The organism is Pontibacter pamirensis, assembly GCF_010015475.1.
GTDB classification, from domain to species: Bacteria; Bacteroidota; Bacteroidia; order Cytophagales; family Hymenobacteraceae; genus Pontibacter; species Pontibacter pamirensis.
This window is the reverse complement of record NZ_SSNI01000034.1, coordinates 1-57,671: the sequence shown is the minus strand read 5'-3', so window position 1 is coordinate 57,671 and position 57,671 is coordinate 1. Positions and strand designations below refer to the sequence as shown.

Annotated in this window: 43 protein-coding genes and 1 tRNA gene (1 of these 44 running past the window's edge); 19 read left to right on the top strand and 25 right to left on the bottom strand. The window is 45.6% G+C overall.

The features are described 5' to 3' along the window. The 7 genes from E1919_RS21235 to E1919_RS21205 form a co-directional block, all read right to left on the bottom strand. Window positions 1-571, bottom strand: the 5' portion of a protein-coding gene (locus tag E1919_RS21235; RefSeq protein ID WP_162055432.1) for an ATP-grasp domain-containing protein. 452 nt of this gene lie to the left of the window's left edge; the window shows 571 of its 1,023 coding nt (coding positions 1-571); the start codon lies at window positions 569-571; the stop codon falls past the left edge of the window. Beyond that, window positions 568-1,155, bottom strand: coding sequence for an acyltransferase (locus E1919_RS21230; RefSeq protein WP_162055431.1), 588 nt, complete (start codon window positions 1,153-1,155; stop codon window positions 568-570). The genes E1919_RS21235 and E1919_RS21230 overlap by 4 nt, the downstream gene beginning before the upstream one ends. After that, window positions 1,139-2,389 (bottom strand): oligosaccharide flippase family protein, encoded by a 1,251-nt coding sequence (locus E1919_RS21225; RefSeq protein WP_202915962.1) that lies wholly within the window; start codon window positions 2,387-2,389, stop codon window positions 1,139-1,141. The genes E1919_RS21230 and E1919_RS21225 overlap by 17 nt, the downstream gene beginning before the upstream one ends. 180 nt (window positions 2,390-2,569) lie before the next feature. Further along, entirely contained in the window at window positions 2,570-2,734 is a 165-nt protein-coding gene (locus E1919_RS28070) for an NAD-dependent epimerase/dehydratase family protein (protein ID WP_317168253.1), read from the bottom strand. A gap of 117 nt (window positions 2,735-2,851) precedes the next feature. After that, window positions 2,852-3,064 carry a hypothetical protein gene (locus tag E1919_RS27705; RefSeq protein WP_237144729.1) on the bottom strand — a complete coding sequence of 71 codons (213 nt, stop codon included), beginning with the start codon at window positions 3,062-3,064 and terminating at the stop codon, window positions 2,852-2,854. Window positions 3,065-3,417: 353 nt separating this feature from the next. Next, the gene (locus E1919_RS21210; RefSeq protein WP_162055430.1) at window positions 3,418-5,799 is read right to left on the bottom strand and encodes a GumC family protein; all 2,382 of its coding nucleotides are present in this window, start codon (window positions 5,797-5,799) and stop codon (window positions 3,418-3,420) included. Between the two features lie 12 nt (window positions 5,800-5,811). After that, complete coding sequence (locus E1919_RS21205) at window positions 5,812-6,597, bottom strand: polysaccharide biosynthesis/export family protein (protein ID WP_162055429.1); 786 nt, start codon at window positions 6,595-6,597, stop codon at window positions 5,812-5,814. A gap of 912 nt (window positions 6,598-7,509) precedes the next feature. Here E1919_RS21205 and E1919_RS21200 point away from each other — a divergent pair. After that, window positions 7,510-8,412: a flavin reductase family protein gene (locus E1919_RS21200; protein ID WP_162055428.1), complete on the top strand. Its 903-nt coding sequence runs from the start codon at window positions 7,510-7,512 to the stop codon at window positions 8,410-8,412. Between the two features lie 128 nt (window positions 8,413-8,540). Next, entirely contained in the window at window positions 8,541-8,921 is a 381-nt protein-coding gene (locus E1919_RS21195; RefSeq protein WP_162055427.1) for a hypothetical protein, read from the top strand. Window positions 8,922-9,883: 962 nt separating this feature from the next. Here E1919_RS21195 and E1919_RS21190 read toward each other — a convergent pair. The 3 genes from E1919_RS21190 to E1919_RS21180 form a co-directional block, all read right to left on the bottom strand. Continuing rightward, complete coding sequence (locus tag E1919_RS21190) at window positions 9,884-10,564, bottom strand: hypothetical protein (protein WP_162055426.1); 681 nt, start codon at window positions 10,562-10,564, stop codon at window positions 9,884-9,886. Between the two features lie 227 nt (window positions 10,565-10,791). Then, window positions 10,792-11,139, bottom strand: coding sequence for a hypothetical protein (locus E1919_RS21185; protein WP_237144727.1), 348 nt, complete (start codon window positions 11,137-11,139; stop codon window positions 10,792-10,794). A gap of 805 nt (window positions 11,140-11,944) precedes the next feature. Further along, window positions 11,945-12,130, bottom strand: coding sequence for a hypothetical protein (locus tag E1919_RS21180; protein ID WP_162055424.1), 186 nt, complete (start codon window positions 12,128-12,130; stop codon window positions 11,945-11,947). A gap of 57 nt (window positions 12,131-12,187) precedes the next feature. Here E1919_RS21180 and E1919_RS21175 point away from each other — a divergent pair, with 57 nt between their 5' ends. After that, on the top strand, window positions 12,188-12,562 hold the full coding sequence (locus E1919_RS21175) for a hypothetical protein (protein WP_162055423.1): 375 nt from the start codon (window positions 12,188-12,190) through the stop codon (window positions 12,560-12,562). A gap of 505 nt (window positions 12,563-13,067) precedes the next feature. After that, window positions 13,068-13,952 (top strand): LytR/AlgR family response regulator transcription factor, encoded by an 885-nt coding sequence (locus E1919_RS21170; protein WP_162055422.1) that lies wholly within the window; start codon window positions 13,068-13,070, stop codon window positions 13,950-13,952. 287 nt (window positions 13,953-14,239) lie between these two features. Here E1919_RS21170 and E1919_RS21165 read toward each other — a convergent pair whose 3' ends face one another. Together E1919_RS21165 and E1919_RS21160 are read right to left on the bottom strand one after the other, a co-directional pair. Then, window positions 14,240-14,377, bottom strand: a complete 138-nt coding sequence (locus E1919_RS21165) for a hypothetical protein (protein WP_162055421.1) — start codon at window positions 14,375-14,377, stop codon at window positions 14,240-14,242. A gap of 458 nt (window positions 14,378-14,835) precedes the next feature. Then, the gene (locus tag E1919_RS21160) at window positions 14,836-15,345 is read right to left on the bottom strand and encodes a GNAT family N-acetyltransferase (protein WP_162055420.1); all 510 of its coding nucleotides are present in this window, start codon (window positions 15,343-15,345) and stop codon (window positions 14,836-14,838) included. Window positions 15,346-16,727: 1,382 nt separating this feature from the next. Here E1919_RS21160 and E1919_RS21155 point away from each other — a divergent pair. Then, a complete protein-coding gene (locus E1919_RS21155; RefSeq protein WP_162055419.1) occupies window positions 16,728-17,681 on the top strand; it encodes an IS110 family RNA-guided transposase in 954 nt (317 codons plus the stop codon). Window positions 17,682-17,782: 101 nt separating this feature from the next. Continuing rightward, window positions 17,783-18,781 carry an NAD(P)-dependent alcohol dehydrogenase gene (locus tag E1919_RS21150; RefSeq protein WP_162055418.1) on the top strand — a complete coding sequence of 333 codons (999 nt, stop codon included), beginning with the start codon at window positions 17,783-17,785 and terminating at the stop codon, window positions 18,779-18,781. Between the two features lie 581 nt (window positions 18,782-19,362). Here E1919_RS21150 and E1919_RS21145 read toward each other — a convergent pair. From E1919_RS21145 to E1919_RS21135, 3 genes are all read right to left on the bottom strand, one after another. After that, the gene (locus tag E1919_RS21145) at window positions 19,363-20,646 is read right to left on the bottom strand and encodes a DUF1593 domain-containing protein (RefSeq protein ID WP_162055417.1); all 1,284 of its coding nucleotides are present in this window, start codon (window positions 20,644-20,646) and stop codon (window positions 19,363-19,365) included. A 639-nt stretch (window positions 20,647-21,285) separates the two neighbouring features. Continuing rightward, complete coding sequence (locus tag E1919_RS28285; protein WP_237144725.1) at window positions 21,286-24,864, bottom strand: ABC transporter permease/M1 family aminopeptidase; 3,579 nt, start codon at window positions 24,862-24,864, stop codon at window positions 21,286-21,288. A gap of 20 nt (window positions 24,865-24,884) precedes the next feature. Further along, on the bottom strand, window positions 24,885-25,799 hold the full coding sequence (locus E1919_RS21135) for an ABC transporter ATP-binding protein (RefSeq protein WP_162055415.1): 915 nt from the start codon (window positions 25,797-25,799) through the stop codon (window positions 24,885-24,887). A 436-nt stretch (window positions 25,800-26,235) separates the two neighbouring features. Here E1919_RS21135 and E1919_RS21130 point away from each other — a divergent pair, with 436 nt between their 5' ends. Next, window positions 26,236-26,487, top strand: coding sequence for a hypothetical protein (locus E1919_RS21130; RefSeq protein ID WP_162055414.1), 252 nt, complete (start codon window positions 26,236-26,238; stop codon window positions 26,485-26,487). Between the two features lie 197 nt (window positions 26,488-26,684). Here E1919_RS21130 and E1919_RS21125 read toward each other — a convergent pair whose 3' ends face one another. After that, on the bottom strand, window positions 26,685-26,852 hold the full coding sequence (locus E1919_RS21125) for a hypothetical protein (RefSeq protein WP_162055413.1): 168 nt from the start codon (window positions 26,850-26,852) through the stop codon (window positions 26,685-26,687). 207 nt (window positions 26,853-27,059) lie between these two features. Between E1919_RS21125 and E1919_RS21120 the strand changes: the two genes are divergently transcribed. From E1919_RS21120 to E1919_RS21075, 10 genes are all read left to right on the top strand, one after another. Beyond that, window positions 27,060-27,437 carry a cupin domain-containing protein gene (locus tag E1919_RS21120; protein ID WP_162055412.1) on the top strand — a complete coding sequence of 126 codons (378 nt, stop codon included), beginning with the start codon at window positions 27,060-27,062 and terminating at the stop codon, window positions 27,435-27,437. Window positions 27,438-27,834: 397 nt separating this feature from the next. Then, window positions 27,835-29,973, top strand: coding sequence for an ATP-binding protein (locus tag E1919_RS27695; protein WP_162055411.1), 2,139 nt, complete (start codon window positions 27,835-27,837; stop codon window positions 29,971-29,973). 313 nt (window positions 29,974-30,286) lie between these two features. Continuing rightward, window positions 30,287-31,609, top strand: coding sequence for a polysaccharide deacetylase family protein (locus tag E1919_RS21110; RefSeq protein WP_162055410.1), 1,323 nt, complete (start codon window positions 30,287-30,289; stop codon window positions 31,607-31,609). A gap of 216 nt (window positions 31,610-31,825) precedes the next feature. After that, a complete protein-coding gene (locus E1919_RS21105) occupies window positions 31,826-32,005 on the top strand; it encodes a hypothetical protein (RefSeq protein ID WP_162055409.1) in 180 nt (59 codons plus the stop codon). 6 nt (window positions 32,006-32,011) lie between these two features. Then, window positions 32,012-33,757, top strand: a complete 1,746-nt coding sequence (locus E1919_RS21100; RefSeq protein ID WP_162055408.1) for a restriction endonuclease subunit S — start codon at window positions 32,012-32,014, stop codon at window positions 33,755-33,757. A 161-nt stretch (window positions 33,758-33,918) separates the two neighbouring features. Beyond that, the gene (locus tag E1919_RS21095) at window positions 33,919-34,698 is read left to right on the top strand and encodes a hypothetical protein (protein WP_162055407.1); all 780 of its coding nucleotides are present in this window, start codon (window positions 33,919-33,921) and stop codon (window positions 34,696-34,698) included. 7 nt (window positions 34,699-34,705) lie between these two features. Continuing rightward, window positions 34,706-37,390: an McrB family protein gene (locus E1919_RS21090; protein WP_162055406.1), complete on the top strand. Its 2,685-nt coding sequence runs from the start codon at window positions 34,706-34,708 to the stop codon at window positions 37,388-37,390. Between the two features lie 2 nt (window positions 37,391-37,392). After that, window positions 37,393-38,715 carry an McrC family protein gene (locus E1919_RS21085; protein ID WP_162055405.1) on the top strand — a complete coding sequence of 441 codons (1,323 nt, stop codon included), beginning with the start codon at window positions 37,393-37,395 and terminating at the stop codon, window positions 38,713-38,715. A gap of 15 nt (window positions 38,716-38,730) precedes the next feature. Further along, a complete protein-coding gene (locus E1919_RS21080; protein ID WP_162055404.1) occupies window positions 38,731-39,069 on the top strand; it encodes a hypothetical protein in 339 nt (112 codons plus the stop codon). An 83-nt stretch (window positions 39,070-39,152) separates the two neighbouring features. Beyond that, the gene (locus E1919_RS21075; protein ID WP_162055403.1) at window positions 39,153-39,998 is read left to right on the top strand and encodes an agmatine deiminase family protein; all 846 of its coding nucleotides are present in this window, start codon (window positions 39,153-39,155) and stop codon (window positions 39,996-39,998) included. Window positions 39,999-40,120: 122 nt separating this feature from the next. On the opposite strand, the gene E1919_RS21070 is transcribed toward E1919_RS21075, so the two are convergent. Next, window positions 40,121-40,194, bottom strand: a tRNA-Ile gene (locus E1919_RS21070). A 93-nt stretch (window positions 40,195-40,287) separates the two neighbouring features. On the opposite strand from E1919_RS21070, the gene E1919_RS21065 reads away from it, so the two are divergent. Next, window positions 40,288-40,920, top strand: a complete 633-nt coding sequence (locus tag E1919_RS21065; RefSeq protein ID WP_162055402.1) for an HAD family hydrolase — start codon at window positions 40,288-40,290, stop codon at window positions 40,918-40,920. Then, complete coding sequence (locus E1919_RS21060) at window positions 40,907-42,196, top strand: site-2 protease family protein (RefSeq protein ID WP_162055401.1); 1,290 nt, start codon at window positions 40,907-40,909, stop codon at window positions 42,194-42,196. The genes E1919_RS21065 and E1919_RS21060 overlap by 14 nt, the downstream gene beginning before the upstream one ends. 55 nt (window positions 42,197-42,251) lie before the next feature. Here E1919_RS21060 and E1919_RS21055 read toward each other — a convergent pair whose 3' ends face one another. From E1919_RS21055 to E1919_RS21020, 8 genes are all read right to left on the bottom strand, one after another. Then, window positions 42,252-45,005: a S8/S53 family peptidase gene (locus E1919_RS21055; protein ID WP_162055400.1), complete on the bottom strand. Its 2,754-nt coding sequence runs from the start codon at window positions 45,003-45,005 to the stop codon at window positions 42,252-42,254. Window positions 45,006-45,367: 362 nt separating this feature from the next. Further along, window positions 45,368-45,676, bottom strand: a complete 309-nt coding sequence (locus E1919_RS21050; protein ID WP_115565007.1) for a rhodanese-like domain-containing protein — start codon at window positions 45,674-45,676, stop codon at window positions 45,368-45,370. After that, window positions 45,673-47,493, bottom strand: a complete 1,821-nt coding sequence (locus tag E1919_RS21045; protein WP_162055399.1) for a T9SS type A sorting domain-containing protein — start codon at window positions 47,491-47,493, stop codon at window positions 45,673-45,675. Before E1919_RS21045 ends, E1919_RS21050 begins: the two co-directional genes overlap by 4 nt. 71 nt (window positions 47,494-47,564) lie before the next feature. Further along, complete coding sequence (locus tag E1919_RS21040; protein WP_162055398.1) at window positions 47,565-48,341, bottom strand: PASTA domain-containing protein; 777 nt, start codon at window positions 48,339-48,341, stop codon at window positions 47,565-47,567. A gap of 395 nt (window positions 48,342-48,736) precedes the next feature. Continuing rightward, window positions 48,737-51,439, bottom strand: a complete 2,703-nt coding sequence (locus E1919_RS21035; RefSeq protein WP_162055397.1) for a D-alanine--D-alanine ligase family protein — start codon at window positions 51,437-51,439, stop codon at window positions 48,737-48,739. 232 nt (window positions 51,440-51,671) lie between these two features. Beyond that, window positions 51,672-53,351 carry a SulP family inorganic anion transporter gene (locus E1919_RS21030; RefSeq protein WP_162055396.1) on the bottom strand — a complete coding sequence of 560 codons (1,680 nt, stop codon included), beginning with the start codon at window positions 53,349-53,351 and terminating at the stop codon, window positions 51,672-51,674. 1,208 nt (window positions 53,352-54,559) lie between these two features. Continuing rightward, window positions 54,560-56,887: an ABC transporter permease gene (locus tag E1919_RS21025; protein ID WP_162055395.1), complete on the bottom strand. Its 2,328-nt coding sequence runs from the start codon at window positions 56,885-56,887 to the stop codon at window positions 54,560-54,562. Window positions 56,888-57,301: 414 nt separating this feature from the next. Further along, entirely contained in the window at window positions 57,302-57,517 is a 216-nt protein-coding gene (locus tag E1919_RS21020) for a hypothetical protein (protein ID WP_162055394.1), read from the bottom strand. Window positions 57,518-57,671 lie beyond the last annotated feature (154 nt).

Genomic DNA, 57,671 nt, shown 5'->3' with positions numbered 1-57,671 from the left:
TTAGCCCTCTCAAAACTTCTAAAAAATTATTCAACAAGAAGGCTTTCTTATTTACCGACTCCTTCCAATAGTACCAACTATCGTATGCAGGAAAACCCCTTCCAAATGCTCTTTTTACTAAGCTTTTGGCTTGTTTTTTATTCTTCACTAACTTTACATTTCTTGAACCTGCACCTCCTGTTAATTTGAATACTTTGGGATAGGTTGTATTTTCAATCCAAATCAAAGCTTCTGACTTTTCATAGAAAGCGTAAGATGGTACGAAGGGAGTTCCTATACTTTCCAATAAATACTTTTGACCAACTTTATCATCGAAATGCCAAGCCGTATTAAAATTAGGAAAAGCAACTTTCCCTGCTTGTTCTATTGAGAAGAGCAGTTGCTTTGCGAATAGACGATCCTTATAGTTAGCATGATGATAATGCCACATTAAAGCATCGCAGTCTTCCACTTGATTTACTATATCAGTATCATAACAATTAACAAGTTTATAAGGAATTTTGTAGGACTGGCAGTAGGTAATCCATCTTTCCGAAAAACTTCCTTCGCTGTGGTGTATAGCTATTTTCATTCAATCTCTAGTGTTTTAATTATCTTAGCTGGATTTCCTTGAATAAGTGAATTTTTAGGGAAATTTCCCTTAACTACAGAACCAGCACTTACTATCGAGTTCATTCCTATGGTAGTTCCTTTTAAAATTATGGCATTCAACCCAATCCAAACATTAGCTCCAATACTAATTTCTTCCGGTTCATCTCTCCCTACTGTTCTGTTCGTAGAATAAATTTCATGACCGTTAGAATCAATTATATTCGTACCAGAAGCGATAACAGTATTTTCACCTATTTTAATTTTTTTTTGAGTGTGAATGTAACATCCATTTATTCTACAATTATTACCTATTTCACACTCTGCTCCATCTTTATCTATTAAAATTGTTGTTGAAAAAGGCATTCCAGCATGGTAACCTTTTTTGGTCGATCTTAAATAAACATTTTCCCCTAAGACTAATCTATTGCTTCCTAAAGAAATTTTGGTACTCAAATCTATGCGGACTCCTCGTTTAATATCAGCTTTAGGATTCATTAATATAATCCATTTAACCTTCAACTTTTCTAAAGATGAATAGAAGAGTGAACTAAAGTACTTTATCATTCTTGATAGACTTGTATTTCAAGAAAACGCCTAACCCCATAATTGATCGTGATAAAAATATATTCAAAGAAGCACCAATTATCCCCAAAAAATAGAGGAGAGGAAATGCAGTCAAAAAACCTATAACAGATATAAAGAGTGTATTTCGTAATACAACCTTATCCTGTCGTCGAACTATTAAATAATTTAGACCATAGATATCATACATTGATAATCCAATAATACTTAAACTAAGAAAAATGAGTATTAGAAGATCATATTTGTACTCTACATTCAAGTACAAAAAGATTAGTGGATGAAGTAATACAATCAATCCTGTTCCAACAAAAGTTACAGTAATACTAACCTTTTTATAAAAATCAAAAGCACTTCTTTTTTTATTTATAAGTGGGAAAAATACTCTCGAGAAAATTCCTAGTATAACTACAGCGATATCAATTATTTTCCTGATAGCAGCATAGACGCCTATAAGATAAGGGCTTACAAAAAATCCAAGTAAAAATGTACTAGAATTATTATAAAGGGTTGGTAAAAACTGATTGTAAAATATTGGAGAGTTGCCCATGATAGTTATCATCACTCTTTGCCAAGACAAAACTTTAAACTTTAATCTATATTTATTCAAGAGAACTACCTGTCCAATAATTCCTGAGATCAGTCCTCCAGCACTCGTTAGTAAAGGATAAATCCAATAATCACTGCTTTTGTGAATAAATAAAAATATACCTATGGTAAAGAGAATTTGAGCACTAATTTTGATAATGGTTATAAACTTCATTTTTTCAATACCATGAAAGAACCATTCCGGAAATAGAACATGCCCTAACAAAGTACTAGCACAAATAAAAAACACAGCTCTCTCCTCATAGAAAGGAGGATATATTAAAATAATAGCTGCGATTATAGCAAAAGAGACCATCAAGAAGAAAAATTTTATAGTCATTACTCTACTATAAATCAAACTAAGTGCCCTATGGCTATGCCTATGTAAAGAAACATCTCTTGTTGCTGTGATCATAAAGCTAAAATCTACTAGCGACATAAAGTAAGTAACTAAAGAAAGAGCAAGAGCAATGGTACCATAATTATTCAACCCTATTACTCTTATTATATAGGGAAAGGTAATTAAAGGTAAAACCATGCTTACGACTTGAATAGCCGACAACGAGAAAAAGTTCTCCAACAAAGTTTTATTCTCTTTCTTACCAAGTAAGTTCTTTAGCTTTTTCTTCAAAATTTTTGCACATTATAGATTTCTCCAATACCAGTCAACTGCTTCCTTAACCCCTTGCTCAATTTTATAAGTAGGTTCATATCTCAAAAGCCTTATGGCTTTTCGACTGAAGCCAAAGAATGTTGGATGTCTCCAGCACGTTCAAAACCGTGTTTTATTTCTACTTTCCTTATAGCCGAATCATATTTTGTTAATTACTGTGCTTTCATGATTCGTCAATTGTATCACGAATTTAGGAATTACTGCGGCATAAGCTCCATTTGGATTCTGCCTTCTGCCAAACACATTGAAACATCGCAGACCAATGGTCTCTAATCCATAAGCCTTTATACAAAATATCCACATATAGTTTATTTACATATTTTGTAGTATCACAAGGCGCTAGTGGCTATCCAATATTATTTTCAACTTTACGCAGAGTTTCAGAATCACCATATGTTGAAGAGCTAGCTGCATATATAACTAACCAACAAAAAAAACTTCATTGAACAAATGTTGATTTAGCCAAAACACTCTCTCCAGCACAGGCACGCACTCCTGTTCTGTTACACCAGAATATACAGTGAACTTATAGATGACAATGCCTCCCTTTTTCAGCACCTTTCCTACTGTTTCGCTTGCCTTGTACAGGGGCGTCAGGTCCGGTCGGTTGTGCTTGTCCACCGAGGTGTGCATCGTATTTACATAAAAGCTAGCCTCTTAAATTTCCTCTAGTTCAATGGTGCAGTACAGACCCTTACTGGTGCTGCAATCCTGTGTTACAACTTCCTGCAGGTACTCCTGCGACACTTCCAGTGTATGGTCATACCCAATAGCCAACTCAGCTACCCGTGCGCATTAATATCAAAACCAAATGTCTTATACTTCTTTGCAAATTCCACGGCTAGAGGTAAGCCTACATAGCCTAAGCCAATAACTGCTATTCTTGCGTATTTTACTTCTTTTGTACCACCTGACAGTATTCTTGTTATTATGAATTAAAAATTACGAATAATTAATTGTGAATAAAGTTCTTACACTAGAATAATTTAAGCACCTATACCCGCTCTGAGCTTCTTTCCCCAGGTCTTCTCCATAGTTTCTACATGTCCATAGCCATAACCATAACCATAACCGTAACCGTAGCTATTCCCCATTGAGGCATCATTTAGCACGATCATCGGATACTGAAGCTTGTTATGCTTATACACATCATCAATGATATCTAATTGTGACTTGTGTGTATAGCCGTACCGCAAAATATAAATACTGGAATCGATGTGAGGAGCCAGTGTAAAGGCATCTGCCACCTGTCCCACCGGTGCAGTATCAATGATGATATGGTCAAAGTTTTCTTTTAAGAGCTGAAGCAATTGCCCTACTTTAGGGCTCATCATTAATTCAGCCGGGTTTGGCGGAACAGGACCGGAACCAACGGCATACAAACCTGGTACATCTGGAGAAGGCTTTACGATATCATCGACAGACACTTTATCTGATATCAGGTAATTTGTTATTCCTGGTCCCTCCGGAACACCTAACTCCTGCAGCAATCTTGGCCTCCGGAGGTCGAACCCTAATACCACCACTTTCTTACCCGTTATTACTAAACTCGCCCCCATGTTGATACTAAAGAAAGTTTTGCCCTCCCCGCTCATACTGGAGGTAACCAGTATCACCTTGTTTTCTTTGCCTGCCGTCGCAAACTGGAGATTCGTACGTACAAGCCGGAACATTTCAGCAACAGGACTTCTGTTGTCATGAGTTACAGCAACGACATCATCAGCTCTATGATGAGCGATTTCACCCAAAATTGGAGTTTTAGTTGCGCGCTCAACCTCTTTCTTTTCCTGTATCTTATCATTCAAAAGATCCCGCACAAAAATCCAGGCAAAAGGGAGCCCTAAGCCCATCATCAAACTCAGCAGGTAAACCAGCATCTTTTTTGGTTTCACCGGTTCATCTTCCACCATGGCAGGGTCTAACACGCGAGAGTTAGACACAGCTGCCGCCAGTGATACGGCAGACTCTTCCCGTTTCTGCAGGAGGTATAGGTAGAGTCCCTGCTTGATGCCCTGTTGGCGCTGTATTTCAAGCAGTTCCCGCTCAATTAGAGGCACCTGCTGTATCCTCGATTCAAAAGAAGCCATGCTGGTCTTTAAATTATCACGTGTAATCACAAGGCCCCTTTTGATATTCTGCAGGTTCTCCAGGATATTCACCTGCAGGTTCGCCAACTGATCGTTGATGTTCTGTATGAGCAGATTATTAGCCTGAGTCGTGCGCAGCATGCGCTCGCGCTCCAGTTGCAGTTCATTGAACTTTGTAATCAGACCCAGTAAGGTGAGGTCCTGAATACTGAGTGTGCTGGGCACCAGTTGATATTGCTGTCCTTTTTCACGCAGGTATTTTTCGATGGAATTCAGCACTTCCAGTTGTATTTCAAATTCCGCCAGTTGCTTGTTATACTCGCTCGCTCTTTCTACAAACATTTTAGCCTCTGAACTCACATCTGTCAGCTCATTCTGCCGCTTATAAGCTTCCACGTCTTTCTCAACATCTGATAGCTCTGTTGTCAGGAATGTCAGGCGTTCGTCTATGAATTGGATGGTATTAGAGGCGACTAGATTCTTGTCTTCTACGGCCTCTTTATTATATACTTCTACCAACTTATTTATGATATCCTTACCTTTTTCCCGTACAGGCTCTACCAAGCTAATCATCAGCACACTGGCATTTTTATTTACCGGTTCAATACCTAATCTACTATTATAAGCGTTAGCCAGTCTTCGAATATCATTAAACTGCACAATGACATCGTTTGGCTTTTCTAGAGACGAACCCCCAGCAGCCGCTACTACGGTAAAAACACCGTAAGGCTTCTGGATTTCCTGCCCGAACTGGTGCGCAGATACAACTGGTTCTCCTGCTTCATTTTCCTCTTCTAGTTCAAAGCTGTTGTTGTCTTTTACATGCAGCACAATACTTTTTCTGTAAGCAGCAGAATCCAGTTTGGACACAATAACCTTTAATGGCAGCTCTTTGCCATATAATTCTACATCACGCACATTGCCCGGCTTGAAATAGCTCGTCTGCAAAGAAAGCTCTGTCAGCACGCGCTGCATTAGACTAACGGCAGTCAGCACTTCTATTTCATTGTCAATGTTTTTAGTGGACTTAAACATATCCAGCTCACTAAAAGCTGAATTCCCTAATAAGTCTCCACCTTTTTTATCATCCCTTATCAGCACCTTACTTTTGATACTATACTGTGGTGTGGTATAGCGCAGGTACAGAAAAGCCACACCCAAGCCAAGCACCGCACCTATCAGGAACAAATACCAATAGCGCAGGTACTTAAATAGTAGTGCTTTTAAATCAACTTCCTCTGACGCTTCCGGCTGAAACTGGAATAATCCTTTCTCTGTCATGGCTTCTTGGTATTAAAATAATCTTGTAGCGATTACTATCAGCACTGAAGTGACTGAAGCGATAATGGACAGGGTGCGGGTGTTGGCACTTGCCTGTACTTCTTTCATGCGGTCTGGTTCTACATACACCACATCATTTTGCTGCAGATAGAAGTAGGGAGAACTTAACACATCTTTATTGTTCAGGTTCAGGCGCGTCATTTTGCGCACCCCGTTCTCTTCACGTATCACCAGTACGTTCTCTCTTTTGCCGAAGGCTGTCATATCCCCCGCCATACCCAAGGCTTCAATGATGTTGATGCGTTCAGAAGGAATGGTGAAGGTAGAAGGGCGGTTCACCTCGCCTACCACCGTTACCTTATAGTTGAGAAAGCGTACGTTTACGATAGGCTGCTTTAGGTGCTCCTCTAGCTGCGCGGTAAATTGTTGTGTAACCTGAGCTTTGGTAAGTCCAGCTACGTGCACCTTCCCCAGGATGGGGTAATTTATATTGCCTTCTTTATCCACGAGATAGCCTTCCTTTGCCACACTGCTGCCCGCACTGCTCGTCATGCTAAAATTGGTGATGCTGCTTACGGTGTGCACCTCTCCCGTATTGAATAAGGCACTGGCCTCCGGGTTCAGGCTGGTGACTGTCACACTGAGCAGGTCGTAGGACTGTATCTTGGGCTCCGTGTCGTTCACGATCTTCTCCTCGTAGTCCGTCTGCTCCTGCACATCGCTAAAATAAGCCAGGTTCCGCGGGGAACATGAAGCCAGCAGCAGCAGGCCCAAGAGGTAAAAAAGCTTAATTTTCATTATATATATAAAATACTATTCTTACTTACACAAACTCCCCACAGATTTCACGCAACCTTTTAGCAGCGAACGCGTAGCAGGATGCTTTTGCAAATGTGTAGAAATAGTTTTTTAAAACATATATAGTTGCACAAAAATTTTTAGAGGAGTACAAAAATAGTCTGAATGAGTGAGCCATCACAGGTACCATGCAGAAATAGTGCAACTATGTTAAAAGTGCAAAATAGCGTACTTATGGGCTATGTGCGATTCTTGTGACGCAGTATGGAGAGATTTTCTACGTTTTCCTTCACTGGATTCTTTTTTCGGAAAGGAAAAAGAAAACCGTTTGTTGGTTTAGTAACTGATGCTACGCAAGCGCCATGTTGTTCCCCTTTGAAGGGGGTGAGGGGGATGAGAGGCCTTTGGAAGTGCGGTCAGCCTTCTTTTATTTGAAAGCAGCTTCAGATTGTATCTTGTATAATTGTTCGCTGATGTAAATCATCCCCCTACCCCCTTCAAAGGGGGACTTTTTGTTGAATTTTTACTTTTTCTCCGTCTGTGCCTAGCTATGCAGCACCAGCTTCTCTTCGCATTTACCTCACAGCGTCTCCCAGACCTCTGAGCGTCTTAGTAGCTACGCAGCAAGAGGAATTGGCACCAGACGCTCGCAGGAGCTGCGCACGCTGCGAGGTCTTTTGAGCAGCTGGTTTATTCTTTGGCAGCTTGTATGGAGATTTTGTGTCCAATTTCGGCACTAAGGGAATAAATAGCATGTTCAGTAGCAGAAACAAGCATAAAAATAATTTAAATTCATGCCTTCTATATAGGCTCATACTGCCCTGGAAACCACCTCAAAATATATCATCATAAAGTACAAATAGAACACAAACGCATTTTACTTTTATTTCTGAATTTGCGTACATTGGGGGTATGTCAGTTAAAACCATCGATCCACAGCAGGTGCAGGCGTCGGAACTTTATGCGCTTATGTCGGGGGCCGTGGCGCCCCGGCCTATTGCCTTTGCCAGCACCACCGATACAGCGGGCAATGTCAACCTCAGCCCGTTCAGCTTTTTTAATTTGTTCAGCTCTAAGCCCCCTCTCCTGGTGTTCTCGCCGCTGAGCCGGATGCGCGACAACAGCAGCAAGCATACCCTGGAGAATGTGTTAGCCACCAAAGAAGTCGTCATCAACATTGGCAACTACGATATGGTGGAGCAAATGTCGCTGGCCAGCACGGAGTATGAACTGGAAATAAATGAATTTATAAAAGCAGGTCTGACACCAGTTGCATCCCTACGGGTAAAGCCACCGCGTGTGCAGGAAGCTCCTGTTGCTTTTGAGTGCAAGGTGACCGATGTGATAAAGCTCGGCACAGAAGGCGGTGCCGGTAACTTGGTGCTTTGCGAGGTGTTGCTGATGCACGTGCACGAAAACATTTTAGATGAGAACGGAAAAATTGACTCAATCAAGTTAAACGCTGTTGCCCGCATGGGTGGAGACGATTACCTTCATGCCATCCCGGAAGCTATCTTTAAGCTGCCAAAGCCCAGCCGAAACAAAGGCATGGGCGTAGACCAACTCCCGGGCTTTATCCGCAACAGCAGCATCCTGAACGGCAATAATTTGGGCCGCTTGGGCAATACAGCGGAAATGCCCACAGACGAAGAAGTCGCAGCTTTCAAGTCTGACCCGCTGGTGTCGTATATCCTGACGAAGTACCAGCACGACCCTGCGACTCAACGAAAAGAGTTGGAACTGCTCGGCAAGAAGCTGCTGGAAGACAACCAGGTCACACAGGCCTGGAAGGTGCTGTTGCTAATGGGGAAGTAAGTAGACTGAACATTTCCATGCTTCTCCGTACGGGCATGTCTCGACCTGTCCCCGCATTAGCCTGCAAATGAAACAGGAGTGGCTGACTTTACAACAAATGCTTCTCTTTCAATCCTTAAACCCTAAGAATGGGTATACTTCAAGAGAAGGTGCGGTTATGTTTCTCCTTAGGCAGGCATCAGGACTTTGTGAGGATACTCTTCTTCCCTGTTGTACTGCCCGGTCATATGGTGAAGGCTATTCAATCTTTTGAGAGGTGTGGTAGGGACTATGATAAGGAGACAGCGAAACGTTACCCGACGCCCGGAGGGATATACAATGTTAACAAAACGGCTCCCCTGCAATCCACAACGATAGCTGCCTTCAAGAATTCTCCCATTTATCACCAGAACCCCACTTCAATGGCGTTTTTTTCAAAGACGTTGAAGAACAAAGCAAGGAGGGCACCAAAAAGCACCCTTTTTACATTCATTAACATGGTGGTCCAGAGGCAACAGGCTATTATTTGAAGACAGTATCAAAATCAGTTTGTGCTGGTAACTGGCTAACTGGTTCGGAGCCTTGAAGAGGATAGATTTATTATACTGTTTACCTCAAGTTGCGATATGAACATTTCACTGTTTCACTACCGTTGAAGACCCAGCCCTGCCCCCAATGTCGCTAACTTAAGGGGAAACAGTAGCTATACTGTCATTTCGAAAATTCTTGAGGCGCGAGCCGAAAAGAGTCAGCGAAGCAGTGAGAAATCTGAAATGTAGCAGGGCCATGAAATAACCCAGATTTCTCACAGCGTTCGAAATGACAAAATAATGCTTAAGTTGACAGTATTACCCCTTGCCCCTCCCAAGAGGGGAATTTCGACGTGGAAGAAAGATTCCCCTCCTCGGAGGGGCTAGGGGTGGGTTCATTTCAGACGCGGACAATAAATCGCAACCTAAATTATTTAATTGTTAAACTGCTGTATTTGGCTCTCAGATCTCAAATAACGTCATACTTCTCACGTTGATTGACTTAAAGTCGTTGATTGACTAAAAGTTACATGATAAATTGATATAGCATGGGAGTAGCTTATTTTTTGATCCTGTACATGTTGTGCTTGCTTGTTCCAATTCGCCTGGAAAGACCAATGAAAAGGTTGGGGTGGAGTAAAGTGTTAAGGGGGTTTATACAAGTAGCCTTAGGTTTAGCCATACTAGTGATAGGATTTGCTGCTTCCATTTATGCTTACTCCCAGGGTTGACTGCAGACCTTCATTAGGCAGCCTTATAAAAGTAAATCAAGTCGCGATCAATGTTTTTGCAGCTGAAATGAACCCACCCCTAACTCCTCCGGGGAGGGGAATCTTTTTATCAAGCCGAGTTCCCCTTTTGGGAAAGGTGGAGTTGGGTCTTCAATGGTGATGAAATCTGCACATCACAACTGATGATTGTTATTCCCTTGTGGCCATCGCTGGGACAGATGATTTGTCCTATTAATTTATTTCTTCTGAATCGGCAGCTTGTTCAAGTACCCCTTCAAATTCACCTGCTACAAGATCATCCTTACTCAACCAATAGTCGGAAGTTAAAATTTTATATTCTCTCTTGTTAATAGCCTCTAGCTCCCATAAAATGTTTTCTGCTTCCGGAAAAGGTTTGCTACCGGCCATTTGCTCGCTAAAAAGCCGCTTGATCAGGTTGCTGTCAGCTAATCCTTTATCCAGTAAATGCAGTATGTTTTCTTTTGTAAAATCGTGTTCTTCCGCTTGGTCTAAGGGCTTGATAGAAAGACTTATTTGCGTGGCTTTGGCATTAGGAAATTTACCATTGAAGGCTTTATACAAAAGCTGATTGATATGGAACAACGGGGCATGCAAACTTATATCGGGGTACTCTTCCGAAATTTTATCCAGTAACATATCGTTGGAGATTTGACTTATTTGTCCCTCATTGATTTTGTCGGCGAGTTTATACTCCAGAATAATTGCGGCTGCTTCATTGGGTTCATAATCGGTAATAGCCATTAAAAGTAATTCTTCCAGGGTATCTTTGGGCGCTTTTTCGGCATCCGGGTAATTAAACTTTAAAAGTAAATTTACATAATCCTCGTCTGACCAATATTCCGAAACGGATTCTATGGTATTTGCGCTGTTAATTGTTATAGTATATTTCATGATTGTAGATTATTTAAAAGGCAGGTTTCACGCACTGTTCTGCGGAACGGTCTGGGCCGATGATATTAGCATTGATAACAAAAGTGAATAGCTTCGATACCAGGCTGGTCAATTCTGTTAATGAACAGAAATTTATGAAAACACCCAGGCATTTTATCTAACTTGGTATAATAAAGAAAGCTACTTCAACTATTTTGAAGCAGCTTTCTTCTTAAAAATTTAGGTGCTTAATTAAATTTTTGGGCAATATACTCCACTAGTTTTTCGTCGTCCATTTTGTTCGAAGTGCTTTCGTTTGTGACTGTGTTTTTAAACTGGGCAGTTTGGGACAAAAAATTTATAAATTGTTCCTGCGAAATACCCGTACCGGTTACGTGTACTTCTTCAGCATTCTGCAGGTGCGTGGTTATTTCCTTAAAAAATTTCTGCTGCAACGTTTGTTCGGCATTGTTGCTAGCGTTTTCGTTCGAGTTGCTTCCCGGGCCATCATTATTAGCCTCGGCCAAAATAACAAAATCCCCGTTGTCCACTAATTCTCTGCCTACTATAATGGCATGGTTCGAATCTAGCCACACACCGAATTGCTTTTTGTTTTTTCCTGACATTTAGTTATTCATAAGTATATTACTCTTAACGTGTAACTTACAGAAGCAAACGGAATTGCTAACTTTAATTTATTGATAGTGATAACAGTTTTTGCTCCTTGTCGGTTAAAAACATCCATGCTCGAGTGTTTGCGTTTAATTCCTTGCTATACCAGCATCCTCACGTCCGATGAAGGCGGCAGCACAAGGAAGGTCCACCAGCTGAAACCAAGGTACAGGCTGCACAGATATATCTTGTCTGATATAGTTTGAGACGAAACCTACTAAAATGTAAACAATAATTAAGATGAAGTGAGGTTGCGGTATATGAAAGGCAGGACGAGGTAAGAGGTGTAAACTTAAGTAAGGGTGAAGCATCAAAAAATTATCATCCTATATCAGGAGGAGACACTTGCCTGCAACCACCGTTTTATCGACATGGAAACAAATCCTCTCCATCTCATCTATGTTTTTTATAAATGAGATACAGGCAATACGCATAATTCAGGAAGGGAAAAGAAGAAAATATATGATATTCAGAAACATTTTTTCTGAATATCATACACGTTATGTAATACTATATCAAAACTTACCTCAACATTGGTTCGCTTATCGTTTGTTATCCAGGGGTCAGGGGACCTGATGCAGCCAGTAAGCGCTTGCTCAGAGGCCTGTTCGCACAAGGTATGTGCTTTGTATCAGGACAAATTTCCAGTTAAGCATTCAATTTTACTCTGCCAAGGCATTATCAAGAGCAGTTCACTTTACTGCTCTGCAGCACCGGCATTCCCTCCAGCTACTCTCGGAAGGCACTGCAGGCGTAGGGCACTCCCCGAACAGAGTGAAACAAAAGCGAGTGGAACAGCGGCCTGTTTCTCACCGCCATCTGCCATACAGCAACCGTGGTCGCTTCCGCATCCATGGTCTGGCTCAATGCCCAGCCCACCACTTTTCTGTCAGCCAGGTCCAGTCTGCCTATCAAAAGCCTCCAGTCAAATGTAGCAACTTCACTGCGACCTTCAACAACATTGCTGCCTGCATGGACTGGGCAAAAGAAGGTGTCGCCAACCGGAATCCAGTTGTCACCATCAAAAAAGAGAAAGGCATTGCCCCTGTTAAACTCAGCCATATATTAGGGACCTCCGTTACGTTGGATGCATCGGCATCCTATGATCCAGACGGGGACAGGCTCGCATACAAATGGTGGGTTCTGCCTGAGGCGGGAAGTTATGAGCAGGAAATCACGCTGTCCGCTACAAGCTCGAGCCGCATCACCGTTCAAATACCGTCCGACGCTGCAGGAAAAAGCTTCCATGTCATCTGCGAAGTAACAGACAACGGAACGTATCCTTTAACGGGCTACCGCAGAATCATCATTGAGCCGGCTGCTCGACAGCGGAAGAACAGGCCTTGAGCCATATACGAGCCCATTGCATTTTATCTAAGATAATTGGGCTTATAAGATAGATCAGGTGCAGTATGATGGGACGAGAAGAGCAGGATAAGATTATAGCGAAGGGGCTATAAAACAGAAAAGGACACCGATAGTGTCCTTTTCCTAAAAGTCATTCCAATTAACTCTGGAGCTAACTTCTACATATGTATACGCCATTCCCATAGCAAAGTTGCCCCTCGACAGATGGGCTTTCCAATGGCCAATATCGGCTGTTGTATTTAGCAGGAGAGTCTATAGAAGAGGGTCACCTGGCTACTGCCCGAGGTAAAGAAACGCAGTGGTTCTTTTTTTTTGCTCAAGAAACTCTTGCTTCCTACTGCTGTGTCTTATCAAGAGGATAAAAAAGAAGAATACCTTCAACAAGAAATATTTTTTTCTTAGCTTAAGGAGGCAAACAGTTAAAGGTGAGTACTATCCAGTAGCAAAACAAGCACTTCAAGTGTTGATTGAAGTAGTGAGAAGTATGAACTTTCAGAAAGATATATCGGCTCATTTCTCCCACCTCAAGCCCCTGGGACAGGAACGGGCATTTAATAAAAAACCTGTTCTGTATCTCACGGTATTCTTTTTTACCATTGCTGCGCTTCAAACAGGTCAGGATTTCCTGCATGCGCACCTACATGGCTATAAGGGATACCTGGCCGATTCGCTGGTCTTTAAAATCTATTGGGTTCTGTTTATTCCGATCCTGAGCTTCTTGTTCTATCGTTCCGCTCAAATCAAAGAAAGAATCCACAGCAGGCTGCAGTGGTTGGTTGGTATGGCAGGAGTAGCTTTGTTGAGTGCGGTGCATATCCTACTGGTAGCTTTTCTAATTGTAGTGGTTTCGAGCCTGTTCTTCTACCGTCCCTTCACCTTTTCCACCCCACTTACTTACTTTGCCTCAGAACATATATATATCACCTTGTTCTTCTATGCCTCCGGAGCCGCCTTTATTTTCCTTTATAAGGATAGAAAAGCCGTAGAGATGAACACTGCCTCCATAGCATCTCCCAAACTGCATGAGCAACCCTCTGACACGTTTGCTGATTTCATTCCTGTATCGGTGCAAAATAAGCTCATTCCCATCCCAGCAAAAGATGTTATCTGCATTCAGGCAGACAGGCCATACGTTAAAATCCATACTTGCAGTGGGCAGTACTTACACGCAGCCACTCTCAAAGACATGCTGACAAAACTCGGAGCCCATAGATTTGTAAGGATACACCGTTCCACCATCGTCAATACAGCACAGGTAGAGCACATCAGATCCAGGTCTAACGGCGACTATGATGTAACTTTGAAAAACGGCGAAGTGGTGAGAATGAGCCGAAACTACTATCCTGCTTTCAAAGAGCTGATGGCCTGAATACACCTTAGCATGTGTTCAACTCATCATAGCCAAAACCGGTTTCCATCTTCCCAGAGACTTCCGTACTTCACTCAAAAAAACCCGGCACCTACCCCAGCCGCAGCGATGCCGCTCACATTCATTCCACCCTGCTCGAACCAAACGTCAGATATTATTCGGTTGACGAATACCTTCTTAAAGGAGATCCATTGCTTACCCAGTTACTGTATTGCCCTGCTGAAAGTATCCGGGGTGTAACTCTCTATAAAATGAGCCACCTGCTGCTTCAGGTCATGTTGAAGTACTTACGCCAGCGCATTTGTTTTCCGTACAACAGGGCAAAAAGCAGGTGTACCTAACAGGTTGAAGCGGTGTGTTAACACAAAGCGTGTCAGTTTGAAATGCTCCTGAAGCCATAGGCTACCTGCCGTTTGCAGTCTCATCTGTTCTGTTTATTGTAATAAGATTAAAGCCACTGTAAAATGATTACAATTCAGCAAGAATAAAGCAAAATGAATAAACACAGGAACCACTGCTAGTAGTCACGTACAGCGGGAGACTTTTTTCTACTACCGCAGAATCGCCGGTCAATCTCTTATTGGAGGAAGCCGATTCTTGAAAATTGGATGCGATGTTGTGTGCAAATCATGTGCAAACAAAAAAGAACTTACAGCTTTTATACTGTAAGTGTTTGAGTATGAAGTAGGCCCACCTGAACCCTACACAAAGTTTATATATTATTGATTACCAGCTTTTTACATAAAAATTGTGCCGCAAACCATAATATTTATCTTAAGATCCACTCTAATTTCCTACCCTCTGTTCTTGAACAATTGGGAACAGCTTTGACCCGCATAATTCAAACCCAATGTTGGTGGTTGGCAATATATCTCACTCAAGTTCATTCTTCAATTAGGTCGAGGTTGTAAAGCCAATATCTCTTGCCCAGTCGCTTGTCAATCTCTTTCACTACTTTAAATCCCAAATTTTCATAAATATGCCGCGCATTGTTCATAAACTCTGAAGTGTGCAAGGCAACTACCTTTTCTCCGTTTAGTTTTGCGTCGTTGATGCACATAGTCGTAAGTTTTCTTCCTATCCCTTGTCCGCAAAAGTCTGGGTCAACTGATACAAAACGGATGTAACACCAATCTTTGTCATAAATATCTGTGGGATTTCCTTTAGGTATGAGAAAAGCCATTCCAATGATGTTGTTTTCATCAGCGGTACAAATAAAGCACTTTGATAGTTTAAGTAAGTCGCTGAATGTTCTTTCTTCTATTAAACTCTTATACAACTTTTCCCAATTCTCCTTACTTAATATTTGCTGATACTGAGTCCAAGATTTTAACGCTAACTTATTCAGGCCCTGTAAGTCGCTAATCGTTCCTTGTCGATAGGTTAAGGTCATTTTTATTGTCAATTAGTAAGGTTTCTTTTGCTTGCCACCTATTACCGGATATGCGTGAACATACGCTTATCGGCACTATGTAAGAAGGTTGCCTGCTTCCTTCCTGTGGTGTAATTCGACCTTTCAGCGGCTATTTTTATTTTACTTGTTTTCGTCCTCATATCTTGCTTCTTCAATTTAAGAATTTATGCGACAATAGCTGCTTCTTACACTTTGTTTTAGGCATGGATGACCTAAAAGTTGAAAAAGGGGTAGTGTGATTTAGACTTAAGGCTCCTTTTGCACACGAAAGCAGGTACTACCACCCCGTTTTGAGAGCGAAACCAACAGCTAAAGGGTAGCTGTAACGCTAAAATCAAAGCCAATTAGTGCAATTCTTGTAGCTGTGTATATCCGGATAATACGCTCATATCCGGATATACACGGCTACGGCCACGAAAATAGCTCATTCCGGAAGATCCAAACAGAGAGAGCATGAGCAGATGTGTCTTTCAAAAGGCGACAGTCGTCATGCCCAGCGCAACTGTTGCAGCTAAAGGCTGTGGTTGCAGAAGCAGTCGTAAACTGTGATTTGCTGCTCTACCTTTTCCCGGAAAACATGAGAACAAGGAGACGGAAAACAGGCCTTAAATCTTATTAAGTAAAAATAGAACTCAGCCCGCAAAGCAGGCCTTAAGTTTAAGGACCTCACCAGTACAAGGAACGAGAGTTCGCTTTCCAGTAGATCAATCACACCGGCGTCTACGGTAATTCCGTTTTTGACACGCCTGAAAGGCAAGCCCCCGCCAAGTGTCAGAACAAGTGTATACCGCTGAGGGAGGGTTTGTGAGGAGAAATACGTCTCCCCTGGCGGATGAAACACATTCTTCGGTTACTCTTGGCGGCGTTTCCCCATAATGCAGAAATAAAGCCGCAATAGCGTATACAAATTAATATAAAAATCGTACTAAAAATAAATATATGCTGCTTCACCCCTTATCTGCTGTACTATCCTTCATTAAGCACAGCACTTCGGCAACTATACCCCATTATTCTCCTCCTGACCGAGGGAAAGACTTCGTATTTCCTTGTTAGCGGCGATACAGCTATTTAACATCCTATGTTTGTACGCAGTCCAGTAAATACTTTTTTTCCCCTTTTGTAGATTGGGTTGAGAGGTTACCTGAAACTGGAAAAGTAGGGTATAAATGCCAGATGACAAGAGAACTGGGTAAGGAATAAGATTCCTATTTAACAGGGGTTAGAAAACCCGCGCCTTATGACAATCCCCTTACCCGGCTTCTTCACCTTGGACAGTTCATTAGGCAAGGAGCCTGCATCAGGATGTTGAGTGCGAGAGAAGCCATCTTTTTGTCACATGTATAACCTATAAACGTTACATAATGGAGCAAATTTACACCGGTATCGATGTGGCCAAGGACAGCTTTGTGGTCGCTACAAAGCTAGCAGGAAAAGTCACCACCTCCCTGCACAACAACGACAAAAAAGGCATCAGCAGCTTCCTTAAGAGCTTACCAAGCCAGACCTGGTGCATTATGGAGGCGACAGGGGTTTATAGCCTGCAGCTGGCCATCGCCCTATACGAAAAGGGAATCAAGGTATCGGTGGTGAATCCCCTGCAGATCAAGCGCTTTGCCCAGACCAAACTCAAGAGGACGAAAACAGACAAGGTGGATGCGGCGCTGATCGCCGAGTACGGGGAGCGCATGCAGCCCAAGCTGTATGAGCCGCCAGCTCCCTTCATGCGAAAGCTGCAGCAGCAGCGCATGTCAAGGAAGCTGCTGGTCAAGAGCAAGCGCTCTTTCCTGAACCAGTTGCATGCCCTGTCCCAATTAGAAGAAGCGGATAAAGCTGCTCTAAAGGCCTGTAAAGCGGTCTTGATAAGCATAGAAAAGCAAATCGGGAGACTAGAGGAACAGATGCAACAGCTGGCAGAAGAGCACTGCCAGGAGCTGTTTACCTTGCTGCAGACGATTCCCGGTATCAGCACCAAGTCTGCTATAGAGCTTATTGTTGTCTCTGGCGGGTTCAGAAACTTTACATCAGCCAGGCAGTTCAGCGCCTTTATCGGGATCAGCCCCTGCATCAATGAGTCTGGTACATCTGTCCGCGGATACAGGGGGATCAGCCGGATCGGGGACAAAAACATAAGGGCCGTGCTCTACATGTGTGCCATGGCAGCAAAGGTGCACAACAAGGCTTGCCGGGAGCTGTATGAGCGGATGGTGAAGGCAGGAAAAGCAAAGAAAGTAGCCTTGGTGGCGGTAATGAACAAGCTGATAAAACAGGTGTTTGGGATGGTAAGATCAGGTGAGGTTTACTCAGCAGAATGTTAAACGCAGCAGTTGAGAAAATAGCACGAATGCACTTGCTTTTTAACACAGTTCATATAGCATAAATATTACCTTAAATGTTGAAATGAATTAACCGTTCGGAGATGAAAGCATTTACGAAAACAAAATATGGGGGCCCGGAAGTACTCCAATTGGAGGAGGTAGAGAAGCCGATTTTAAAAGATGACCACATTCTGGTGAAGGTGGTAGCGAATTCCGCCAATCCCGCTGACTGGCATATTCTTCGGGGGGAACCTGTGTTGGCGCGATTCGCTTTCGGGTTCTTTAAACCGAAATATAAAATTCTGGGAGCTGATTTTGCAGGCATTGTAGAAGAAGCAGGAAAAGATGTAAAGCATTTTAAAGTTGGTGATCGGGTCTTTGGAGAGACACTGAAAGGGGGTGCTTTTGCTGAGTACATATGTGTGGCTGCAAATGCTTGTGGCAGAATGCCGGAGGGAACAGGTTTTCCTGAAATGGCAAGTGCTCCCATTGCCGGAGTAACGGCTTTGCAAGCAGTCCTCACCCATGGACAACTTAAAGAAGGTGAATCTGTTTTGATCAACGGTTCTTCAGGAGGTGTCGGTCATTTTGCCGTGCAAATCGCTAAGGCCTATGGCGCTAAAGTCACGGCTGTTTGTTCCAGTAAAAACATCAACTTTGTAAAGACGTTAGGTGCTGATCAAGTGGTGGCATACGATAAGGAAAGCATTCATCATCACAATGGGAAATACAACCTCATTGTTGATACACACGGCAACCTTTCTTTTAAAGACTACAAACGCATGGGACAACGAGGTGTCATAGTCGGTTTCACCACGATGGGACATATGATTTCAGTTCTTTTGAAAGAAAGAATGAGTAAATTTCCAATAACCCAATTTACCGCTGAAGCCAACACAGAAGATTTAGAGACTTTGGCAATTTTAATTCAGGGTAGAAAAGTCAAAGTTCACATAGAGAAGACGTATTCCTATAAAGAAATTCCAGAAGCCATAAGCTACATTGAAGCAATGCGCACCAGAGGAAAAGTTGCGATGGTGTGGGAAAGCGTTGACGGCAATAAGGATGTTGATGACGGGCGAAATATCACAGACAGCTAACACGGGTTTTGCGTCAGGCGGGCTGACGTGGCCAAACCTGGAGCTTGTGCATTCAATGGGCTCTAGTAATAAATTGACAGCTCTGAGCCCCGAAAACCGCCCGAACACAAAGCCCGGGAATGTTAGGTCGCGTTAGCAATAAAGCGTTCCTTTATCTAACCTTATAGTTGAGTAAAGGACTATTTTCTTTACGTTGGACAGTGCTTAGAAACCTGCTCTACACAGAGTCTTCCATTAGCATAACTGTCGCTATACGGCCATAATAATTTTTTATAAAAATCGCTCATTCTTTCCGGGTCGTCATAGCTTTTAAATAGATGCATCCGTATATAGACACGGCTAAAAGTTGAAAAGTTTTCTAAAAACTGATCACAACAAAAGAGGCTCTTCGGAATGAAGAGCCTCTTTTTGTTTTTAGCCCATAATCAGCTTTCTGTTAAGCAAGAGTAGTGGGTATCGGCATGTATAAAACCGAGTCGAAGTGCCTTCCAGGCAGGTTACCCCCCCATACTGTGCTACGCCATGACGTGGCGTTCATAACTTACAAATCAGGTGGCTATACCTCGTGTTGGCTGTGGTTGCTACTGTACACTAAATATGAATCTTCTATACCTCGTTAGCTTTGGTTCCCCGTCGTCCGTTACCTCTAGTATAATATGAATATCCTGTTGCGCAACAGCAGGAACCACGAAATATGCTTTGTCCGAAGTCTCGTTTACAATCTTCAGGTTTGCATCCATACCCGAGGCATCTTTGTAGTGCCACCACCGATAGTAGACCTCGCCTCCATCAATATCACTTGCCAATGCGCTGAGTTCTACCTGTTCACCTTTTGATACGCTTCTGGAACCTATCGATACCTCTATAGTGGGGGCGTGATTTGCCCCGTCAAACGGCTTCACACACCAATCCATTCGCGCCGCAAAATCATTTTGCGTTGCTGGGCACCACCGCCACAATGCCTTTTTGTCATTATTATCATCCAGGGCGTCAATCCAGTAATTCCCCTTTGCCGGTTTAAAGCGACCGCCCCAGCCGCCTAAAGAATAATCTTGATAAGCCATCAGTCCATTGTCAACAAAACCCAGGAACGCGGGTGTGTCTCCTTCACTTATGTTTTTTTGAGGATACCATGCCCCCAGCGGACCATGATTAGACTTAACATTGTCAGTAAGCCATTCCTCACTCATGTACTCAGGGAAAGGATTATGTTTTAACGGTTCTTTATCGTGGTAATTCCAGGTTAAATGAAAAGAGCCTGCCTCAATGATCATTGCTTCCGGAATGTTGTTCTTTATCCAATTGCCAGCCTCATCCTGGAAGGAGACGCAATAAATTCTGATTCTCTTCACTGCTCTGCTAAACTCCTCAGGGTGTTTTCTCTTTAGCTGCCATAGTGCCTGAGCAACCGTATTGGCACCTCCCCAGCAGTTTACATGTAAGGGTCTGGTATCATTTTTCAATAATTCTGAAACTATCAGGTCTGCTCCTTTAGAGTTAGCATAGGGAGCTCCGCCTTTTAAATACTGCGGGTCTTCATTGCCGAGCACTGTAACGGATTTAAGAAAATCAGCTGACGGATAGTCCGGACGATGCAACAGTAAATTGCCTCTTACCTGACCATACAAATCAATCGCCTCGTAAATCCATTCTACTCCATGCCCATTCTTCTGCCACTTAGAATTTGTGGCAATTATTCCTCTCAGGTCGACGTCAGAAGTGTAGAGCAGAAAACGAACAAATGAGCTCCGGTCATCCACCTCTCCATCTTGCGTGATGATTACAATGGGCTTCTCTTTAGCGCTAGCATATCCAGAGATGTAAGAGATGGCCAGGATAGCCAGGAGTAGAGATAGTCTTTTCATAATGCTCTTGGTCCGTCAAAATCAAATGCAGCTTATATATAAGTTGAATTTATAGAACGAATAGATTATAAAAAATTGTAAAGAGACCATCCGCCAATTTCCTGCCCCCCAAAGAACCAAAGCGGGCACCTCCTACAGGAAGATGAAAAGGCTGTTTCGTTTATAACTACAATCATATAAATGGCTTTCTCTTGCTTTACCTAGCTTCCACCTCATCAGATACAGGCATAGTCCCATCTTCCCCGGCATCGGCTGCATCTGTTGGTTGTCGTCATGGAAGAAGTTTCCGCGGAGCATGGGAGTTTCTGTCTCATTTTTTTGATGTTTAGAGAATACTGCTTCCCTCCTGTTCACTTGAAGCATTCGCACGACTAAGCCACTTCGTTCCTTTCGGTTTTGGGGCAGTATGGCTGCAGAACTGTATGACACTCATACCGCATGACTGTGTTGCACAGCGAAGTCAAGGGAGCTGCCCGAAGCAGTGGCTTTTGCTGTGGGAACTGCATGTCAAAAGGTTGGAGCATGCTTGAGGATGTGGTCTATCGAAGTACATCGAAGCTAGGAGACTGGCTTCACTTCACAAAAAAATAGTGCAGGCATGCCAGACGTACACAAACCTGATGCGCATGTTACACATCCTTATTGTTCCAACTCTACCTCTTCAGTGCTATCGCTCATCTTCCAGTCAATCAAGAGGTGGCGGGGGTCTATACCGGCCTTGGCAGGCTTTTGAGGCACTGTTACTGTAATTAACTGATCGTTGGAACTGATGCGGTGCTTCTGCAGGTAAAGTATCTTGCCTGGTTTTCCGTCCTCCGCAGCAGGGCCGTAGACACCAATCTCTATCCAGTCATCGAGCGAGATGAGCGTTTCAACTCCCATACTGTCCACCACCACTTTGCGTGCCTGTATAGCTAAGGTTACCTCCCATTTGTCCGCTTTGGTAGGCTTGGCTGTTACCTGCTCCGCTTCCAGTTCCCAGAAGGTGTTTGCCTCAAAGAGGTCGTGCAGCAGGTAGTGGAGGGAGTCGGGCGTTACTTGCTGCAGCTCCTGATAGAGGTCCAGGCTTGTAGGCAGATCGGTTGTTTTCGCTCTATGCTTTCGGAGAAATTGTTGCAGTGCAGTGTTCACCTGCTCCCTACCCATGTACTGGCTCAGGGCATACAGGGCAAAGGGACCCTTTCGGTAGTTATGATACTCGTTGTGCGCGCGGAGCAACGGCACATCGGCACGGGTGCGTGGCGTTTCGTAGGCTGTCCGCATTACTCCTAGCAGCCGTTGCAGGTGCTCCTGACCAAAGGTTTCTTCTACCACTCCAAAGGCAGAATACCATGCCAGGCTCTCGGATAAAAGACCGGCTCCTTCTACGTGGGCATACTGCAACTGATTGCCCCACCACTGATGGGCTACCTCATGTGCTGCCACCGCGTAAGCAAAATCCAGATTGCGCTCATCGGCTTCGGGATGAAAGTAGGAGAAGCCCTCCAGGTAGGAGATGTTAATGGCAGAGGCATGCAAGCCGCTGCCCGGACCAGGATGCTCTACAAAACTGATGTGGTCGTAGGGATAGGGGCCAAAATGCTTGCTGAAATAGTCAAGTGAGGCTGCTATGCTCTTGGCAGTACGATCCACATTAGCGGTGTGTTCAGGGTGGTGGATGATTTGTATTTCCACATCCTGCCACTGCTTTTCATACACAGCATACCTGGCAGAAAAAAAGGCATATTCGTTGCGAAGGGGAGCATTGGTCGCATAGCGGAAGTATGCGCGCCCCCCTTTTTCCCAGGTCTGCTGAAGTTTACCCGGTGCCACGGCCCGCTGATTTTCATCTGTGCCTACCACTGCTTCGAAAGCAGTTTCCTGGTCCCAGAATAGCTCCTGCCGTGCAGTTACATCATAGAGAGAAGGCATTTCAGGACGAGGTGATAGTCCATGCGTCTGCCGTTCTATGGCACCTTTAAGTTCGAAAACAGTTTGGTAGCCGATGGCAGGTAGCCAGTGGTAGTTGCGAAAGTAGGTGCCGTTTGCGACCACAGAAGCATTTGCTCCGCTGTTTAGGAAACCATGCTGACTTGACTCTACCCTGAAGCTAAGCCGCAGCGAATCCCCAGGCTGGAGGGGCTTTTCCAGGACATACATGTAGTAGCCGAATTTCCCATCCGAAAGCACCGGGACAGCCGTCCTGTTGAATTGTATGTCGCTTGTTTCTACACCTGCAGCAGCATGTACGTGAATGGAATCTATCGCAGCTGTATGCCTATTCACCAGGAGGTACGTCCCACGCATCTCTACCTTCTGCTGCCGTGGATACATCTCAACATGCAGGCTAGTTTTAGCTAGCCGTGGCTGCGGAGTGTCTTTGTATCTGCTGTACAGCTGCTCGTAACCGGCCTTCCAGACAGACATGTCGGAGGCGCTGTTGTAGTCATTCAGCACATTGGTATTATAGAAGATAAAGCCGCCCGTTGTGAACAGAAGCCCTGCCACCACTACTGTTGCCAGCGCAGTTGTACGGTTGAAGCGTTTTTTTGCCTGCCTGAGCCGTGCTCCGATGCCCGCATCTCTGCCGCGCACCCAAAGCAGCTTTGCCATTACTCCAAGTAGCAGCGCCCAGGCCACCCAGTACAGCTTGAACCACAGCCAGGGGCCTAGGTGCGGCTCAAAGCCACGCATATCGCTATAAGACCAACCTGTATCGGCTCCAAAGATGAGCAGTTTGTGCTCAATTCCAAGGCTGGCGGCATGGGTAATGAACCCGTAGGCAAGGAGTGCTACGAGGTGGCCTAAATATTTCTGATTTACCAGCACGTGCACCACAAGGGCGAGCATGGCGAAGAGCAGGTTATCAATCAGCTGAAGTCCGAACAGGGTTTGCACAAATAGCCCAGGCTCACGCACTGCGCCACCCATGCTCAGCTGAGCAAGGACGCCTGCTGTCATCAGTAATGCCGTCCATACAATAAGAATTAGGCTTAGGCCCAGAAATTTACCCAGGAAGAGTACCCATTCCGGCACCGGAGTTGCACCGGCCAAATCACCCAGGCCAGCTTCCCGTTCCCGCCAGATGAGCTCTCCTGCCCAGAAGATGGTAAGGAGCGTGATGACAAGCCAGGCGGTGCCGGCATGCGTGAGGGGAGTTGTTATGAATGATAGCAGGTACCCTGTATTGGGCAGCATCGGCACGCCCAGGTGTTTCATATTATTGGGCACTACCAGAAATGTAAGCGCAGCAATAATACACAGCAGGATAAGACCGGTCCGGCTCCTTACCAATTGTAAGAATGATTTCCAAGTAATAAAGCGCAGCTGGCTTAAATGCGTTGTAGTGTCAAACGAACCATTCACCTTTGGTAAGGCTTGCCTTGTCTCCCATTTCAGCCACTCTAGAGGAGGCACAGCAGTAGCTCCCTGAACTGCCTTTTGCTGCTGTTTGCCAGCATCAGGCTGTGTAAACTGAAACCGAAAATAAGTGAAGGTGAGCATGCCCAGTGAAATGCCCAGCCACAGAAAACGGTTCATTAACAGCATACCCTCCAGGTCCACCAGACGGGCGTTCCTTTCAATAGGTGTCCATACTTCCTGCATATTCAGAACAGGAGTAAAACCAACCGGGTCAATCAGGGTGGCCAGGTCAGGCATATTCAAAATCTCTGATACAACCTGACCCACGAAATAGGCAATGATGAAAAGGAGTATGCCGACCCCGTAGCTTGCCATGGTTCTGCGGCTGAGGGTCGCCATAGAGAATTGGAGTGCCGTAGCGAAAAAAGCATTCGGCAGCACAAAGTAGAGGTAAGGGTTGATGTAGGCAGCTGCCCGGAAGGGAGCGAGAAGTTCTGCTTCCACACCTGTCAGGTACATGGCCACCAGGAGGCCCACTGGTATGGAAAGCAGGAGCAGCGCATTCAGGCTAAAGGCAGCAAGGAACCGCCCGCCCAGGTATTCCGCCTTGCTGACAGGAGCGGTGTAGGTAAGGGAATGCATACGGGTCTGCACATCCCGGGTACCGGCATCTCCGGCTACGGCACCTCCAAAGAGCAACCAAAACACGCAGGAAAGTACCGTACAAGTGGCGATAACGATGGGCGCATTCACAAGAAAATAGCCCTCACGCGCATCATGAATGTAGTTTGCGATGATGAACAGGAAAGCAAGTACAGCTACTATCACAAAGTAAAGCCAGTTAGAAACCTGCCGTAACTGGTAGGTGAATTCCAAACGAAATATCCTCTGAAGTATCATGCGTTTGCCTCCTCTGTTTTAAGCTGTTGAAGAGCGGGCGTGTAGTTGCCCGTCATGGTGCTGAAGTACACATCTTCCAGGTCAGGTTCCACCGGCTCGAAACCACCACCTGGATGTTCGGGGCTGTAGATGTGCACCATCGTGCGTCCGCTGAGCAGCTTGGCAGATATAATTTTATGCTCCTGCTCCAGTTGAGGCAAGGTTTGTTTATCAATAAGCTTGCGCCATATCCTGCCTTTCAGGGATGCAACTGCCTGTAGGGGCTCCGCCTCCAGCAGTATTCTGCCCTTATTGATGATGGCCATATTGGTACACAGCTCCGACACATCCTCTACAATATGGGTGGAGAGAATCACCACGCTGTTCTCACCCAATTCACTGAGCAGATTCAGGAAGCGCACGCGTTCAGCCGGGTCCAGACCTGCTGTCGGTTCGTCCACAATGAGCAGCTTCGGATTGCCCAGCAGGGCCACTGCCACGCCAAAGCGCTGCCGCATACCACCCGAATAGCCACCCAGTTGCTGCTTGCGCTTGTCCCAGAGGTTGGTTTGCCTGAGCAGGCTTTCTACTACCTCTTTGCGTGAAGCACCATTAGTAATGCCTTTAAGTACAGCAAAATAATCAAGCAGCTCCTCGGCGCTTACTTTCGGATAAACGCCAAACTCCTGCGGCAGGTAGCCCAGCGTCTGGCGCACCTCCTCCTTCTGGTTCAGTACATCCAGGTTGCCGAGCGTAATGCTGCCTTCATCCGGCTCCTGCAGGGTAGCCAGTGTACGCATTAAAGTAGATTTTCCCGCACCGTTTGGACCCAGCAGGCCAAACATGCCCGCAGGAATTGTGAGGTTGATGTTACCAAGGGCTTTTACCCCGTTTGAGTAGGTTTTGGTGATATTTCGGATGTGTAATTCCATAGCGTAAGAGGATAAAGGAAAAGCTGTTAAGTAGAATAGGCTATTTAAGGAGGATTAGGAAAAGACTTTAAAAAGTGTGATGAAAGGCCTGAAAAATGTGACGGCTTCCGGGTAATGGCTGCCAGTGAAACAGTGTATTTCCAATGGGATCATATCTTTTAGGAGGATCCGGGTTTGCCGTCGTCTTCCTGCATTTGTTCCCCTGGTTAAGATGGCTGCTTTCACATGTTTTGAGCATAAAAATTTCTTTAGTAGTGCACTAGGTTACTAATACACTGTAAACGTAGTCTTTCTATCTGAAATAAAAAATAGCAACACTACCTTTCGGCAATATTTTTTTTGAAAGAGAGCAAGTCAGTATAAAAATACTTTGTTCCAGTGCAGGAGCCTTGTTTCAGTGCAGGAGAATGCCAGCTTACCCCCTGCTATCTTCAGCATGAAGGGCTTTTCGTTAAACAAACATGGCTATGAAATAGGCAACCTGGATCATGCCGCCTACATTTACAACCAGCCCATCAAAGTGTGGCGGTATGACCCTGAGGCAGATCAGTGGCAAGAATTTGAGGAGAGTTATCCTGGAAGTGGGGCATATGAGTTGTACGCTGTTTCCATGGAAGGCCAGGCAATCGTAGGCTTAGGCTATAATAACGGAGATTGGAACGCGATTGATATATGGCGTTTTGATTAAAGTATGTCAGTTCAGCGCAACCGCTGTAACATATGTAAGCGAGCTACGGAAGCGTAGGCAAGGTATGGTTGGTTACGTAATACTGTCCCATAGAATGGGAGAACAATGAGAAGAGAAGCTTATCACCCATGCAGTCGTGCCCCCTCCCCTGGCTTTTGCCATCATTCTTTAGGAAAGTACGGATGGTAAAATTTCCTTTACTGCGGGGGCAGTGAGACAGACAAATTGCCCACTTTTAAGTCACGCTTCAACTGTCTGCAGTTGATGCTATAGCCTGTATCGAAGTTCCGGGGTTTTCCGGGACAAGAGGAGAAGAAGCGAATACTTATCTGCGTTACCTGCAAAACGCCAAGGAGCCGCGACATAATCTTTACCCCAGCAGGCCATGAACATCTTACTACCAGCAAAGCCCCTGTCTTACCACTTCTTCATAGGAAGCTTGCCTGCAGGTGCCTTAAGCCCCTCGTGCCTAGAATATACTCATCCTCGCAGTAAGCAGAAAAGGTGTGTGTGACGTATATATGGTAGAGGCTGCAGCAACTAAATCTATTCACTATCAAAAACATACAGCTATGAAAATCAACAAAGAGAATCTGCCCGTGGCAATGGAGGCTCCCGGCACCGTAATGCGCAACGCAGCCGGCTTTGGGGGCATGGCCGCCGCTTTCAACCAGGTCCCAAAGGGAACCGACCTGAGGCCCTTGCTTCAGGGCCTAAACAACGACAGCTGCCATTGCCCGCATTGGGGCTACATCCTCCAGGGTGCTATACGCATCATCTATGACGATAAATCAGAGGAGGTCGCCCGCGAAGGTGACTTGTTTTACTGGCCGTCCGGGCACACCGCCATCGTGGAAGAGGACACGAAACTGGTTGAGTTCAGCCCGGAGAGGGAATTCAGGGAGGTGATGGAGCATATCGGCAAGAAAATGGCCGAGGCAGGGAAATAAATCCGAATGGGAGTGATGGGAGCTAAAGAATGGTAGGGTGACTTAGTCTCCGCACGGTAAGCAAGAACAGCTCCATGTGATAAAGCGGAGCCTGCAGGTTCGCAGAAGCTTCGCCTCTACTGCACGAACATGTCGTGGGCCAATGCAAGGAACAATAAAGCAGGAAGAGCGAGAGAGAGGGGGGAGTGACCTGTTCTGAACTAAGTTGACACATCATCGGTCAATATGAAAGCAAGAGAATCAAGGTTAAGAAAGCCTTGTGGCTGCCCCTTCCCCACCTCAACACCGACAAATGAGGGACAGGATGATGTAAACCAAAGGAAGAGTTTCACATCAAAAACTGTCAATCTATATCAGGACTAGACACCATTTCGGTTCCACCTCAATCAAGCATACGATGAGAAAGCAATTGCTGATTGTTCTTCTGATGACAGTGTGCGGTTTTGCCTCAGCACAAGATATAGCATCAGCCATTCATTTGAACAAGCTACCCGCAGAGGGTATCCTGTTGGAAAAGGGCTGGAAGTTTCATGCAGGAGATAAACCGGAGTGGGCTAATCCAGAATTTGATGACAGCCAGTGGCAGGACATTAACCCCACGCTAGAGCTTCCCTATTTGCCGCAAATGATAAAAGCGTCGGTAGGCTGGCTTCGCATTGAGCTGCGTGTGGACAGCAGCCTACTTCATAAACCGCTTGCCTTTCAGGTTTACCAGTCCGTTGCCTCTGAAATTTATTTGAATGGCGAACTTCTGAAGCGGTACGGTACAGTCAGTGCAAACAGCAAAAAAGTAAATGCCTATCAACCGATGTACGAGCCTGTGGGCTTAGCTTTTAAAGAACCCAATCAAGTATTGGCCGTTCGTTTTTCTGTTGAGCAAGACATTCCCTATTTAAGAACTGTATTTCCCTACACTGCTTTCAGAATGCGCATAAACGACGTAGAGGGGGCAGGGCAATTTAACAGAACTGCACCGCTACTCCCTGTTATGAATGCCGTATACACGGGAATATTTTTGATTCTGTCCTTTATTCACCTCGGTTTGTTCTTCGTCTTCCGAAAACAAAAAGCTAACCTGTATTTTTCCGTCGCCACCTTATCGGTGGGTGTTTCCAACGGCTTTTTTCTTGATATCATGAACGCCCATGATATTGCTTATAGAGCCTACGCCTTGATATTTGATTGGATTCTTTTGCTCACCCTGTTTAACCTGTTTTTGTTTATCGCCATTCATCATCTCTTTTCCGGCAAACGAGATGTTTATTTCTGGGTGATAGTAGGATACTCACTGGCGAGTGTAGCGCTTTGGTGGGTCTTCTATGAAGCAGGTGAGTTTTTGGCGTTTATGCTGCCTTTTGCCATCAGCATGTTGGCAGCGTTAAGGATAGCCTGGCTGGGCTATCGCAGAGGGCAGAGAGATGCGGGTATCATCGTCGCGGGAACATCCGTTTATTTAATTTTCTATTCTGTTTTCACACTCTTTTATCAAGGCTACATATCTGATGTGGACATCGGAATCAGCGGATTCTCATTAGCAAGCGTCGTATATCACACGGCTAATTTAAGTGTGCCCATTACGCTTTCATTCTATTTAGCCAAAGACTTTGCTTTCACCAGCAAAGAACTGGAAGATAAATTGGATCAAGTCCAGCAGCTTTCCATAGAGAAACAACAAATCCTGATTTCACAGAAAGAAACGCTGGAACAACAGGTCACACAGCGTACAGCCCAGTTGAAACAATCGTTAGTAGAGCTCCAATCTACTCAAGCGCAACTGGTGCAACGGGAAAAGATGGCTTCGCTCGGTGAACTCACAGCAGGGATTGCGCACGAGATTCAGAACCCTTTAAACTTCGTCAATAACTTCTCGGAAATAAACAATGAGTTGATTGATGAATTGACAGAGAACATAGGCAATGGCCAAGCAGCGGAAGCAAAAACTGTCGCCATCGATGTCAGAGAAAACAACAAGAAGATTAATTACCACGGGAGACGTGCAGATGCCATCGTGAAAGGAATGTTGCAACATGCTCGAACCTCGACGGGTGAAAAAGAACTTACTGATATAAATGCTTTAGTGGATGAGTACCTCCGGTTAACCTATCAAGGTATAAGAGCAAAGGATAATACGTTTAACGTCCACCTGCATACAGACTTTGACAACAGCATCGGGAAAATAAGCATTGTTCCGCAGGATATCGAAAGGGTGCTCGTGAATGTATTCAACAACGCTTTTTATTCCCTGCAGCAAAAGAAAAAGCAGTTGAAGGGAACGTACGAACCTGCTGTATCAATATTATCCAAGCGCTTCAATGACAAAATAGAGATACACGTCAAGGATAATGGCACGGGTATTCCGCAAGAAGCGATAGACAAGATTTTTCAGCCCTTCTTCACCACTAAACCTACTGGAGAAGGTACTGGTTTAGGATTATCCCTGAGCTATGATATCATCAAAGCGCAGGGAGGACAACTAAGGGTAGAAACAAAAGAAGTCGAAGGAGCAACTTTTATCATTCAGCTTCCTTTGGTATAGGCAAGGAAGGAAAAACTTTTGCTGCACTGTAAGAAAAACCAACTGTACTAGGCCCTCTATGGCACCTTCTTTAACATAAGAGGCGTTATAGAACAAGGAAGGCTCCTCATTACGGGGAGCCTTCCTTATTTGTAGCCTGTAAGCCAGGTTATGGGCATGAGGCTTTGGGCTGCCAAAGCCCTGTGAACTATGACAAAAATCGTTAACTTTATAACCTCCAGGCAAAGTTACTGTCCGTCACTTTCGACACCCCTTTATCTTTCCTGGGGAGAGTACTGGCAGAGTGATTTTGCCCAACCGATATCTTTGAACCATGATTAATCGATTAGTCTTAGCATCTGCCCTGCTTTTCTGTATCAGTGGCTGTGGCCAACGGGAAGAACTCACGGGTCAAACAGAAATCACGAAATGGCCGGAAGGAAAGAATGCCGCCGTCTCCCTTACCTATGACGATGGCAACATCAACCAGTTCACACGTGCCCTGCCTATCATGAACCGGCTGCAATTCCCCGCCACTTTCTTCATCATGACCGGGCAAATACCGGGGTCGCAGTATCAGGGTAAGTTTATAGGCCGTCCGGTAAAGGAGATTATCGCAGAAACGGCCAATACGCCGACCAACAAGGACAACTTTTTTGAGCGGGCCTCTGCGGCAGGGTACTTAGGGTACATAGGAACGATGGAGTATCACACCCGGGCCGGCGCCTTGGTTGATGCCGGCAAAGAGGACCAAGCCCACGCCGTCATGGATGAGCTGTACCGTAAAGTAAGGGAAGGGGCTTTTGAGCCCGGCCTTGAGAGTAAAAGTGAAGTGGCGGAAGCCGAGGGGGTGACCTGGGAAAATTTAAGAGCGTATGCGGCCCAAGGCCATGAATTCGCCAGCCATACCATTACCCACCCCAGGCTGGCGGCTTTGGATGAGTCCAACATGCTGTATGAGCTGGAGAAGAGCAGGGAGGACATCCTGAAGCAGCTGGGCCCGGAGCACACTTTCTCGGCCGAAGGGCCATACGGGACTGAAAATGAGCGGGTGATGGAGTACGCCCTGAAACTCTTCCCCGCCACCCGAAACAGAATGCCGGCGCCCTACCTGGAGGAAATAAACCGGGGAAGCAAAAGCCAGCCCGGTGCTTCTGACAAAGAGTATGTGCAATGGCAAAGAGGCGCGCTCACGAGCACACCCCTGCCGCTCATGAAATCCTGGGTAGACACCGTGGCCGCCCATCAGAACCAATGGCTGGTGCTGGTCTTCCACGGGGTGGATGGTGTAGGCTGGGAAGCCCTCCCGAGCACCCTGCTGGACGAGTACTTCCAGTATATCAAAGAGAAAGAGGACAAGCTTTGGGTGGCCACTTTCGGTGATGTGACCAAGTACATCCGGGAAAGAATGAACGCTAAAGTGGAGGTGAGTGAAAAGGCAGACAAGATAAGGGTGAATCTCAGTCACTCGCTGGATAAGGAAATGTACGACCTGCCCCTCACGCTTAAGACCTACGTGCCGTCAGAGTGGAGCACGGTAAGCGTGAGCCAAGGGACGAAGCAGCAGCTTGCCCGGCCGGAAAATGATGCGAACGGGGCTTTTGTCTTGTACCAGGCATTGCCAAATGCCCAACCGGTGGAACTATCAGGGACGTAAAAGATTTCGTCTTTACAGCCCATAAGCCAGATTATGTTTGATAGAACGTCTTGTGTAAAAACAGTGTTAGGCACTGGCTTTTATTTAGGTTCTGGCTGACCGCTTCCTCTCTAATACTGTCAGTCCGGCGGCTATGGCTACTTCCCCAATTAGCAAAGTAAACCACCAATAAGGCAACGGTGGAACAACCGCGAGGAGACGGAGTATGCCTGGCGCGTGCCGGTGGAGGAGCTAGTGGCCCGCAACTATAACCTTGACATCAAAAACCCGCATGCCCCGGAAAATGACTTGGGTGTACCGTCCGAAATACTTGGAAAGCTGCAGCAAACGACACAGCGCGTGAAGGCACTGCAGCAGGACATTGTAAATGCATTAGAAGAATCCCTGTTAAGCTAAACCCGCATGTTACTACTGGAACAATTCGAGCACCTGACGCTGCACCCCAAAAACACAGCCAGGCTAAAAGAACTTGTCCTGCAGCTGGCCGTGCAGGGAAAACTGACCGAGAACTGGCGCAGGCATAATCCTGATGTGGAACCTGCTAATGAACTGCTGCAGCGCATTGAAGCGGAGAAGGCGCAGCTGATAAAGGAGAAGAAGATCAAAAGGGAGAAACCGCTGGAGGCAATTTTAGAAGATGAAGTTCCTTTTACTCTGCCAGAGAGTTGGGATTGGTGCAAATTCCAAAGTATACAAGTTGAAGCACAGGCAGGCTTGGAAAGAAGCAAGAGTCTCCAATCAGTGAGCTATAAGTATGGCTACTTTAAGATGAATAACATTGGCGCTGATGGTAGAACTGATTTGAGCAATATTGTTAGAGTTGAAGCAAACGAAGAAGAGGTTCAAAAGTATGAGCTTAAAATTGGTGATTTTCTATTTAACTCAAGAAATAGTAAAGAATTAGTAGGTAAGACAACTGTCTTTTTGGGTGTCAAAGAATCCACTCCTGTGCTTTACAATAACAATATCATAAGAGTACGATTTGCGAGTGATGTAGATCCAAAATTCATAAATTATTGGTTTGCTTCACCACCAGCTTATAAGTTAAAACAAAGTTTAGTGACAGCAACTACTAATGTAGCTGCTTTATATCAAGGGCAATTAATGTCTTTCACTGTTCCCCTCCCTCCTCTTGCAGAGCAGGAAGCCATTGTGGCGCGGGTGGAAGAGCTGATGCAGAAAATTGAGGAACTGGAGAGGCAAACGTCAGAACGTATACAGCTAAAGCAGCACCTGGGAACCGCCGCCTTGCAGCAACTAACAGCTGCCACCGACAATGAACTGGAGCAAAACTGGCTATTCCTGGAGCAGCACTTCCAGACCATGTTTGATGAAGCCGCCAACGTAAAAAAGCTCCGCGAAACCATCCTGCAACTGGCTGTACAGGGCAAGCTCACCTCTACTTGGCGTAATAAAAACTCCACCACCGAGCCAGCCTCCGAACTCCTGGAGCGCATTCAGAAACAGAAAGTAAAGCTGATAAAGGAGAAGAAGATTAAAAAGGAAAAACCACTGGAGCCGATTTCAAAGGATGAACTGCCTTATACTTTGCCGGAGGGTTGGGTTTGGTGTAAGCTAGGAAGTATAACTAACTATGGCACCTCAGAAAAAGTAGAGCCTAAACAGGCTGATGATGGCCTTTGGGTATTAGAACTGGAAGATGTTGAGAAATCAACATCAAGGCTACTCCAAAAAATAAGGTATTCAGACAGAAATTTCCAGAGCACGAAGAGCCGCTTCTTTAAGGGTGACGTGGTCTATGGGAAGCTAAGGCCATACTTAGACAAAGTCATTGTTGCCGACGAAGATGGTGTCTGTACTACGGAGATGATTCCCTTTAGAGGCTATGGGGACATCAACTCATACTTTCTGAGGCTATCGTTAAAAGTTCCAAGCTTCATAAAGTATGCGAATGATTCCACGCATGGCATGAACCTACCGAGAATGGGTACAGATAAAGCAAGAGAAGCGGTGCTAGCTCTCCCCCCCCTTGCCGAACAAGAAGCCATCGTTGCCAAAGTAAACCAACTGATGCAGCTGTGCGATGAGTTGGAACAGCATATTCAGCAGTCGAAACAAGAGGCAGAGGCGCTTATGCAGGCGGTGGTGCAGGAGGCTTTGCAGGTGCAGGAGGAGGCGATTGTCTGAATCAGGATTTGCAGGATTGTTAAAAAAAAGCAGGATTTAAAGGCAGAAACAGCAGAAGGTTGATGTGGAACATACACACTACCACATCCTGTTCATCATTTCAATCCTATAAATCCTGATTCAGACAGATTACTACAGGAGAAGCTTAAAACTGAAAACAAATGAATAGAGAAGAAGCCTATACTATACTGGATGCACTGGCCGAAGGCTGCTCGCCGTTTACCGGTGAATTGCTGGAAGACCACCCAATATTAAACGAACGTAAAGTTATTCGTGCGCTCCAGTTAGCTTTGGATGCCTTGGATGTAAAGTCACACGGCAGCCAACAGCAGCCAGCTTCGGTAGCAGCTTCTCCGCTGGAGCCCGAAATGATGTTTAACGCCATCGAAGCCATTAAAGAAGCTGGCATAGTGCCTTCCAAGAGTAAACTTACTAAATTTCTGATAGGCAGCAAGTCATTCAAAGGCAGTGAGATAATAACACATAGCCTGTACAGTGCACTTAGGCAACAATACACCTACACTTCATTAAAGCCTCTGGTAGCCAAAGCAGTGCAAAACAACAAGGCACTTGCGGCTGCCCTGCCAGGTACGCATACAGCTGCCGCCAAAGACAAACCCTGGGACCACATAGACTTCTTCGAACAGCCTACCTTTTGCACCCTATCGCACAAGGCCATAGAACAGCTTAAAGGTAAAATAGAAGCCATAGGCATTGTGAAGCAACTGCCTATCCTCTCTGATTACATCATACAAGCCCGCATTATTTACGCCAGAGCCTACGAGCCTTGGTCTGAAACAGAGCAGGAGTATCTTGCCAAAGCTCTGCACTATACCAACGACCTGAAGCTACTGACCTCCTGCTTCCAACGCGGTGAGAACTCTATTAGATCTGTTGGTAAAAAGTTAATTTTTGAAGGAAAAGTCAACTCTGCAAACTAACTTATAGATGAAGAACTCTGAAGCGCTTGCTCTCATAAGAGAAAAACTACAGCAGAAATTGGATGAGCACGGCTGGGGGTTCAAGCTTCGTCCGGTCAACCCCGGCACAGAATGCGCTATTTGGATTAAAGCGAAAGACGTTATAGATAAAGCCATTGAACCTGCCTCCTGTCAGCTTATAACCGGTGGAAAAAATATTGACCCTGAAGGGTTTGGCAAACTAAGTGATGTGCAGGAACGACTAAACCATGCTATAACGCAACTTACCGCTTATGCCAGCCAATGCGGGCTAAACGGAAATGGCACTTTCAGCACAAACCTGTCTGACCCTGTGCAGGAACTTGTCGAGAGGTATAAGGCGCAACTGAAGGAGAGTCAATTAGCAGACGAAGTTTTTAAATGGAAATTAGTTAAGCAATTCAAGGGTAAGCCAAACTTAGAAGCACCTGATTTCTATGAGGAGATAAAAGGCATTGACTACTCCAAGTTCATGTACATGAATGGAGCAAGAGTTATTAAACATCTTGCCAAAGATAGACCTGAACAATACAGGGATTGCTTTAAATTACTATTTAATGAAGACCTTCCCTTAGCAGATCGTTTAAAGCGGTTTCCTGCAGAAGTTCTTAGAATCTATAGAGAGTTACAGCCTGATTCTACTCAATCTACTCACCACGATGAACGAACTATAGCTACCTTACTTACTTATCACAACCCGGATAAGTATACTTTTTATATGGATTCTTTTTACCAGAAGTACTGTGCTTTAGTAGGCATTCAGCCTAAAAAAGCAGGTGAAAAATACATCCATTACCTGGACCTGCTTGATAACTTTATAGCAGAATATGTGGCGCCAGACAAAGAGTTACTGGATAAGGTAAGGGAATTGTTGCCAGAGGATGCGTACCCTGATCGTAATCATAAACTACTTGCCCAGGACATCTTTTATAGCATGCTGGATAGCAAGACTTCCGATGATCTACAATTCCAGAAGAATGAAAATGAATTGAAAGACATCCTAAAAAAGTCATCACCGGATAATGTATACACCTTCTTTAAAACACTTGATAAACTAATAGAAGATTTGTCCATTCCCGATGCTACAAATCTTGTATTCAGCACATCCAATAAGTTGAGCTTCCAGATTGGCAAAAGGTTTTGCTTGAATATAGAAAGAGACCAGTTCTATTTTATTGCGCCTAAAGATTACTTAATTGAAGGCATCGAAAAAACAAGTTTTGATGGCAAAGGTCATCCCACTTGGTTCCATAAAGCTTCAGCATCCATAGTCACGGAACATTATGCTGCAATCAAAGAGGCTGTACAGGTTGAGCTGGAAAGCAAAAAAAACACAGATGCAAAGAAGTACGACAATGCTGCCTTCAGAAAAGCTGCTTTCGATAAAAATTATAGAGCCTCTCTCATAGGTTTTCAGGAAGATAAAGCAATGGTTTCAGAAATAAAGAAAGACAATAGCAGCAGAGTTAACCTGCCTTTAAATATCATTCTTTACGGCCCTCCCGGCACCGGCAAAACTTACAACACGATTGAGCTTGCAGTCGAACTCATCACAGGGAAAAAAGATACCGCTCACTCGATAAACAAAAAAACTTTCGATCTTCTGAAGAAAGAAGGGCAGGTAGAATTCATAACCTTTCATCAAAATTATTCTTATGAGGATTTTGTGATCGGCATTAAGCCAGACCTGGACCACGCTGACCTGAAGTTTAGGAAGAATGAAGGCATCTTCTACCAGCTCTGCGAAAGGGCGAAAAACAACTACTACCAGTCACAAATACCGGCAAGCTCTTCTTCTCTTCGACCATTTGATGAGGTTTATGAAGTATTAACCAGCCCTTTAGTTGAAGATGGGGATGAGGTAGAGGTTGAGATGAAGTCCGGCAAGATATTAAAGATTATTGAGATCAATGGCAACAGTATCAGGCTACGATATCCTTCCGGTTCAGAAGAACACACTATGAATAAGGGAACTCTGAAAAAGGCTTATGAGGACGTTGAAGCTTTTGTGAGCAAAAAAATAATTACGGGCGGTATGTACACCTACTATAAGCCAATCCTGGAGAGGCTATGGGAAATGGGTAAACAGACTAATGTAGTAACACCACTAAGAAATTATGTACTGGTAATAGACGAGATAAACAGGGCCAATATCTCTAGGGTATTCGGGGAACTGATTACGTTGCTGGAGGAAGATAAACGCCTCGGAGCCGAGAACGAACTTAAGCTTACGCTACCAAATGGCGAGCAGGACTTTGCGCTCCCTCCTAACCTTTACATTCTCGGCACGATGAACACGGCTGACAAGTCCATTGCGCTCGTGGACATTGCTTTGCGCCGGAGGTTTGAGTTCAGGGGCTTCTACCCTACAAAGGCGACTATTGATGCACTGGCAGCAGAAGGTAAGGTACATGATGATGTGCCAGCGCTTTTAGCTGCTATCAATAAGAAGATCTTTGATAAAAAAGGAGCAGACTTCCTGGTAGGTCACGCATACTTTATAAATGAATTAACGGATACTGATCTTGTCAAGACTATTAAGCGAAAGGTTATTCCGCTGCTTATGGAGTACTTTTCCGGCAAAATCGATATTGTGCGCGAGTTGTTTAGTAATAGCGGCTACACTATTGCCTACGATACAGACAACTACGACTGGGCAATAGCCAAAGCTTAAGTATGTTATTTGAGTACAGCACATACTATCCCCTCGATAAACTTAATAGAAAGAAGCTCGAGTCCTTCCTGCAGCAGGTATGGAAGGAGCGTTATATTGCCTATGCTGAAGAGTTCCTGGAGGAAGACACTACGCCAGAAGAAGAGAAACGATATCAGCCCTTTCTGAAATTTGATGGGGATACATTCAGGACTCAAAACTTCATTGGCTTTATTCAGCAGGATGGTGAAGCCCTGGAAATCTATCCAAAGGTTTTTAAGCGGGAGCAGGATATAACTAAAGCACTCATATTGGACCACATCTTTTACTGGTTCAGCTACTGCAGTAAGTTACACTTCCCCATTCTGGAAGCTTCTTTAGACAAACGCGAGGCAGATTCCCTGCCAGAGCTATTGATCTGGCATTTTGCCAATTACACTGCTGAAGTAATAGCTTCACAGCCCTATAGCCAATACCAGGAAGTGGCAGAGGCTCTTTACTCCCCTAAAGGCCGAATTGATTTTAGCGCCTACATCCGGAATGGGTTAACTACCGGTAATTATCACCACATCGACTGTGTGCACGAGCCATTTTTATACGACAACACACTCAACCGTGTCATCAAGTATGTATGCCGCCTACTGCAAAGCAGTGCCACTCTTAGCAGTACACAGGCGTTACTGCAGCAAATCACTTTTCAGCTGGATGAAGTGGAGGATATTCCCTGCTCAGCTTCTGATCTGGATACCGTCACGCTTAACCCGCTGTTTACAGCGTATGCACCTATAGTTGAATGGTGCAGGCGCATACTGAATCAGCAGCTTTACTCTTCCAACACATACGACAAACTGCAATGGGCTTTGCTGCTGCCAATGGAGTATGTATTTGAGGATTTTATGGCTGGCTTCATCAGAAAACATTTTGGAAACATCTATAAGGTGCACTCACAGAAGTCAGACCTTTACCTGTCAGTGCATCCGAAAGCTTTCCAGATGCAGCACGATATCTTTCTGGAGCACAGAGAGACTGGTGAAAAGATAATCATCGACACCAAGTACAAACCACGTTGGGACCTGAATCAGGCTGATGTAAAACAAGGTGTGGCGCAGCCGGATATGTACCAAATGGTCAGCTATGCTTACAGAAGAGGGTGCAACAATGTGATTCTCCTCTACCCTAACACATCTGAGGAACTAGCCAGTGACTATACCTTCAGCATTCCATCGGGTCTAGGAGACAGCAGCATTAATATTACAGTTTGTGAGGTGCCTTTCTGGAACGCCGTCACACACAAAAAGGTAGAGGAGGATTTGAAGATTTCCCTGGCTAATGTTCTGGAGTGTTGAAACACCTACTAATTTATGGGAGACATTATACAAGCCATTTGTCCATGCGGTCTGGAGTCGGAAGCGATCTTTCAGGGAATCGGCTTTAACTACTATGAGACAGGGTACGCGGTAGAGCCTGCTTACTGCGATACATGCGGCATTGTAACAGGAAAGGATATCAGTAAGAACTTCTCGAAATGCCCTGAGTGCCGAAGGAAAATGAAGTTCTATAGAGATGAGATGGAAGCAACGAAAGAAGAGCAGGAGCTACTACCTTCTTACATCGACTATCAGGAGGCTAAGCGTTATTGGCACTGCCCCAGATGCAAACGGCAAACACTGCGGTTCGAGTCCACGGGCTGCTGGGATTAGGCAGCAGTTCCTATGCGCTTATGTTCATACCCACTTTGCTTAGTCATTAGCCCTAGTTCCTTACCAAACCACAAAACTCATAGATGATAACTGGCAATCAAACCAATACTGTTTATACCTCTGCACTACTCCACACAGATGACAGATTCAGCGACGCCAGCCAAGCGCTAACCCGTATACTGGACAAACACGGTATTTCACACAAACAAATACAAAGAACAAAGGATATCTGGTGTCGGGACTATATGCCCCTCCAAATTAATAAAGGAGAGCTGTTGCAGTTTCGGTATGAGCCATCTTACCTGAAATACGACCTGCATTTACAGTCTGTGCCAAGAGAGGTCTGGAAGGCGAACAACATCAAGGCTAGGTTCTCAAACATCAACTTGGACGGCGGTAATGTTGTGAACTGGGCGGACAGGGCCATCATCACAGACAGGGTGTTTAGTGAGAACCCTGACTATACCAGCAGAACGAAGCTGATTTCTGAAATTGAAGAGCTGTTAGGTGCTGAAGTAATTGTAATTCCGCAGATTAAATCAGACATGACAGGGCATGCGGACGGTCTTGTTCGGTTTATAGACCGAAACACCTTACTCGGAAACAACCGGGAACAGGAATACAAGTACTGGAAGAGCGGGATAAACAAAGTACTTCAGGAACACCAGCTAGAGTACATTGATGTACCCTTTTTCGAACACAAAATTCCAAAAAATACCGATCATGCGCTTGGCTGTTATGTCAATTTCCTGGAAGTAAGAAACCTGATTATCCTTCCGGTATTTGATTTACCGGGAAACAGAGATAATGAAGTAATAAGCCTGTTTCAACAGCTATACCCTAACCGAAGTATCCAAACCATTAACTTTAATGATGTAGGGTTACACGGCGGCTTGTTGAACTGCACCACCTGGACCATACTTGAGTAGATAAGCTTTTTTATTATTCAAGGAAGGCGAGTCTTTACAATTGCCAGGGAGGTTGCGCATCAAATTGTGTGCACACAAAAAAAGCACTTACAAGTTTTACCTCGTAAGTGCTTGATTTTAAGTGGGCCCACCTGGAATCGAACCAGGCACCTACTGATTATGAGTCAGTTGCTCTAACCGAATGAGCTATAGGCCCGTTCCCTTAAAAGGCATGCCTTTCTTTGATTTGGGAGTGCAATTTTACATATTTGCATTCAATATTTCAAATAGAAACGAAAATATTTTTTCCGTGGATCTGACACAAATAAAGAATATAATTTTTGACCTGGGGGGTGTCATCATCAATCTCAACTATAACAAGAGCATTGAAGAGCTGCAGAAACTGTGCAAAGAAAACTGCAGCATTGCCTACAGCCAGAAAGAGCAGAACCAGCTCTTCGACATGTTTGAGACAGGCGCCAGCACACCTGAGGTGTTCCGTAACCAACTGCGCGCCTCCTACGGCATCACAGCCCCCGACGGGGAAATAGACGCCGCCTGGAACGCCATGCTGCTGGACATCCCGCAGGAGCGTATTGACCTGCTGCTGGAACTGGGCAAAAAATACCGTATCTTTTTGCTGAGCAACACCAACGCCATTCACATGAAGCGCTTCAACGAGATAGTAGCGCACAGCTTCACCATTCCGAGCCTCGACTCGCTGTTTGAGCAGAGCTATTACTCCCACCTTATCGGGAAGCGCAAGCCGGATGCAGCTATCTTTGAGCAGATTCTGGCTATGAACTGCTTAGAGAAAAAAGAAACACTGTTTATTGACGACAGCATCCAGCATATTGAGAGTGCAAACAAAGTTGGGCTGAACACCCTTCACCTGCAGCCACCATTTACGATTAACGAGGTTTTTAAGAATGTTACCAACTAAGCAGCAGCACAACTACCCTCTTCACCTGCTGCTTTTCTGTATCACGCTCGTCACCACCACCCTGGCTGGTACCGAGTGGCGTTTTGGCAAGCTTTTCTTTGTAGGCCCGGAAGGCTTCGACTGGACTGGCACTATTACCTGGGCAGAGTTTGCAGGCGGTCTTTACTTTTCGTTACCCTTTTTAGGGGTGCTCACGGTGCATGAGTTTGGCCACTATTTCACAGCCAGATATTACCGCACCAACGTTACATTACCTTATTACATTCCGCTATGGTTTGGCATTTCCTTTTCGCTGGGTACCATGGGCGCTTTTATACGGATAAAGGAGCGCATTTTTTCGCGGCGGCAGTTTTTTGATATTGGCGTCGCCGGACCGCTGGCTGGCTTTGTGGTAGCTATTCCGCTACTCTTCTACGCCTTTACGAACCTCCCGCCCCAGGAGTATATTTTTAATATACACCCGGAGTACAAGCGCTTCGGACTGGATTATGCACAGTATGTATACCAGGAAGGTTTGGGAAGCTTTTATCTAGGAGAGAACCTGCTGTTTATCGCCTTCGAGCAATTTGTAGCGGACCCGGAACTGGTGCCGAACAAGTATGAAGTCATCCATTACCCCTTAGTGTTCGCTGGTTACCTGGCCCTATTTTTTACGGCACTCAACCTGCTGCCCATTGGTCAGTTAGACGGTGGCCATGTGCTTTACGGCCTGATTGGCTACAAACAGTTTAACCGCCTCTCTCCTATCTTCTTCACCATGTTCATCCTCTATGCCGGGTTGGGCGTTATCTCGCCTTACACAGAGCCTGTGTGGGCGGAGGAATTACTTGTGGTCTTCGCACCTTTCAGTTACTGGGCGCTCTGGAAAATTTTAGACGACCGGCGCCAGGGACTGGCGGCGACCATGGGGTTGCTGCTGCTCCAGTACAGCTTCTCTGAGCTTTTCCCTGAGCTGTCCGGTTATATCTGGCTGTGGACGTTTTACATCCTGTACCTGCTGTTCGTGCTGAAGCCTGCCGCACCAACATTACCCTACGCCCTCTACCTGACGGCTTTTGTCGTGCTGGCACAGGTGCTGATTTCTTTTGCTTTTCCAGAAGCAGATGGGTACAGTGGCTGGCTTGTGTTTGGCCTCCTACTCTCGCGAGTGATGGGTATCTTCCACCCGTCCTGCCCCGATGAACGGCCGCTTACGCCGCTTCGAAAGGCGCTGGGAGTTTTTGCGTTCATCATTTTCATTCTCTGCTTCAGCCCTTCGCCATTTATTATAGAATAAAAAAGAAGCCACCCAAATAAGGGTGGCTTCTTCATACAGTATAAAAATCTGAAAACTACTTAGTCAGTATCATACGGTTGGTAAATACTTTGTCTCCAGCCTCTACACGGTAGATGTATGTTCCACCTGGCAAGTTACCCGCTTCGAAGTCTACAGAATGGTTACCGGATTTCAGGCTTTCTGCTACCAGCGTTTTCACTTTTTTACCCAGCACGTCATACACTGCTACCTGCACCGGTCCGTCCTGTGGCACTACATAGCTAATGGTCGTTCTGCCGGAGAATGGATTCGGATAGCTGTAAACGCGTTCCCCTGCCTTCACAGCAGAAGCGGCTACAGCCGCTGCGCTGCTAGAAGTAGAAAGGGGTTGTGTGCCCTCATTCCACTGTGCGTGTGCGCGCGTTATAATGACCGCGAAGTCAGCTCGTGTTACATCCTGCAGTGGCTTAAAAGTTGCATGCAGCGTTGGTTCTAAATCGTACGGTCCCTGTGTCAGGGAGAAGTAGGCGTTAATAAGATTCAGTTCTAATGCTACGCTCACATAGCCTTCCAGACCGGCAGGAATTTCGGCGGCATCCTCAACAGGATAACTTTTTCCGCTCACTTCAACTGTCGGCGTTTTACCATTGCGCTCCAACGCAAACTCCTGCAAACCTAAAGATTGCACCAGCGAATAGGTTAGCTCTGCCCGGTTTACCTTGCCATTAGGAGAGAACTTGCCTGCAGCTGCAGGAAGCATAACGCCTGCAAACTTATGTTCTATGTCTCGTAAAGCACCGCCCTTGGCTACAATTGACTCAGCCAGCAGGTTTCTTTCCTTCATATCTGTTAAAGTGAAAGAGCCGTCCACCGGAAGGAACTGACGTATGCCCTCTCCCATCATCAGGTAATCAGCCAAATCAATACGCTTCAGGAGTTCATCCGGCTTATAAGCACCACCTGCAAGGCCATCGGCTAAACGGGCACTCACTGCCATTTTAATAGAGGCCTCTGCCGGGTGTCCCGTAATATCATTAAGGCCGGTAGTACCGGCAGCTGTCATCATGTTCACAACACCCTTTATCTGCTCGGGGAAAGCTACTCCATTCAACCCTGAGATTTCCGCTGTCCAGGTGCCTGCTTCAGGAGAGGCTACCGCCACCCCCCTGTCATAGCTCAGGGCAAACAATACCGGAATGCCAGCACTTGTTCTCACACCACTAGGCGATATAAGAGACAGCCTTACCGGGTTACCCGTTTCTCCTTCAACACCTTCTGTTCTAATCTTAGCCTCTAAACCGGTTGTGCCTTCTGCCACATTAAAAGTATAAGTGTTGGTAGCAGGAGTAGCTGGGTTATAATCTACAATGAAGTTTTCTGATAAATTATTTGTATTAACACTGCTGTTAAAGGTCCTGTTCAGGTTAAGTGTAGAACCATAAGGAGCAGAAGCTCTGAAGGCCCTGTCTATGGCAGCATAGGCGTTCACATACCCTGCGCCCACTTCCCATGAAGCACGATTCGGAATGTTAGTAGCTGTTTGCTGCAGGATTTCCTTTACCTGTGCCACTGTAAGCGAAGGATTGGCATCCAGAAGAAGAGCAACAATACCTGCCACATGCGGAGCTGCCATAGAGGTGCCGCTTTTATGCGTGTAATATGGCACATGTGCCGGATCCATGGCATCTATGTCCTGCTGAGTAGACAGTACCGTAAGTGGCTCGGTTACTTTCGCAGAAATGATGTCTACGCCAGGAGATGTTACCGTTGGGCGATCTTCCCAGGAATAAGCTTTACCATCCAGCGTGAAAGATCCACCTTTCCCTTTGATGCCTCTGGAAGAGAAGCTGGCAAGGCGACCAGATTTTTCGCCGGCGGCAACGGCAATTACCCACGGCGCTTTCTTATACTGCCCTGTCATAGTGCCGGAGCCAGGGCCGGAGTTACCTGCCGAGAATACCACCACGATATTGCGGTCAACACAGCGCTTGGTAGCGAGCGTAATGGGGTCTGCAGGATTTACATCTGTACCTGTGTCGCTGGTAGTACCGAAAGAGTTAGTGATAACGCGGATGTTATAGATAGCCTGATTGATGATGGCATAGTCGAACCCGGACAGCACATCCAGCAGCAAAAGCGCGGCACCTGAGCCATAGCCTACCAGGCCAGCGCCTGGAGCCACACCTTCATACTTGCCCGACGATGCCTGTCCTGTTCCGCCCACGATACCTGCCACGTGGGTGCCATGGCCACCTGTAGCATCGGTATTCGGCACATTTTCCAGTGGGGTATAAGGAAGTATTCCGGATATAGAATTCAGGTTGGTGGCAGCCGTTACGTTTTGCTTCAGGTTTTTGCCAAATTGCAGGTCCGGGTGTGTACCATCTACACCGCTGTCATTTACCAGCACGCCAATGCCTCTTCCTGAAACAGGAAAGCCACCATTCTGAGAGGTAAACGCCTGTTCGTTTCGGGCTTTATCTACACCTGTCAGTTCAGTGGCGCCATCGCTCTCGTACTGCAGTGATTCGTTCAGGTAAAGCGACAGCACCCTAGTGTTCTTTGCCAGCGCTTCAACCTGCGAGGCCGTTGCCACTACGCCGGCTATCGGCAGGGCTCTTAAAGTCAGTCCGTTTATGATACCAGCCTGCGTAAGTGCCGAAATATCTAGGAGAGTTGGGGCTCCCTCTCCTTTGAAAGTGACAACTACTTGTACAGGAGTAATGCGGTCGGTGATAGCTGTTTTAAGTTTCGAATCGACATAAGCCTGTGCAAAAACCTGGCTTACCGTCAGAAAGCAGAAAACGACTGCGATTAGAATTTTTCTCATAAGGTGGATGAATAAAAGTGTGACATAAAATACTTTAAGTGAAAATAAAATCTGAATACGAAATCGCATATAATGCGGATTTTGACCTTTCTAACATAAAATATACTTATACCCTTTTTATCTCCTCCTTTATAGAAAATATAGATATTCCATTTGCAAGGCGGAAAACAACTCTTGCATCATCTTATATCTCAATGTTAAGCCATAGAATTTGAATACAATTTAACAGTATCAGATAACAGCATCCTGCCTTATGAAAACAGTGACAGCAGCAGTTACAAAAACAAGAAGGTAGAAAAGCCTGATGCCTCTCTACCTTCAGTTTAAATTTAATGCAGTTACTTATATGCCTGCGCAGGTGCTTAGCCTTGGTATGCCAGTATCCCGCCCAACAGGTTGCGTACGTTGCTGAAGCCCTGCTGCTGCAGAAACGCTTTGGCATTGGCAGAGCGGGCGCCGGAGCGGCACTGCACAATCACTTCCTGGTCTTTGTAATCCTCTATATCGTCGAGGCGCGTGGGAAGGGCGCCGAGCGGGATGTTTTTTGCACCGGCGATATTTGCTTCTTGGTATTCCCAATCCTCCCGCACATCTATTATGACTGGAGTTTCTCCTTTATTCAGGCGCTCCTTTAATTCTTCTGCTGTAATGTCTTGTGATGAAGTAATCATAGTTTTGTCAGTATTAGTTTTTTGTTGACAATTGCTTTTCTTGTTTGAATACGTAATGTATATAGTCCTGGTGCGAGGTGACGCAGGTTAATGGGCTGCGCTGGTCCGGCATAGGATTGGCTATAAACTCTTTTTCCAGTAATGTCAAAAACAGTTACCTGCTCGTAAGGCTCGTTTATAAACGCCTCTCCCCTGGATGGATTTGGGAACACGCGCATGCTGGCGGCAGCTAAATCATCGTCTATACCCAAGGCCTCTCCTGCCAGCACAGGGCGCATCATAATGGCTCCCTCCAGCGTTGTTTCGCCAGTCCATCCACCCGAAGGGGTATACGTGAAGCGACGGCCTGTAGCACGTTCATTTTTATCGAAACCAATGTTTACATAGGTGTTTCCTCCCTGCGACCAGCCGATATAGAAGCTTCCCTCTACCGGAACCAGCTTAGAGAGCTGCACCTCGTAAAACTCGTTCAGAGTATCAGAATACTGTATCTGGAAGCTCTGCTGATGAAGTATTTCCCCCGGCAAGCTATCCTGATCAGCCCACACCTTGAAGATTAGAGAAGACCCAGCAAGGTCTCTGCCGACGCGCGGGAAATAGACACGAAAACCACTGAGTTGGTCTGGCTCGTTCAGGTCATACCGCTGCGCCACCTGCACATTTCCTGTTCCTAAAAAGCTGAAGCCTGCCTCTGCCGTTCCATCGTCGTAGGCGTAATAGTCTGAGAAGTTCGTTTTGCGCTCAGTAATGTCATTGGCGCGCTGCAGCGGGTTCTGCTCTCTTGTATCCAGCCGGATGCCGTGGAGCAAAGTAAAAGGGCCGCTTGCTGGCACCTGGATGGCAGCTAAAGTAGGCGTTCCTATTACCTCATACTGCCGGGCAGCGCCGGGAATGAGTGCCTGTCCGCGCAGAAAAGTATCTGCTCTAGTTTCGTTCAATTGCTTGATATACCCGCGCCAACTGATAGCCCCCGGTAAGCCACCCAAGTTGTTCAGCGTTGCCCGTACCTCATCGGCCAGTTCGCCGGAAGGGTTTGCCCTGAACTGCCGGGCAGGCATGGCAGTGTAATGCTCCAGCAGCTTGCTCACGCCCTCGCTGATAGCGATATCGCGGGTGGTGTTCTGCCCCTTGCGGCGGTTCCTGTCAAGCTCCACATAGTCCACATTCCAGACGTCGGCCAGGCCGTTGCGCTGCCCTACATTCCGGAAGCGGAACTGAAAATCGTCGTGGAAATAGCGGGGCTCCCGCAGCCCTACAAAGACCTGTGCGAAGTCGGTCACCACACCTGGAGCTGGCTGTCGCCATACCTCACGCCAGATGCCGGTGTTGTCTTTAAACTCCAGCTGCAGGTAGCGCAGGTTGCTTTCTGTCAGGTCCGGCACATCGCCTATACCGCCCGATTGCCAATAGAAGCTGAGGTAGACAGAATCGCTCGGGTTGAGGCTGCCTAACAGAATAGGTTCGGAAGTCAGTGTATCAGAATCCCCCGCCCCAACAGAACCGGGAACATAAGGTTGTCCGGCGGCATTCAGCCCATCGAAAGTGGCAACATTGATAGTAATTGGCTCAAACCCGAAGCGGTTGTTGATATACACGCCTCCATTTTGCCAGCGTGATGGGTCAGGTACTACTGTGGCAGCAGCAAAGTCATCGAAGAAAGGTAGAGAGACTGCGGCAGCGGCAGTCGTACGCAGGAGATTTGCAGTGCTCTGCTGGGTATGGCGCATTTCCTGCTGCAGTGGTTGCAGCACGGCCTGTGCCATGGCTGCCACTCCACTCCAAAGAAAGAAAAGAATAAGTACCAGCGGCTTTCTCATGTTCCTGCTTTATCTCTAAAACGAAAGCGCCCGCCATTTCTAGCAGGCGCTTGTAATTTTTTTCTTCTGAATTAGTCGATGCCCAGCACCGGCTCCTCGCCGGCCACCCACAGGTCTACCAGCTCCCCTACGCGAATCTTGGCACCTACCTCCGCGAACGGGCGCTGCTTCAGCACTGTGCCATCCGGTTCTTCGCTGCCCTGTACATAAATGATATTACCGATTTGAAGCCCCTGCCCTACCAGCAGCACAGATGCCTCATCCACCGGCATACCAATCACTTCGGGCACCTCAAACTCTGTATTTCCGAGGCCATCACCCACGTGCAGGTCCACTACAGAACCTTTCGGAATCATTTCACCCGGCTTCACTTCCTGGCCGTTCACGAACTGCTTCAGCACGGCATTCTGCTGCAGGTCCGGCACTGGCGTAATCTTGCCCTTCTTCAGGTCGTAGCTTTTCAGGATGAGCTCCGCATTCTTCACCGAACCATCAATAAGCTTTGGCATCTTTATCATCGGCGCGTTTTTCATGTTCACGCTGATGTAAATTTTGCGGTTTTCCTTCACGCTTACATCCGGCGCAGGGTCCTGCGTCAGGATGGTATAAGGAGCTAAGTTGGAGTTATAGCTGGAGTCGTTGATAAAGAAACGCAGGCTGCGTTCCTCCAGCAGTTCTTCCGCATCAGCCAACTGCATACCCTCTATCCGTGGCACTGCAATGCTTTCGCCGTGGTTCGTAGTAGAAGGCAGGTAATAATAAAAGAAGCCTACGACCAATGCCACCATCACAACTGCCATCAGCAGCAGGTGTATAAGCACACTTAAAAAAGATTTCGCTTTGAACATTTTCAATCTATAAAAGAGACAAAAGACATGAGACCAAAGATTAAGAACTCTTTCAGTCTATGCTTTCCTGATACTAATATTACTTTTTTGTCCCCCTTTGAAGGCGGACTTTGTTGATTGCCGATGTTATTGTTACTTCAGCCATTCACTTCTACTGCCTCCCGCCCTTGCTGGTGAAAGCATCAACAAGGGCGGGAGGCCCATTGTCATCTCGACGATAGGAGAAATCTGAATTATTCAGGATTTCCCTTCTTGTATCAGATCTCTCCTATCGTCGAGATGACAATTACCATTGCTTGCCTGAGAGCTATGGAGAAACCAACAAGGGCAAACTAAAGGCAAAACTTTCTAACTTTTTAACCTTCTAACTCTCTAACTTTAGCAACTCTCTAACTTCACTGCATCACTTTCATCTTGTTCCGCTCAATGCCGAACTGCAGAATCCGGTTGATGAAATCGTAAGGTTTGTAGCCGTTGATGGCTGTCTGGTGGAAGATGCAGGTGGCCGGAGTCATGCCTGGCAGGGAGTTCACCTCAATGATGATGGTCTCCACCTCTTCGTTCTCCAGAATGCGGACAAACGCATCGATGCGGGCGTAGCCTTCGATCTGCAAAATCTGCGCCACACGCTTCAAATCCTCCTTCACCTTATCTGATATTTGCTGCCGGCGTTCCGGGTCAGCAGCATAACGTGCCGGTGTTATGTTTTGACCTTCGCCCGCCAGAAATTTTTCTTCTAAAGACAGCACTTCTCCTTCCGCCAGCGCTTCCGAAGCCTCGAATACTTCATAATCCACTGTGCCATCCGGCGCATATTTAGTCAGCAGGCCGCCTGTCACCTCCAGGAAGTGCTTCGCGCCGTTTCTGGAAATCAGTGTCTCCACCAGGAAGCCTGCTTTGTTCGGGAATTCCTCTTTGAAGCCCAGCGACAAGGTGCGGGCACACTCGGTGTCCAGCTCCTCCATCTCCCGGAACATCAGCGTACTGAATGCCTCCAGTTCCCGGCGGTTCTTGATTTTCTTCACGGCAGAACTACAGCCGTCGTCTGCTGGCTTGGCGATAAACGGATAAGGAAACTCCGCCTCTATCCCCTGGAAAAAGAGTTCTTTGTCTTTTAGCCAGTCTTCTTTTAAAGCCATCTGGTGCTTTGCCACCGGAACGCCATGTTTGGCGAGTATCTCGTTGGTTTCGTACTTATTGATGGTGATGCGGGAAGAACGGATGCCGGAACCGTTGTAAGGGATGTGCAGCTTCTCCAGCTCTGTCTGTAGAGCACCGTCCTCGCCCGGACGACCGTGCAGCGCAATGAACACCGCATCTACCAGGTTCTTCAGCTGCGCATACGTGATGCGCTGCGGCTCCTGCAGGCTGCGGCCGGTGTATTTGCGCGTAATGCTCTCTGCCTCCTCTATAATCTGCGCCAGCACCGGGTGCGGCTTACCACCCTGCTCAAAATGCTGGATTTTCTCCTTCACATCGTCTGCATTGTCCTTCAGCATGATGTTCACCGGTATGGTATACAGGCGATGAGCTTCGTTATTTCCTGTCAGGAAGATGGGAAGCGGCTCATACTTGGTAGACGACGAAAGCTTTTCATAGATATTGCGGCCGCTCTCCACAGAAATGTGTCGCTCTGAAGAGTAACCGCCCATAATTACGCCAACTCTAATCTTTTCCTGGCGGTGCGCCTGCTCATCCCGTATGGCACCGTCCACCTGCTGCAGCAGTCGCGTCAGCTTTACGGTGTCCTTGCCAGACTTTAATCGCTCGGCCACCGATGTGCGGATGATGTAGGTCAGGAACTGCGAGGGGTTCAGACCTATTTCAGCTGCCTGGTGGAAGAAGAACGACGACGGCAACATACCGGACGTGGTGTTCGGGTCGTTCAGGAATATCTCACCGCTTTCTGTAATGAAGCCATCCAGACGGGCATACACGTTAAAGCCAAAGTTCTTATACAGCTTGCTGCAGGCCTCCCGGATTTCCTGTATCTGCTCTGTTGGCAGGTTAATAGGCGTAATCTTGCGGCTCAGGCCAGGCAGGTATTTAGAACGGTAGTCGAATACTTCGCTGCCTTTTACAATTTCAGTTGGTGGCAGTGCCAGCGCTTTACCTGCTTCGTCCTGCACCACAATACACGAAAACTCCTTGCCTTTGATGAAGGCCTCTACCAAAATCTGCTGCTCGTGCTCTATGTTGGTGAGGGTGATGCTTTCGGTATCAGCGTTGCTGAACGTCTCGTTAATGTGGCGCAGCAGTTCTTCAGGGTGATAGAGGATGTCGCCATCCTGCAGCAGCACCGGCATACCGATTCCCTCCCGGATGTCCACCAACTGCCGCATGCTAGCTACCTGCTTCTCTTCTCCCAGCGCCTGCCACTGGCTCTTCTGAATGGTTTTAGTAAAGAAACTACGTTCTACACCTGCCTCAAACTGGGCAAAATCATTTTCTTTGATGATGGAAACACCAATAGAGGATCCCTGTTGCGGTGCCTTCAGCACCAGCGGTAGGCCAAGTTTCTCCACCAGTTGCTCAAATATTCTTCCGCGCTTTGTCCTATCGGACCAGTCGCTGTGTTGGATGGTGCTGTAATCGGGTGTAGGAAAACCGTGCTGCTTCAGCATCTCCTTTTGCGCGGCTTTGTCGATGCCTATGGCCGATGGCAGAATACCCGAGCCTGAGTATGGGATATGGTACCACTCCAGCAGCCCCTGTATACTGCCATCCTCCCCATAAGGGCCGTGCAGCGCCAGGAAAGCGAAGTCGAAGTGTTGTTTGAATTCATGCGGCATCAGGCGCTTGCCTGCTTTTGCAATAATGGCATTCTGTTCGGCAATACTCAACTCGCCCAACGATTCCATATAAATTTGCATGCCGTGCTCCGTCTCCGGCAGCGCCTCCACAGGCGGGTAAAAGTCCCGGATGGTGCCTTTGTAGATATACTGCCAGTCCAGCACTATAAAGTTGCCGAGGCTGTCCACGAACACAGGTACTGCCTCAAAAAGGGCTTTATCTAAATTATCATAAACCGTACGGCCTCCTGCAAACGAAATCTCACGCTCACGCGACGGCCCACCGAAAATTATTCCTACTTTCATCCTGACAAAGGTAACAAATTTAGTTACTACTTCTGCAAAGGCGGTTGCTTGTCAGGCTAACGTTTTTCCGTGTTCCAATAGTTTATCTTTTAGCCTGATTGAGTAAATAAAACGACACAAGCCCCTCTTCCCGGTAAAGGACATGAGTTTCGTGTTTTGGGCAAAGTATGTGGAGCACAATCACCTCCCGCTGCTCCTTTGGCGCCACATCCGGTGAGTGCCCGGCTAAATCTTATCCATGGCCTTGCGTGTTCTCAGAAGCTGAAGGCGATTCTATTTTTTTGAGATCGTCTACAACGCAGTCGACAGCCGCTGAAAAAGTAGGGCAGACATTCTCGTCGGCAATCAACTGCGGGATTATCCCTCCCTTCCGCAGCATGTGCTCCGGCTGTTTTAGAAGGCCAGTCAGCATCACTTTTATTCCCCTTTCTTCCATGGTCATTAGTGTTTCCTGCAGGGAGTATAACCCTGTCTGGTCAATAAAAGGAACTTCCTCCATACGGTAAATGGCATGGCTTACGTCAACAACCCCTTCCGACATCTTTTGTAATCCGGACGCAAAACCAAAAAACAAAGGACCCTCAATATGCTTAACCAAAACATTTCCTTCCAACTCAGCTGGCAGGCCCCTGCCCTGCCAATGCTGCCCATTTTCATAGGTAGACAGTGGTTCTATCCGGGTACGGTGTCCGATAGCATCACTCATTTTTTTCATAAAGAAGAGTGCTGCCATCACCATTCCTACACCTACTGCCGTGAGCAGATCGAGAAAAACAGTTACCAACAATACCACAATCATAATAGCTGCATCGCCACGCGGAATTACTCTGATGTGCCTGATTCCACGAAAATCAAGGATACCAAGACCTACTGTTATCAGCAAGCCTGCCAGCACTGCCTTTGGGATTAAAGCTGCATAAGAGCCTATAGCCAGAAGAATAACCGCAAGGGTGACAGAATGGATAATGCCAGACCATCTTGAAGTTCCCCCTGACCTGACATTGATGAGCGTGCGCATGGTGGCGCCTGCACCTGGCAGCCCGCCAAAAATTCCGGCAACTGAATTGCCTATGCCCTGCCCGATTAGCTCCCTGTTGCTGTCGTGGCGCGTTTTGGTTACGTTGTCTGCCACTACTGAAGTAAGAAGGGAATCGATGGCACCAAGTGCAGCAAGTGTAATGGCCACGCGTATGATTTGCCCGTATAGCGCCGAATCAATTGTAAAAAGGCTGGCGACCTGGATCTCGGGAAGCCCGGTAGGAATGGAACCGATCACTTCTACATCTTTTTGAAGCACAACGGATAAAATTGTCACGCCAATAAGTGCCACAAGCGTACCCGGGACGGTTTTCGAAATACGGGGAAACAGGTAAACAATCACTACCGTCAGGGCTGCATATAGCAGTGCCCATACGTTGATATCTGAAAATGCAGGCCCGATCTGTTGTACCACATCAATTGTTGTTGGTGGTGATGGCTGGCCTATAGCAGGAAAAAGCTGAAGAAGGATGATGATCACACCAATGCCACTCATGAAGCCCGATATAACCGGGTAGGGAATAAAGCGGATCAGTGCGCCAAGCCGTACAACGCCCATGAGCGCCTGAAAAATACCGGCAAGCAGGAAAGTGGCGACGATAGCCCCAGCTACCGCTTCGATGCTTCCGCCCATTTGAACAAACCCTGCAATGGCGGCTGTTGCTACAACAGTCATCGGCCCGGTAGGGCCGCTGACCTGTGTATAGGTTCCACCAAGAATTGCCGATATAAATCCCAGGATAATGGCGCCATAAAGACCTGCAGCGGCGCCCAAACCAGACTGAAGCCCAAACGCAAGTGCAAGCGGTAGTGCAACGATACCGGCTGTAAGTCCTCCGAAAATATCGCCCTTGGTAAATACAAATCCTTTCATAGTTTCATTTAAAGTGATTAGTGGGAAAGTCCCGACGCCCAGTGCGCAGCAAAAAGAGTGCTCCCGGAAATACACAACGTTCAAGGCTGGCTGCTTTGGCGGTACTTATCATACGGTCAGCCCCGAACCGTTGTTAATCAATCTTACTATTGTAGCTAATAAAACTAAAGCCGATTGTTATTCGCCAGGCTTGAACAACTGTTGTTAATGATTTGCAGCAGAGGGTTTGTTCGACGCCCCGCCATAGCAGCAAGTCTTATGCTAAGGGTTCGTCTATTCAACGAAATTAATGTCTTCTCCATCAGCTAATGTTCCTCTACCCATTTCACCCTTTTGCTTGAAACTTATTGTGTAGATACAATTAATGGGGTCGTGATATACCTGGAGTTCTGTTTCCCCGAAAGAAACTACACCTGAAACTTTTCCTGCTTCATAAAATTCAACTTACTGGCATTATGGTAACTTTTTGCAGGAAGTTTATTTTAATAGTTATCGCTTGCAAACCAATCATAAAGCATCATGGCAGTCGCACTTAGCAAGACGATGCTACCGATGCTATGAATAGTAATCAGTTTCTTTTCTATCCGTTTACTTAAAAAAACCAACACTCCTATTGCTAAGCAAAGAATAGAAATAATTAGTCCACCCAGTTCATATATAAAAGGCAGAACTGACGCAGGGATAGCAATTAATGATAATGCTAAATTTACATAGAGCACAATGTTACTATCTGCTGATGTTGATTTAAAAATTGAGTAGTAGGAAACTACCAGAAAAGGAAGACAAAAAGATTATAAAACACGACCATACCGCCTTCTTTGACACAATGAATGGTCAATAGAGTAAAAGTAGCTGTAAAGCCAATAAGCTGGAAGATTTATAGGTAGTAATTGATTTTTCTTAAAGTCACTTCTTTCTATTTAATCATTCTGCTCGACAATTTTATTTATTGAATAATTCTTTAACTATCGTGTTTCTGCATGGGTGCGCTTCCGAAGCCGCGTCATGTCCCACGAAACCAAACGTAGAACGAAGATAAAAAACTTATAGCTTACACCTCGCCGCACCATTGCAGAAACACAAACGTTAGCAACATGTGCCCTTCTTCTCGCAAATGTAGTCGGTCGTTACATTGTCGTTATGGTGCCGCGGAATAGAATTAATTGTCTCGCCATCGTCATAACCTGCCAGTGCACGTTAGACCTTTTTTACTCTGCTTTTAAGACTTTTACAGGTTCAATATGCGCCGCTCGAATGGTTTGGGACAGGACAGTCAGTAGCCCGACGATGGCAACCAAACCAAAGCCTATGCTTACATTTATAAAACTCAATTCAACAAGACTGCTGCCTAAATCTTGTCTAATTAAATCACCGCCAAACAAGCCAGCCGGAACACCAATAAGTCCGGCAATCAGGATAAGAATGCCAAAATTTCTGGTAACTGCCCAAACCAATTCTCTGTTGCTTGCTCCCAATACTTTTCTTATTCCCAGTTCTTTAACGCGTGTTTCTACGGAGTAACTTGCTATGCCTAAAATGCCCAAACCAGCGATTATCATGACGATAAGGGCTAAGCCTCCAAAAGAACCTAATCTATCTCCAATTCTTAAATAACCATCTCTTAAATTCTGAAGATTTGCTGTTTTTTCAGGAAAATGGTTTTCCCATATGGATTGAATAGCTTTGGTTGCTTCCAATTTTGTATTTGGATTTATTTTTATAGTCAAGGTGGCTATTTCATTTGGCAAATACCGATACATTAGAGGAGCTGTTTCGCCAATAATTTCATTGGGCATGATTCCAATGACTTGTACATAGGCAGAGTCAAGTAATAGCGTTTGCCCCACTAAAGTCTCCGATTCAGATTCAAATAATTTTGCGGCAGCTTCATTTACCAACACATATTGCTCACTATTTTGGGGTATATCTTTAGGGAAATTTTGGCCCGATTTTAAGCTGATACCTTCTGTTTCAATTGTTTTTGGGTCAATACTTACGTAATACATTTCCAAAATTTTATCATTTAATGTTACAGAAGATTTGCCCTTTTTCATCGGTTTATAGTACCAGTTAGTCGCCAAAGTCGTTTCTACCTGGCTTAACTGGCTTATTTCGTTTTGTAGGTTTCCATATTTTTCACCTCTTAAATCAAGTGTCAAAACATTGGGTGACACGGTTGAGTTAATGATTGTATGATTTTTTATTTCATAATCGGCTACTATAACAACCACTATCATCAGCATAATGGTTACTGAAAACTGTACGACAATCAAGGCTTTGTAAATAGCAATACTCTGGAACAGCTTAATATTCTTCATTTTACGCAAAACCTGTATAGGCTGAAACGCTGACAGCAGCCATGACGGAAGTGCCCCAGCGACTAAGCCTGTGATAACTGCGTAAGTTAACAAGCCTAAAAACATGGCTATATCATAAGAAAACGCCATATCCATATCGGGTATATAATATGTTAGTATTTCAACACATGGCAGTGTAAACAACAAAGCAAACAGGGCAACAAGGGTCGATTCCATTAAAAATTGACTTATAATTTGCCATCTTGTTGCGCCTATCGTTTTGCGAATACCTACTTCTTTCGCTCGAGATAAGGCACGCGCCAATGCCAAACTGATATAGTTGAAAGCAGATAAAAGGGTTAAGGCTAGAATTAAATATAGCTGCGTATTTATGCCCGTCCAATCGGTGCCTGCATTGTGGTCGTTTTTAATGTCTTTGTTTCGAGGGGTAATATCTTCTATGGGTTGTGCCAAAAATTGAAGATTGCTCTTATCCAATTTCTGATTATAGTTTTGGAGCGTGGTATTGAGCTGCTTTAAATCATCTTCTGATTTTAGACGTGCGTAAATTGCTGAACTCTTGAAGTCTCCCCAATTTTGTGAAATATTACTGATTGCTCCTTTTTTTTCAAACATTTCAGCAGCATTAATAGAAAGCATTGCCTCAATGGGTAGATGTGTTTCTAAAGGCGGGTCCTGGATAATTCCCTCAACGGTATAAGAACCTAAATTTTCAATTTGAACAGTTTGCCCTAAAGCATTAGTGTTGCCAAATATCTTTTCTGCTGTTTTTTCAGTTAAAAAAAGGGAATTAGGAGAATTTGTAAGGCTTTGTGCATTGCCTGACAGCAATTTGAAGCCAAAAATATCAAAAAAAGAAGGCTCTGAAAATTTTATGTCAATAGGTATATCACCTCCGTCGGTTTGCAGGTTATGTTTTCCTGCCAGACGTACTTTTACCGTTTTTTCAACAAAGGAGACACTTTCCATTTGAGTCGCCAATGGCAATGGAGCTGTTGCCCATTTGGTTTGTTCCACCTCATTTGTTTCCTGCGTGAGTATCCGTACTATCTGATTTAATTCTGGATGAAAATGGTCTGTATCGTGAGTGGCTTTTATGAATGTAAAAAGAATAACACCAACCGCCATACTCAGTGATAAGCTCAGTATATTGACTAAAGAAAAAAGTTTGTTTTTCCAGAGTATCCGGATAGCGATTTTTAGATTATTCTTTAACATGATTTAAAGTGTCAGTTTTTAATGAAAAAGAGGCCAAATACTGAAGGGGGGATTCCTCCCAATTCTATTGCCAAAGTTAGTGCCAAAACACAACTAATTAATTATCAATATTTTATACAATTGTTATCAGTAGTTTAGACAATTTTTTATTAAAACCTGTTCGATTTCGGACACTTGACTGTATCGATTTCATACAGTCAAGTGTCCGAAATATTTTACACCCAAATGAGACTGCGGCACTTACTTTTATCTCAGTGGGTGTTTGCCGTGGAGAAGCTTATTGGTAGGATTGTTAAACGTTTTTTTGTTGTCTGGGAACATTTGTCGGTTTACACGGAAGGGCATTGTTGCTAACGGATAGGACTTTGCGGTGGCGCAGCTACGGTAAAGGTGTAGTTAGCACGGTTTGTTTTTTTATTTATTCACCCACGCTTTCTCTGGATAAAATTCATAATCATTGAGCGTGGTATCCAACTTAAAGGTTAATCCCTTATTAGGCAGTGTTGATAAAAATACGTTTTCTCTATTTACAGGCCCACCTGGCAACAGTTCAAGTATATTGTCTTTATTCTTCAATACGGCTACCCACCTTGTTATGCCCATAAACCCTAGTTGGTCTACTTTCTCCATCAATTCGATATACACCGTATCTTGCTGAATATAGTACTCCCTGTTTGTAGGACCACCAAGCACTGTTTTTAAGTTGATTTTTCCCTAAGTCCTCTCCCAATCAGGCCGCCTGCTGTTTGTATACCTCCACCGGAATCTGTCTCCCTATCCCCTG

Bases quoted from the DNA above. Each gene is read 5' to 3' on its own strand.
- E1919_RS21230 (WP_162055431.1), bottom strand. From the start codon at position 1,155: ATGATAAAGTACTTTAGTTCACTCTTCTATTCATCTTTAGAAAAGTTG.
- E1919_RS28070 (WP_317168253.1), bottom strand. From the start codon at position 2,734: ATGTGGATATTTTGTATAAAGGCTTATGGATTAGAGACCATTGGTCTG.
- E1919_RS27705 (WP_237144729.1), bottom strand. From the start codon at position 3,064: ATGCACACCTCGGTGGACAAGCACAACCGACCGGACCTGACGCCCCTG.
- E1919_RS21210 (WP_162055430.1), bottom strand. From the start codon at position 5,799: ATGACAGAGAAAGGATTATTCCAGTTTCAGCCGGAAGCGTCAGAGGAA.
- E1919_RS21205 (WP_162055429.1), bottom strand. From the start codon at position 6,597: ATGAAAATTAAGCTTTTTTACCTCTTGGGCCTGCTGCTGCTGGCTTCA.
- E1919_RS21200 (WP_162055428.1), top strand. From the start codon at position 7,510: ATGTCAGTTAAAACCATCGATCCACAGCAGGTGCAGGCGTCGGAACTT.
- E1919_RS21195 (WP_162055427.1), top strand. From the start codon at position 8,541: ATGGGTATACTTCAAGAGAAGGTGCGGTTATGTTTCTCCTTAGGCAGG.
- E1919_RS21190 (WP_162055426.1), bottom strand. From the start codon at position 10,564: ATGAAATATACTATAACAATTAACAGCGCAAATACCATAGAATCCGTT.
- E1919_RS21175 (WP_162055423.1), top strand. From the start codon at position 12,188: ATGGACTGGGCAAAAGAAGGTGTCGCCAACCGGAATCCAGTTGTCACC.
- E1919_RS21170 (WP_162055422.1), top strand. From the start codon at position 13,068: ATGAACTTTCAGAAAGATATATCGGCTCATTTCTCCCACCTCAAGCCC.
- E1919_RS21165 (WP_162055421.1), bottom strand. From the start codon at position 14,377: ATGAGACTGCAAACGGCAGGTAGCCTATGGCTTCAGGAGCATTTCAAA.
- E1919_RS21160 (WP_162055420.1), bottom strand. From the start codon at position 15,345: ATGACCTTAACCTATCGACAAGGAACGATTAGCGACTTACAGGGCCTG.
- E1919_RS21155 (WP_162055419.1), top strand. From the start codon at position 16,728: ATGGAGCAAATTTACACCGGTATCGATGTGGCCAAGGACAGCTTTGTG.
- E1919_RS21150 (WP_162055418.1), top strand. From the start codon at position 17,783: ATGAAAGCATTTACGAAAACAAAATATGGGGGCCCGGAAGTACTCCAA.
- E1919_RS21145 (WP_162055417.1), bottom strand. From the start codon at position 20,646: ATGAAAAGACTATCTCTACTCCTGGCTATCCTGGCCATCTCTTACATC.
- E1919_RS21135 (WP_162055415.1), bottom strand. From the start codon at position 25,799: ATGGAATTACACATCCGAAATATCACCAAAACCTACTCAAACGGGGTA.
- E1919_RS21130 (WP_162055414.1), top strand. From the start codon at position 26,236: ATGAAGGGCTTTTCGTTAAACAAACATGGCTATGAAATAGGCAACCTG.
- E1919_RS21125 (WP_162055413.1), bottom strand. From the start codon at position 26,852: ATGTCGCGGCTCCTTGGCGTTTTGCAGGTAACGCAGATAAGTATTCGC.
- E1919_RS21120 (WP_162055412.1), top strand. From the start codon at position 27,060: ATGAAAATCAACAAAGAGAATCTGCCCGTGGCAATGGAGGCTCCCGGC.
- E1919_RS27695 (WP_162055411.1), top strand. From the start codon at position 27,835: ATGAGAAAGCAATTGCTGATTGTTCTTCTGATGACAGTGTGCGGTTTT.
- E1919_RS21110 (WP_162055410.1), top strand. From the start codon at position 30,287: ATGATTAATCGATTAGTCTTAGCATCTGCCCTGCTTTTCTGTATCAGT.
- E1919_RS21100 (WP_162055408.1), top strand. From the start codon at position 32,012: ATGTTACTACTGGAACAATTCGAGCACCTGACGCTGCACCCCAAAAAC.
- E1919_RS21095 (WP_162055407.1), top strand. From the start codon at position 33,919: ATGAATAGAGAAGAAGCCTATACTATACTGGATGCACTGGCCGAAGGC.
- E1919_RS21090 (WP_162055406.1), top strand. From the start codon at position 34,706: ATGAAGAACTCTGAAGCGCTTGCTCTCATAAGAGAAAAACTACAGCAG.
- E1919_RS21085 (WP_162055405.1), top strand. From the start codon at position 37,393: ATGTTATTTGAGTACAGCACATACTATCCCCTCGATAAACTTAATAGA.
- E1919_RS21080 (WP_162055404.1), top strand. From the start codon at position 38,731: ATGGGAGACATTATACAAGCCATTTGTCCATGCGGTCTGGAGTCGGAA.
- E1919_RS21075 (WP_162055403.1), top strand. From the start codon at position 39,153: ATGATAACTGGCAATCAAACCAATACTGTTTATACCTCTGCACTACTC.
- E1919_RS21060 (WP_162055401.1), top strand. From the start codon at position 40,907: ATGTTACCAACTAAGCAGCAGCACAACTACCCTCTTCACCTGCTGCTT.
- E1919_RS21055 (WP_162055400.1), bottom strand. From the start codon at position 45,005: ATGAGAAAAATTCTAATCGCAGTCGTTTTCTGCTTTCTGACGGTAAGC.
- E1919_RS21050 (WP_115565007.1), bottom strand. From the start codon at position 45,676: ATGATTACTTCATCACAAGACATTACAGCAGAAGAATTAAAGGAGCGC.
- E1919_RS21045 (WP_162055399.1), bottom strand. From the start codon at position 47,493: ATGAGAAAGCCGCTGGTACTTATTCTTTTCTTTCTTTGGAGTGGAGTG.
- E1919_RS21040 (WP_162055398.1), bottom strand. From the start codon at position 48,341: ATGTTCAAAGCGAAATCTTTTTTAAGTGTGCTTATACACCTGCTGCTG.
- E1919_RS21035 (WP_162055397.1), bottom strand. From the start codon at position 51,439: ATGAAAGTAGGAATAATTTTCGGTGGGCCGTCGCGTGAGCGTGAGATT.
- E1919_RS21030 (WP_162055396.1), bottom strand. From the start codon at position 53,351: ATGAAAGGATTTGTATTTACCAAGGGCGATATTTTCGGAGGACTTACA.
- E1919_RS21025 (WP_162055395.1), bottom strand. From the start codon at position 56,887: ATGTTAAAGAATAATCTAAAAATCGCTATCCGGATACTCTGGAAAAAC.
- E1919_RS21020 (WP_162055394.1), bottom strand. From the start codon at position 57,517: ATGGAGAAAGTAGACCAACTAGGGTTTATGGGCATAACAAGGTGGGTA.